This window comes from Streptomyces sp. NRRL F-2664, from assembly GCF_000719345.1.
GTDB lineage: Bacteria > Actinomycetota > Actinomycetes > Streptomycetales > Streptomycetaceae > Streptomyces.
In genome coordinates this window covers 56817-113099 of sequence record NZ_JOFX01000013.1, presented here as the reverse complement: position 1 = coordinate 113099, position 56283 = coordinate 56817, and the positions used below count along the sequence as shown (strand labels likewise).

At 72.9% G+C, this 56283-nt stretch carries 53 protein-coding genes and 1 riboswitch (2 of these 54 running past the window's edge); of the genes, 25 read left to right on the top strand and 28 right to left on the bottom strand.

The features are described 5' to 3' along the window. From IF89_RS0114780 to IF89_RS0114750, 7 genes are all read left to right on the top strand, one after another. Positions 1–522, top strand: partial view of an inorganic phosphate transporter gene (locus tag IF89_RS0114780; protein ID WP_030766821.1) — the 3' end only. Its footprint begins 747 nt before the window's first position; only the last 522 of its 1269 coding nucleotides appear in the window; its start codon lies off the left edge, out of view; its stop codon occupies positions 520–522. Between the two features lie 31 nt (positions 523–553). Continuing rightward, positions 554–775: a hypothetical protein gene (locus tag IF89_RS0114775; protein WP_030766819.1), complete on the top strand. Its 222-nt coding sequence runs from the start codon at positions 554–556 to the stop codon at positions 773–775. A 173-nt stretch (positions 776–948) separates the two neighbouring features. Further along, positions 949–1036, top strand: a riboswitch (cobalamin riboswitch). A 58-nt stretch (positions 1037–1094) separates the two neighbouring features. Continuing rightward, positions 1095–2051, top strand: coding sequence for a cobalamin biosynthesis protein (locus IF89_RS0114770; RefSeq protein ID WP_030766817.1), 957 nt, complete (start codon positions 1095–1097; stop codon positions 2049–2051). Further along, complete coding sequence (locus tag IF89_RS0114765) at positions 2048–3568, top strand: cobyric acid synthase (RefSeq protein ID WP_030766816.1); 1521 nt, start codon at positions 2048–2050, stop codon at positions 3566–3568. The genes IF89_RS0114770 and IF89_RS0114765 overlap by 4 nt, the downstream gene beginning before the upstream one ends. Before the next feature lie 100 nt (positions 3569–3668). Beyond that, complete coding sequence (locus IF89_RS0114760) at positions 3669–5777, top strand: putative cobaltochelatase (RefSeq protein ID WP_030766814.1); 2109 nt, start codon at positions 3669–3671, stop codon at positions 5775–5777. Further along, positions 5777–6376, top strand: coding sequence for a cob(I)yrinic acid a,c-diamide adenosyltransferase (gene cobO / locus IF89_RS0114755; protein WP_030766811.1), 600 nt, complete (start codon positions 5777–5779; stop codon positions 6374–6376). The genes IF89_RS0114760 and cobO overlap by 1 nt, the downstream gene beginning before the upstream one ends. A gap of 11 nt (positions 6377–6387) precedes the next feature. After that, the gene (locus tag IF89_RS0114750; RefSeq protein ID WP_051807075.1) at positions 6388–7806 is read left to right on the top strand and encodes a cobyrinate a,c-diamide synthase; all 1419 of its coding nucleotides are present in this window, start codon (positions 6388–6390) and stop codon (positions 7804–7806) included. Positions 7807–7817: 11 nt separating this feature from the next. Here the strand turns inward: IF89_RS0114750 and IF89_RS0114745 are convergent, their stop codons facing one another. Next, on the bottom strand, positions 7818–8543 hold the full coding sequence (locus tag IF89_RS0114745) for a ZIP family metal transporter (RefSeq protein ID WP_030766806.1): 726 nt from the start codon (positions 8541–8543) through the stop codon (positions 7818–7820). Positions 8544–8641: 98 nt separating this feature from the next. Here IF89_RS0114745 and cobC point away from each other — a divergent pair, with 98 nt between their 5' ends. Together cobC and IF89_RS0114730 are read left to right on the top strand one after the other, a co-directional pair. After that, a complete protein-coding gene (cobC, locus tag IF89_RS0114735; protein ID WP_420706917.1) occupies positions 8642–10093 on the top strand; it encodes an Rv2231c family pyridoxal phosphate-dependent protein CobC in 1452 nt (483 codons plus the stop codon). Positions 10094–10281: 188 nt separating this feature from the next. Continuing rightward, positions 10282–11514, top strand: a complete 1233-nt coding sequence (locus IF89_RS0114730) for a CapA family protein (RefSeq protein ID WP_234327762.1) — start codon at positions 10282–10284, stop codon at positions 11512–11514. A gap of 48 nt (positions 11515–11562) precedes the next feature. Here IF89_RS0114730 and IF89_RS0114725 read toward each other — a convergent pair whose 3' ends face one another. The 9 genes from IF89_RS0114725 to IF89_RS0114685 form a co-directional block, all read right to left on the bottom strand. Next, positions 11563–12510, bottom strand: a complete 948-nt coding sequence (locus IF89_RS0114725; RefSeq protein WP_030766795.1) for an SCO1860 family LAETG-anchored protein — start codon at positions 12508–12510, stop codon at positions 11563–11565. A gap of 221 nt (positions 12511–12731) precedes the next feature. Then, positions 12732–13826: an amidohydrolase family protein gene (locus IF89_RS0114720; protein WP_030766791.1), complete on the bottom strand. Its 1095-nt coding sequence runs from the start codon at positions 13824–13826 to the stop codon at positions 12732–12734. A 30-nt stretch (positions 13827–13856) separates the two neighbouring features. Next, a complete protein-coding gene (locus IF89_RS0114715; RefSeq protein WP_030766788.1) occupies positions 13857–14918 on the bottom strand; it encodes an aminotransferase class V-fold PLP-dependent enzyme in 1062 nt (353 codons plus the stop codon). A 70-nt stretch (positions 14919–14988) separates the two neighbouring features. Next, positions 14989–15696, bottom strand: coding sequence for a DsbA family oxidoreductase (locus tag IF89_RS0114710; RefSeq protein ID WP_030766785.1), 708 nt, complete (start codon positions 15694–15696; stop codon positions 14989–14991). A gap of 94 nt (positions 15697–15790) precedes the next feature. After that, complete coding sequence (locus tag IF89_RS0114705; RefSeq protein ID WP_030766782.1) at positions 15791–17239, bottom strand: peptidoglycan D,D-transpeptidase FtsI family protein; 1449 nt, start codon at positions 17237–17239, stop codon at positions 15791–15793. A 62-nt stretch (positions 17240–17301) separates the two neighbouring features. Beyond that, positions 17302–17991 carry a response regulator transcription factor gene (locus tag IF89_RS0114700; protein ID WP_030766781.1) on the bottom strand — a complete coding sequence of 230 codons (690 nt, stop codon included), beginning with the start codon at positions 17989–17991 and terminating at the stop codon, positions 17302–17304. Beyond that, positions 17988–19292 carry a sensor histidine kinase gene (locus IF89_RS0114695; RefSeq protein ID WP_030766779.1) on the bottom strand — a complete coding sequence of 435 codons (1305 nt, stop codon included), beginning with the start codon at positions 19290–19292 and terminating at the stop codon, positions 17988–17990. The genes IF89_RS0114700 and IF89_RS0114695 overlap by 4 nt, the downstream gene beginning before the upstream one ends. After that, positions 19292–20275 (bottom strand): hypothetical protein, encoded by a 984-nt coding sequence (locus IF89_RS0114690; protein ID WP_030766776.1) that lies wholly within the window; start codon positions 20273–20275, stop codon positions 19292–19294. Before IF89_RS0114690 ends, IF89_RS0114695 begins: the two co-directional genes overlap by 1 nt. Positions 20276–20377: 102 nt before the next feature. Next, positions 20378–21160, bottom strand: coding sequence for an IclR family transcriptional regulator (locus IF89_RS0114685; RefSeq protein ID WP_030766773.1), 783 nt, complete (start codon positions 21158–21160; stop codon positions 20378–20380). A gap of 127 nt (positions 21161–21287) precedes the next feature. Between IF89_RS0114685 and IF89_RS0114680 the strand changes: the two genes are divergently transcribed. The 4 genes from IF89_RS0114680 (at position 21288) to IF89_RS46995 (ending at position 24760) form a co-directional block, all read left to right on the top strand. After that, positions 21288–22817: an aldehyde dehydrogenase (NADP(+)) gene (locus tag IF89_RS0114680; RefSeq protein ID WP_030766770.1), complete on the top strand. Its 1530-nt coding sequence runs from the start codon at positions 21288–21290 to the stop codon at positions 22815–22817. Between the two features lie 117 nt (positions 22818–22934). Then, positions 22935–23174, top strand: coding sequence for a hypothetical protein (locus IF89_RS0114675; RefSeq protein ID WP_030766768.1), 240 nt, complete (start codon positions 22935–22937; stop codon positions 23172–23174). 35 nt (positions 23175–23209) lie between these two features. After that, positions 23210–24481 carry a TerD family protein gene (locus IF89_RS0114670; protein WP_078628301.1) on the top strand — a complete coding sequence of 424 codons (1272 nt, stop codon included), beginning with the start codon at positions 23210–23212 and terminating at the stop codon, positions 24479–24481. Positions 24482–24583: 102 nt separating this feature from the next. Further along, complete coding sequence (locus IF89_RS46995) at positions 24584–24760, top strand: hypothetical protein (protein WP_199820505.1); 177 nt, start codon at positions 24584–24586, stop codon at positions 24758–24760. 27 nt (positions 24761–24787) lie between these two features. Here the strand turns inward: IF89_RS46995 and IF89_RS0114660 are convergent, their stop codons facing one another. Together IF89_RS0114660 and IF89_RS0114655 are read right to left on the bottom strand one after the other, a co-directional pair. Beyond that, entirely contained in the window at positions 24788–26224 is a 1437-nt protein-coding gene (locus IF89_RS0114660) for an alkaline phosphatase PhoX (RefSeq protein ID WP_030766762.1), read from the bottom strand. Between the two features lie 196 nt (positions 26225–26420). Continuing rightward, positions 26421–28034 (bottom strand): hypothetical protein, encoded by a 1614-nt coding sequence (locus tag IF89_RS0114655; protein ID WP_030766758.1) that lies wholly within the window; start codon positions 28032–28034, stop codon positions 26421–26423. A gap of 376 nt (positions 28035–28410) precedes the next feature. Here IF89_RS0114655 and IF89_RS0114650 point away from each other — a divergent pair, with 376 nt between their 5' ends. Together IF89_RS0114650 and IF89_RS0114645 are read left to right on the top strand one after the other, a co-directional pair. Further along, positions 28411–30252 (top strand): endonuclease/exonuclease/phosphatase family protein, encoded by a 1842-nt coding sequence (locus IF89_RS0114650; protein WP_030766751.1) that lies wholly within the window; start codon positions 28411–28413, stop codon positions 30250–30252. 349 nt (positions 30253–30601) lie between these two features. Continuing rightward, positions 30602–30856 carry a hypothetical protein gene (locus IF89_RS0114645; protein ID WP_030766749.1) on the top strand — a complete coding sequence of 85 codons (255 nt, stop codon included), beginning with the start codon at positions 30602–30604 and terminating at the stop codon, positions 30854–30856. Positions 30857–31158: 302 nt separating this feature from the next. Here IF89_RS0114645 and dapD read toward each other — a convergent pair whose 3' ends face one another. Then, positions 31159–32139 (bottom strand): 2,3,4,5-tetrahydropyridine-2,6-dicarboxylate N-succinyltransferase, encoded by a 981-nt coding sequence (dapD, locus tag IF89_RS0114640; RefSeq protein WP_030766746.1) that lies wholly within the window; start codon positions 32137–32139, stop codon positions 31159–31161. Positions 32140–32148: 9 nt separating this feature from the next. Further along, positions 32149–33390, bottom strand: coding sequence for an MFS transporter (locus IF89_RS0114635; protein ID WP_030766742.1), 1242 nt, complete (start codon positions 33388–33390; stop codon positions 32149–32151). A 94-nt stretch (positions 33391–33484) separates the two neighbouring features. Here IF89_RS0114635 and IF89_RS0114630 point away from each other — a divergent pair, with 94 nt between their 5' ends. Beyond that, positions 33485–34360, top strand: coding sequence for a winged helix-turn-helix transcriptional regulator (locus tag IF89_RS0114630; RefSeq protein WP_030766740.1), 876 nt, complete (start codon positions 33485–33487; stop codon positions 34358–34360). Positions 34361–34394: 34 nt separating this feature from the next. Here IF89_RS0114630 and IF89_RS0114625 read toward each other — a convergent pair whose 3' ends face one another. The 10 genes from IF89_RS0114625 to IF89_RS0114580 form a co-directional block, all read right to left on the bottom strand. Continuing rightward, the gene (locus IF89_RS0114625; protein WP_030766736.1) at positions 34395–34955 is read right to left on the bottom strand and encodes a TetR/AcrR family transcriptional regulator; all 561 of its coding nucleotides are present in this window, start codon (positions 34953–34955) and stop codon (positions 34395–34397) included. Further along, entirely contained in the window at positions 34955–35275 is a 321-nt protein-coding gene (locus tag IF89_RS0114620; protein ID WP_030766733.1) for a DMT family transporter, read from the bottom strand. Before IF89_RS0114620 ends, IF89_RS0114625 begins: the two co-directional genes overlap by 1 nt. 140 nt (positions 35276–35415) lie before the next feature. After that, positions 35416–35760, bottom strand: a complete 345-nt coding sequence (locus tag IF89_RS0114615; RefSeq protein ID WP_030027092.1) for a metal-sulfur cluster assembly factor — start codon at positions 35758–35760, stop codon at positions 35416–35418. Further along, positions 35757–36218 carry a Fe-S cluster assembly sulfur transfer protein SufU gene (sufU, locus tag IF89_RS0114610; RefSeq protein WP_030766730.1) on the bottom strand — a complete coding sequence of 154 codons (462 nt, stop codon included), beginning with the start codon at positions 36216–36218 and terminating at the stop codon, positions 35757–35759. The genes IF89_RS0114615 and sufU overlap by 4 nt, the downstream gene beginning before the upstream one ends. 22 nt (positions 36219–36240) lie before the next feature. Continuing rightward, positions 36241–37497 (bottom strand): cysteine desulfurase, encoded by a 1257-nt coding sequence (locus IF89_RS0114605; protein ID WP_030766728.1) that lies wholly within the window; start codon positions 37495–37497, stop codon positions 36241–36243. Next, positions 37494–38258: a Fe-S cluster assembly ATPase SufC gene (gene sufC / locus IF89_RS0114600; RefSeq protein ID WP_030766727.1), complete on the bottom strand. Its 765-nt coding sequence runs from the start codon at positions 38256–38258 to the stop codon at positions 37494–37496. Before sufC ends, IF89_RS0114605 begins: the two co-directional genes overlap by 4 nt. 7 nt (positions 38259–38265) lie before the next feature. After that, entirely contained in the window at positions 38266–38583 is a 318-nt protein-coding gene (locus IF89_RS0114595) for a bifunctional 3-phenylpropionate/cinnamic acid dioxygenase ferredoxin subunit (protein ID WP_030766726.1), read from the bottom strand. After that, a complete protein-coding gene (gene sufD, locus IF89_RS0114590) occupies positions 38583–39764 on the bottom strand; it encodes a Fe-S cluster assembly protein SufD (protein WP_030766724.1) in 1182 nt (393 codons plus the stop codon). The genes IF89_RS0114595 and sufD overlap by 1 nt, the downstream gene beginning before the upstream one ends. 72 nt (positions 39765–39836) lie before the next feature. Continuing rightward, entirely contained in the window at positions 39837–41252 is a 1416-nt protein-coding gene (gene sufB / locus IF89_RS0114585; RefSeq protein WP_030766722.1) for a Fe-S cluster assembly protein SufB, read from the bottom strand. Then, positions 41249–42010, bottom strand: a complete 762-nt coding sequence (locus IF89_RS0114580) for a helix-turn-helix transcriptional regulator (RefSeq protein WP_030766719.1) — start codon at positions 42008–42010, stop codon at positions 41249–41251. Before IF89_RS0114580 ends, sufB begins: the two co-directional genes overlap by 4 nt. 347 nt (positions 42011–42357) lie before the next feature. Between IF89_RS0114580 and IF89_RS0114575 the strand changes: the two genes are divergently transcribed. The 4 genes from IF89_RS0114575 to IF89_RS0114560 all read left to right on the top strand — a co-directional run bounded on the left by IF89_RS0114575 (position 42358) and on the right by IF89_RS0114560 (position 46244). Next, positions 42358–43284, top strand: coding sequence for an ABC transporter ATP-binding protein (locus tag IF89_RS0114575; RefSeq protein ID WP_030766717.1), 927 nt, complete (start codon positions 42358–42360; stop codon positions 43282–43284). Continuing rightward, on the top strand, positions 43281–44048 hold the full coding sequence (locus tag IF89_RS0114570; RefSeq protein WP_030766714.1) for an ABC transporter permease: 768 nt from the start codon (positions 43281–43283) through the stop codon (positions 44046–44048). The genes IF89_RS0114575 and IF89_RS0114570 overlap by 4 nt, the downstream gene beginning before the upstream one ends. Positions 44049–44116: 68 nt before the next feature. Continuing rightward, positions 44117–45250, top strand: a complete 1134-nt coding sequence (locus IF89_RS37990) for a hypothetical protein (RefSeq protein WP_051807071.1) — start codon at positions 44117–44119, stop codon at positions 45248–45250. 34 nt (positions 45251–45284) lie between these two features. Beyond that, on the top strand, positions 45285–46244 hold the full coding sequence (locus IF89_RS0114560; RefSeq protein WP_030766711.1) for a COX15/CtaA family protein: 960 nt from the start codon (positions 45285–45287) through the stop codon (positions 46242–46244). 31 nt (positions 46245–46275) lie between these two features. On the opposite strand, the gene IF89_RS0114555 is transcribed toward IF89_RS0114560, so the two are convergent. The 3 genes from IF89_RS0114555 to IF89_RS0114545 form a co-directional block, all read right to left on the bottom strand. Beyond that, complete coding sequence (locus tag IF89_RS0114555) at positions 46276–47367, bottom strand: amidohydrolase family protein (RefSeq protein ID WP_030766708.1); 1092 nt, start codon at positions 47365–47367, stop codon at positions 46276–46278. Positions 47368–47494: 127 nt separating this feature from the next. Beyond that, positions 47495–47854, bottom strand: coding sequence for a hypothetical protein (locus tag IF89_RS0114550; protein ID WP_043193942.1), 360 nt, complete (start codon positions 47852–47854; stop codon positions 47495–47497). A 24-nt stretch (positions 47855–47878) separates the two neighbouring features. Beyond that, complete coding sequence (locus IF89_RS0114545) at positions 47879–48826, bottom strand: heme o synthase (RefSeq protein WP_078557166.1); 948 nt, start codon at positions 48824–48826, stop codon at positions 47879–47881. Positions 48827–49150: 324 nt separating this feature from the next. On the opposite strand from IF89_RS0114545, the gene tkt reads away from it, so the two are divergent. The 5 genes from tkt (at position 49151) to pgl (ending at position 55862) form a co-directional block, all read left to right on the top strand. Then, on the top strand, positions 49151–51238 hold the full coding sequence (tkt, locus tag IF89_RS0114540; protein WP_030766701.1) for a transketolase: 2088 nt from the start codon (positions 49151–49153) through the stop codon (positions 51236–51238). Between the two features lie 34 nt (positions 51239–51272). Next, positions 51273–52391 (top strand): transaldolase, encoded by a 1119-nt coding sequence (tal, locus tag IF89_RS0114535; protein ID WP_030766698.1) that lies wholly within the window; start codon positions 51273–51275, stop codon positions 52389–52391. A 5-nt stretch (positions 52392–52396) separates the two neighbouring features. Beyond that, a complete protein-coding gene (zwf, locus tag IF89_RS0114530; RefSeq protein WP_030766695.1) occupies positions 52397–53923 on the top strand; it encodes a glucose-6-phosphate dehydrogenase in 1527 nt (508 codons plus the stop codon). After that, positions 53920–54939, top strand: a complete 1020-nt coding sequence (opcA, locus tag IF89_RS0114525; protein WP_030766692.1) for a glucose-6-phosphate dehydrogenase assembly protein OpcA — start codon at positions 53920–53922, stop codon at positions 54937–54939. Before zwf ends, opcA begins: the two co-directional genes overlap by 4 nt. A 140-nt stretch (positions 54940–55079) precedes the next feature. Then, complete coding sequence (pgl, locus tag IF89_RS0114520; protein ID WP_030766689.1) at positions 55080–55862, top strand: 6-phosphogluconolactonase; 783 nt, start codon at positions 55080–55082, stop codon at positions 55860–55862. A 72-nt stretch (positions 55863–55934) separates the two neighbouring features. Here pgl and pgi read toward each other — a convergent pair whose 3' ends face one another. Further along, positions 55935–56283, bottom strand: partial view of a glucose-6-phosphate isomerase gene (pgi, locus tag IF89_RS0114515; protein ID WP_030766686.1) — the final stretch only. It continues 1307 nt past the right edge of the window; the window shows 349 of its 1656 coding nt (coding positions 1308–1656); its start codon lies beyond the right edge, outside the window; its stop codon occupies positions 55935–55937.

The following is a 56283-nucleotide window of genomic DNA, read 5'->3' as shown; positions in this document are numbered from 1 at the left end:
CTGCAGCCGCAGCAGGGCTTCGCCGCCCAGACCTCGGCCGCGTCCGTCATCCTCGCCTCCTCGAACCTCGGCTTCTCCCTCTCCACCACCCACTCGTGCTCCGGCGCGGTCATGGGTGCGGGCCTGGGCCGCAAGGGCGGTGTGGTCCGCTGGTCCACCGCGACCCGCATGTTCGTCGCGTGGGGCCTGACCCTGCCGGCCGCCGCGCTGGTCTCGGCCGGCGCCGAACTGATCATGCGCGTCGGTGACCTCGGCATCGCCGCCGTCACCGTCTTCCTGATCGGCTCCTGCCTCGCCATCTGGCTCATCTCCCGGCGCCAGGTGGTCGACCACAACAACGTCAACGACGTCGAGCAGGCCGACGCCGATGCCCCGGGCGTCGTCACCACGGCGATGGCCGCCGTCACCGTCCCGCCGACCGTCGCCGCCGCCGGCACCATCGCCGCGGTCACGGACGAGGACCTCAAGGCCACCATCCCGGCCGCGACGCAGACCCCGGCGGCCCCCGCCGCGACGGTCTGACCGAGACAGAGACACAAGAGGAATCGGCAGTATGAAGATCGACTGGGAAGCGCTCGGCTCCGTGTTCGGAGTCAGCCTCTTCGCCACCGTCGCCCTCGTGGCCCTCTTCACCCTGGGCCTGGTGGGCCTGTCCAAGCACGAGGCCGCCACCGAGCAGGGCGGCAGCGCCACCCTCGCCCGCAGCGGTGCCTACCTCTGCTTCGCGCTCGTCGCGGCGGCCGTGACGTACGGGATCTACCTGATCGTCGCCTGAGCCGTCGCCCGTCCGCGCACGGCGCGGGCGGGGCGCACCGTCCTGAAAGCTCCCTCCGGGTCGTCCCGGGGGGAGCTTTCGCATCTCCCGGCCCGGCCGCGTCGCAGGTCAACGGCGAGTTGACGGGCCTTCGGGGTGCGTGGTGGACTGCCCGAGCCAATACGGCGGCATGGAGAGGAAGTCCGGTGCGATTCCGGCGCGGTCCCGCCACTGTCACCGGGGAACGCACGCCGTGCGCGAGCCCCCGGGAGCCAGGAACTCTCGCCGCCGGACACGTCGAACCAGGGCGCGGACCCTGAGTGAGGACATACCTGCCACCATGCGTGCCGATCGCGTTTTCGCGTACGGCGCCGCGGCGGGCCTGATCGGCGACCGGATCCTCGGTGATCCGCGCCGCGGGCACCCCGTGGCCGCCTTCGGACGAGCCGCCGCCGCCGTCGAGCGCTCCCTGTGGCGTGACGACCGCGCCCGCGGCGTCCTGCACACCCTGCTGTGCGTCGGGGGTGCGGCCGCCGTCGGCGCGCTGGGCGCCCGCGCGGTGCGCTCCCGGCCCGCGGCCGCCCGTATCGCCCTGACCGCCGCGGCCACCTGGGCGGTCGTGGGCGGCACCTCGCTGGGCCGGGAGGCCCGTGCCATCGGCGGTGCGCTCGCCGCCGGGGACATCGAGGTCGCCCGGGAACGGCTGCCGCACCTGTGCGGCCGCGACCCGCAGTCCCTCGACGGGCAGCAGATGGCCCGGGCGGTCGTGGAGTCCGTCGCCGAGAACACCTCCGACGCGGTGGTCGGGGCCCTGGTGTGGGGCGCCGTCGCCGGGGTCCCCGGACTGCTGGCGTTCCGCGCCGTCAACACCCTCGACGCGATGGTCGGCCACAAGTCCCCACGCCACCGGCGCTACGGATGGGCGTCGGCCCGGCTCGACGACCTCGCCGGCTGGCCCGGCGCCCGGCTGACGGCGCTGGCCGCGGTCGTCGCGGGCCCCGACCGGCGCGGGGCGGTGCGCGCCTGGCGCGCGGACGCCGCCGCACACCCGAGCCCGAACGCCGGGCCGGTCGAGGCCTCGTTCGCCGGGGCCCTCGGCGTCAGACTGGGCGGGACCCTGTCCTACGGCGGCCGGGTCGAGCACCGGGCCGTGCTGAACGGCGGATCCGGACGGCCGGTGGAGGTCGCGGACATCGAGCGGGCGGTCCGGCTGTCACGGCAGGTGACGTGGCTGGCGCTGGGCGCCTGCGTGGCCGGCCGGCTGCTGGGGGCACGAGCACGGAGGGGACGCGCATGAGCAGCGCGAAGCGCGGCGGCGGACTGCTGGTCGCGGGTACGACGTCGGACGCGGGCAAGAGCGTGGTCACGGCGGGCATCTGCCGCTGGCTGGCCCGCCAGGGCGTGAAGGTGGCGCCCTTCAAGGCGCAGAACATGTCGCTGAACTCCTTCGTCACCCGGGAGGGCGCCGAGATCGGGCGCGCCCAGGCGATGCAGGCCCAGGCGGCCCGCGTGGAACCGACCGCGCTGATGAACCCGGTGCTGCTCAAGCCCGGCAGCGACCGCAGCAGTCAGGTGGTGCTGCTGGGCAGGCCCGTCGGCGAGATGAGCGCGCGCGGCTACCACGGCGGTCGCCAGGAGCAGCTGCTCGGCATCGTCACGGACTGCCTGGAGCAGCTGCGGGGTACGTACGACGCCGTGATCTGCGAAGGGGCGGGCAGCCCGGCCGAGATCAACCTGCGCCGGACCGACATCGTGAACATGGGCATCGCGCGGGCCGCGCGCTTCCCGGTGGTCGTGGTCGGCGACATCGACCGCGGCGGGGTCTTCGCGTCGTTCTTCGGGACGACGGCGCTGCTCTCCCCGCAGGACCAGGCGCTGATCGCCGGGTACATGGTCAACAAGTTCCGCGGTGACGTGTCGCTGCTGGAGCCCGGCATGGAAATGCTGCGCGGGCTCACGGGCCGGTCGACGTACGGGGTGCTGCCGTTCCGGCACGGGCTGGGCATCGACGAGGAGGACGGCCTGCGCGTCTCGCTGCGGGGGGCCGTACGGGAGTCCGTGGTGGCTCCGCCCGTGGGCGAGGACGTGCTGCGGGTCGCCGTGTGCGCGGTGCCGCTGATGTCGAACTTCACGGACGTCGACGCGCTCGCGGCCGAACCCGGGGTCGTGGTGCGCTTCGTGGACCGGGCCGAGGAGCTGGCCGACGCGGACCTGGTCGTCGTACCGGGCACCCGCGGCACGGTGAAGGCGCTGGCCTGGCTGCGCGAACGCGGGCTTGCGGACGCGCTGGCCCGGCGGGCCGCCGAGGGCCGGCCGGTGCTGGGCGTCTGCGGCGGCTTCCAGGCCCTGGGCGAGCACATCGAGGACGACGTCGAATCGCGGGCCGGCTCGGTGGAGGGGCTCGGGCTGCTGCCGGTACGGGTGCGCTTCGCGCCGGAGAAGACCCTGGCCCGGCCGTCCGGGACCGCGCTCGGGGAGCCGGTGGACGGGTACGAGATCCACCACGGGGTGGCCGAGGTCCTGGGCGGGGAGCCCTTCCTCGACGGCTGCCGGGTGGGCTCGGTGTGGGGCACGCACTGGCACGGCTCGCTGGAGTCGGACGGCTTCCGCCGGGCGTTCCTGCGCGAGGTCGCCGCGGCCGCCGGGCGGCGTTTCGTACCGGCCCCGGACACCTCCTTCGCCGCGCTGCGCGAGGAACAGCTCGACGTGCTGGGCGACCTGATCGAGGAGCACGCCGACACCGATGCGCTGCTGAAGCTGATCGAAGCCGGCGCCCCGACCAGGCTGCCGTTCCTCCCGCCGGGCGCGCCGTGACGGCGGCGGCCCCGCGGGCGGCTTTCCCCCACCCCGTCCCTTCCCGAAGCCGGGGCGGCGCCCCGGTGACGGTCCGCACCTCCCAAGGAGTGAGCAACGCATGAGCACGCCCTATCCGTTCACCGCTGTGGTCGGCCAGAACGACCTGCGGCTGGCGCTCCTGCTGAACGCCGTGAGCCCGGCGGTCGGCGGGGTGCTCGTGCGCGGCGAGAAGGGGACCGCCAAGTCCACCGCCGTGCGCGCGCTCTCCGCGCTGCTGCCGGCCGTCGACGTGGTGCCCGGCTGCCGGTTCTCCTGCGCGCCCGCCGCGCCGGACCCGGACTGCCCCGACGGTCCGCACGAGTCCGGCCCCGGCGGCGCCCGGCCGGCCCGCATGGTGGAGCTGCCCGTCGGCGCGTCCGAGGACCGCCTCGTCGGCGCCCTCGACATCGAACGGGCGCTCGCCGAGGGCGTGAAGGCCTTCGAGCCCGGCCTGCTCGCCGACGCCCACCGCGGGATCCTCTACGTCGACGAGGTCAACCTGCTCCACGACCACCTGATCGACCTGCTGCTGGACGCCGCGGCGATGGGCGCCTCCTACGTGGAGCGCGAGGGCGTCTCGGTCCGGCACGCGGCCCGCTTCCTGCTCGTCGGCACCATGAACCCGGAGGAGGGCGAGCTGCGGCCGCAGCTCCTCGACCGCTTCGGGCTGACCGTGGAGGTCGCCGCCTCCCGCGAGCCCGCCCAGCGGGTGGAGGTCGTCCGCCGCCGACTCGCCTACGAGGACGATCCCGCGGGATTCGCCGCCCGCTGGTCGGGGGACGAGAGCGAGGTCCGCGCCCGGGTGGTGGCCGCGCGGGCGCTGCTGCCGCAGGTCCGCCTCGGGGACACCGCGCTCCTGCAGATCGCCGCGACCTGCGCCGGCTTCGAGGTCGACGGGATGCGGGCCGACATCGTGATGGCGCGGACCGCGACGGCCCTGGCCGCCTGGGCGGGCCGCACGGCCGTGCTGAAGGAGGACGTGCGGCAGGCCGCGCTGCTCGCGCTCCCGCACCGGCGGCGCCGCAACCCGTTCGACGCGCCGGGCCTGGACGAGGACAAGCTGGACGAGATCCTCGACCGGTTCCCCGACGAGGACCCGCAGGACGAGCCCGACCCGGACCCGGAGCCGGAGCCCGGCCCCGAGGGTCCCGAGGGCGGCCCGGACGACGGCGGGGGCGGCCCCGACGGCGGCGGGGTGCCGCCGCAGGGCGGCGGCACGCAGGATGCGCAGGCCCCCGCGGAGACCTCCGACCCCCCGGCGGGATCGCCCGATGCGGCCCCGCAGCCCTCCGCCCAGGAGGCCGGCGGGCCCGAACAGGCCGCCGTACGGGCCGCCGAGCCGTTCCGCACCCGGATGCTGACCGTGCCGGGGCTCGGTGAGGGCGCCGACGGACGGCGTTCGCGCGCCCGGACCGCCCACGGCCGGACCACCGGCGCCCACCGCCCCCGCGGCCGGCTCATGAAGCTGCACCTGGCGGCCACCGTGCACGCGGCGGCCCCGTATCAGAAGGCGCGCGGCCGCTCCGGGCCCGGCCTCGTGGTCCGCAAGGACGACCTGCGCCAGGCCACCCGGGAGGGCCGCGAGGGCAACCTCGTCCTCTTCGTGGTCGACGCCTCCGGTTCCATGGCCGCCCGGCAGCGGATGAGCGCGGTCAAGGGCGCCGTGCTGTCGCTGCTCCTGGACGCCTACCAGCGCCGGGACAAGGTGGGCCTGATCACCTTCCGGGGGTCCGCCGCCGAGCTGGCGCTGCCGCCCACCTCCTCGGTGGACGCGGCTGCCGCCAGGCTGGAGAAGCTGCCCACGGGCGGCCGTACCCCGCTCGCGGCCGGCCTGCTCAAGGCCCACGAGGTGCTGCGGATCGAACGGCTGCGGGATCCGAGCCGCCGGCCGCTGCTGGTCGTCGTCACCGACGGGCGGGCCACGTCGGCCGGCGCCGTCGGCGGCGACCCGCGCGAGCTGACGGCGCGCAGCGCCCGGCTGCTGGCCGCCGAGGGAGTCGCTTCGGTGGTCGTGGACTGCGAGTCGGGTCCGGTCCGGCTGGGGCTGGCCGGAGCACTGGCCGCCGAGCTGCGCGGGCCTGCCGTCACCCTCGAAGGGCTGCGGGCCGACGCGCTGGCCGGTCTCGTGAAGGACGTACGCACCGCTGTGACAACCCCCGCTTCCCACACCCTCAGGAGGGCCGCGTAATGCCTCAGGGACAGCCGTCCGTCGTTCCGGACGACGGACTCACCACGCGCCAGCGCCGCAACCGCCCGCTGGTCTTCGTCCACACGGGACCGGGCAAGGGCAAGTCCACGGCTGCCTTCGGGCTGGCGCTGCGCGCCTGGAACCAGGGCTGGCCGATCGGGGTGTTCCAGTTCGTCAAGTCGGCGAAGTGGAAGGTCGGCGAGGAGAACGCGCTGAAGGTGCTCGGCGCCTCCGGCGAGGGCGGCAGCGTCGTCTGGCACAAGATGGGCGAGGGCTGGTCCTGGGTCCAGCGGGACGCGCAGCTCGACAACGAGCAGGCGGCCAAGGAGGGCTGGGAGCAGGTCAAGCGCGACCTGGCCGCCGAGACGCACAAGCTGTACGTGCTCGACGAGTTCGCCTACCCGATGCACTGGGGCTGGATCGATGTCGACGAGGTCATCGAGGTGCTGCGCAGCCGTCCGGGCAGCCAGCACGTGGTGATCACGGGCCGCAACGCGCCGGAGAAGCTGGTGGAGTTCGCGGACCTGGTGACCGAGATGACCAAGGTGAAGCACCCGATGGACGCCGGCCAGAAGGGCCAGAAGGGCATCGAGTGGTGACGGCGTTCGACATGCCCCGGCTGGTCGTGGCCGCGCCATCGTCCGGCAGCGGCAAGACCACCGTGGCCACGGGCCTGATGGCGGCCTTCGCGGAGCGCGGCCTCGCCGTGTCCCCGCACAAGGCCGGGCCCGACTACATCGACCCCGGCTACCACGCGCTGGCCACCGGCCGGCCGGGGCGCAACCTCGACGCCTTCATGTGCGGGCCGGAGCTGGTCGCCCCGCTGTTCGCGCACGGGGCGGCCGGGTGCGACCTGGCCGTGGTCGAGGGCGTGATGGGGCTCTACGACGGGGCCGCGGGCCGGGGCGAACTGGCCTCGACGGCGCAGGTGGCGAAGGTGCTGCGGGCGCCGGTGGTGCTGGTGGTCGACGCGTCCTCGCAGTCGCGGTCGGTGGCGGCGCTGGTGCACGGCTTCGCCTCCTTCGACCCGCAGGTCCGCCTGGGCGGCGTCATCCTCAACAAGGTCGGCTCGGACCGGCACGAGGTGATGCTGCGGGAGGCCCTGGAGGAGGCGGGCATGCCGGTGCTCGGCGTGCTGCGGCGGGCTCCGCAGGTCGCCACGCCCTCGCGCCACCTGGGTCTGGTGCCGGTGGCGGAGCGGCACGCCGACGCGCTGGCCGCCGTGGCGGCGCTGGCCGGACAGGTCAGGGCGGGCTGCGACCTGGATGCGCTGATGGCCCTGGCGCGCACGGCGCCGCCGCTGGCCTGCGAGCCGTGGTCCCCGCACGGTTCGCCCTCGCCGGCGTCCGGGGCGGCGGACTCCGGGGAAGCGGTCGCCGGCAGCGCACCCGCTCCGGTCGTCGCGGTCGCCGGCGGGCCCGCGTTCACGTTCTCGTACGCCGAGCACGCGGAACTGCTGACGGCCGCCGGCGCCGAGGTCGTCACCTTCGACCCGCTCCGGGACGAGGCGCTGCCCGAGGGGACCGCCGGCCTGGTGGTCGGCGGCGGCTTCCCCGAGGTGTACGCGCCGGAGCTGTCCGCCAACGAGCCGCTGCGGGCGGCCGTCTCTGCCTTCGCGGCGGTCGGCGGCCCGGTGGCCGCCGAGTGCGCGGGGCTGCTGTACCTGGCGCGGTCGCTGGACGGCAGACCCATGTGCGGGGTGCTCGACGCGGACGCGCGGATGTCGGAGCGGCTGACCCTCGGCTACCGGGAGGCGGTGGCGGTGTCCGACAGCTCGCTCGCGGCGGCGGGGACCCGGCTGCGGGGGCACGAGTTCCACCGGACGGTGATCGAGCCGGGCTCGGGGGCGGTGCCCGCCTGGGGGTTCACGCATCCGGAGCGCCGGGTCGAGGGCTTCGTCGTCAAGGGTGTGCACGCCAGCTACCTGCACACGCACTGGGCGGCGGAGCCGTCCGTCGCCCGCCGCTTCGTACGGGCCGCGGCCGCGCGGGCGGCGGCCGTACGGGATGCCGCGGCAGCACGGCGGTGAATCCCGCCCGCTCACTCCGCGATGCCCACCACGAGCCAGATCCCGGCCACCCCGCCCACCGTGCACAGCAGTGTGGACAGGGCGGGGTGCTTGTGGTGCGCCTCGGGCAGGATCTCCGCGGCCGCCAGGTAGAGCAGGAGGCCGCCGAAGAAGCCGAGGTACGCGCCGAGGGGTTCCTCCGGAAGGGTGAACAGCAGCGTGGACGCGGCTCCCACCACGGGCGCCGCCGCGTCCGCGAACAGCATCAGCAGGGCCTTGCGGCGGTCGTTGCCGTAGAGGCGGGTGAGCGTGTACGTGTTGAACCCGTCGGCGAAGTCGTGGGTGACGACGGCCAGCGCCACGGCCACGCCCATCCCGCCGCCGACCTGGAACGCCGCGCCGAGCGCGACCCCGTCGGCGAGGCTGTGGCCGACCATCGCGGCGGCCGCGGTGAGCCCGACCTGCGGGACGCGCGCGCCGTCCTCGGCGCCGTGCGCGGCCTGGCGCACGGCCAGGAGCCGCTCGACGACGTGGGCGACGAGGAAGCCGGCCACGAAGAGCAGCAGGGCGAGCGGAACGCCGAAGACCTCCTCGCCCGCCGCGTGCAGGGCCTCGGGGAGCAGGTCCAGGCCGACCACGCCGAGCATCAGCCCGCCGGCCAGGCCCAGCACGAGGTGGCGGCGGTCGGTGACGCGTTGCGCCGTCCAACCGCCCAGCAGGGTCATGAGGAACGCGCCCAGCGCCACGATCACGGCCATGTGCCCCTGGATACAGACTCCGCCGCCCGGGCGCACGTCCGCGCGCGGGCGACGGGCGTCGCAGTGTTGACGACGGACCGGTGTCCGGTGAGGTGCCGGTGACCGTGACTACGGAGGGAGGCCCCCGGGTGGGCGAGTACACGACCCGGCTGGTGGTCGGGGTCGGCGGGCGTGCGGGGGTCTCCGTCGAGGAGGTCTGCGCCCTGGTCGAGGAGACGCTGCGGGGCGCCGGACTGGCGGCGGAGGCGGTGACGGCACTGGCGACCGTGGACTCGAAGGCGGGCGAGGCGGGGATAGCCGGTGCGGCAAAACGTTTCGGCGTGCCCGTCGTCGGCTACCCCGCGGACCGGCTGGCCGGCGTCGACGTACCGCATCCCTCGGAGGCGGCGCGGGCCGCGACCGGCACGCCCTCGGTGGCGGAGGCCGCCGCCCTCGTCGCGGGCGGGGAACTCCTCGTACCCAAGCGCCGCTCGCTGTCGGCGACCTGTGCGGTCGCCACGGCGCAGGCGCACGACCTGCGCCACCACGGGGACGCCGAGGTGATCGACGCGGGCTCCGGCCTGGAGGACCTCGCGGTCAACGTACGGGCGCACACGCCCCCGGAGTGGCTCAGGCAGCGGATCGCCGCCTCCCTGGGGGACCTCGCCGCCTATCCCGACGGCCGGTCGGCCCGCGCGGCGGTGGCGGCCCGGCACGGGCTGCCGGTCGAACGGGTGCTGCTGACGGCGGGAGCCGCCGAGGCCTTCGTCCTGATCGCGCGGGCCCTGGGCGCCGAACGGCCGGTCGTGGTGCATCCGCAGTTCACCGAACCGGAGGCGGCCCTGCGGGACGCCGGCCACCGTGTGGAGCGGGTGGTGCTGCGGGCCGAGGACGGGTTCCGGCTGGATCCGGCGGCCGTACCGCAGGACGCGGACCTGGTGGTCGTCGGGAATCCGACCAACCCCACGTCCGTGCTGCACCCGGCGGCGGTCCTGGCACGGCTGGCCCGGCCGGGCCGGATCCTGGTGGTCGACGAGGCGTTCATGGACGCGGTACCGGGCGAGCGGGAGGCCCTCGCGGGCCGGACGGACCTCCCCGGACTGGTGGTGCTGCGGAGCCTGACCAAGACCTGGGGGCTCGCCGGACTGCGCATCGGGTACGTGCTGGCCGAGCCCGCGGTGATCGGGAAGCTGGCGGCGGCGCAGCCGCTGTGGCCGGTGTCGACGCCCGCCCTGGTGGCGGCCGAGGCCTGCGTGGCCCCGGCGGCGCTGGCCGAGGCGGAGGAGGCGGCGCGGCGGATCGCGGTGGACCGGGCGCACCTGCTGGCCGGGCTCGCGGAGTTCGAGGAGGTGCGGGTCGCGGGCGAGGCGGAGGGGCCGTTCGTCCTGATCCAGGTGGCGGACGGCGCGCAGGTGCGCAACCGGCTGCGGACCCTCGGCTTCGCCGTCCGGCGCGGTGACACCTTCCCCGGGCTGGACCGGACCTGGCTGCGGCTCGCGGTGCGCGACCGGGCGACGACGGGGCGGCTGCTGCAGGCCCTGGACCGGGCGCTCGCCCTGACGTCCCGCTGACCGTCCGCTCGTCGCCCGCTGACGCCGCCTCCGTGCCCGCTGACCTCGCCGGACCGCGGGGCCTTCGCCGACCTGCGCCTTTTCCCGGGGTTCGGGCGGGGGCCCCACCCGAACGGCCCCCTACGATGGCTGCGGGGGCGGGGCCGTTCGAGGATCCCCGCACCGGTCGAGGACGACGGGGGTCGGGCATGAGAGCATCCGCCGCGACAGGCGCAGCGCTCGCCGGGCTGATGGTGGCGGGCGGCGCACTGTACGCCGTACCGCGCCTGCTGGACGGGGCCGACGCACCCGCCGCGCGGCAGCGGCTCGGCGGCGAGCAGGGCGGCGCGGCGACCTCCCGGCCGACGGCTCCCGCCACTGCGGCGGGTCAGCCGTTCACGCTGGTGGCGACCGGGGACATCATCCCGTACCCGTCGATCATCCAGCGGGCGGGCGACGACGCCGACACGGCCGGGGAGTACGACTTCCGCAAGATACTCGCCGGGGTCAAGCCCGTGGTGTCCGCCGCCGACCTGGCGATATGCCACCACGAGATACCGTACGGGCGGCCCGGCGGCCCCTACACGGGCTATCCCGCCTTCAAGGCCCCGCACCAGCTGGCCGACGCCCTCAAGGACGCCGGCTACGACGGGTGTTCCACCGCTTCGAACCACACCCTGGATGCGGGCTACGAGGGCCTGGCCCGCACCCTGGAGCACCTGGACCGGGTCGGCATCCCGCACGTCGGGTCGGCCCGCAGCGCGGAGGAGGCCAGGGCGCCGGCCCTGCTCTCGGCGGGCGGCGCGAAGGTCGCCCAGCTGTCGTACACCTACGGCACGAACGGCATCCCGCTCCCCGCGGACAAGCCGTGGGCGGTGAACCTGATCGACAAGAACCGGATCATCGCCGACGCCCGGGCGGCCCGGGCGGGCGGCGCGCACGTCGTGGTGCTGAGCGTGCACTGGGGCACCGAATGGCAGACGGCGCCCGACGAGCAGCAGCAGGAGCTGGCACAGGCGCTGACCGCTTCCCGGTCCGCCGACGGCCTTCCCGACATCGACCTGGTCATCGGTACGCACAACCACGTGCCGCAGCCCTACGAGAAGATCAACGGCACGTGGGTGGTCTTCGGGATGGGCGACCAGGTCGCCAGCTTCGTCCCGGCCGACAAGCTGCGCGGCAACCAGTCCTCCGTCCCCCGGTTCACCTTCGCCCCGGCGGCCGACCGACCGGGCCGCTGGGAGGTCGTGAAGGCCGAGTACCTGACGCAGTACTCGGACATGGGCCCGCCGTTCCGCGTCGTCTGCGCGTCCTGCGCGGCCTCGGACGACGCGCTCCCGGCCGCGAAGCGCGAGGAGTACGCGCGGATCGACCGGCAGGTCACCGATGCCGTGATGTCACGGGGTGCGGGCGGTCAGGGACTGACCCGCGCCACCCGTTGAGCACTCCCCTCCGATGTGCTCGCCGGGCGGCGGGACCGTCCGGCGGTCCTACTGGGCCTTGCCCCGCCGGGTCAGGAACAGCGCGCCGCCGCCGAGCGCGAGCAGGGTGAGCGCACCGCCGGTGATGAAGGGGGTGAGGGAACCGCCGCCGGTCTCGGCGAGGTTGACGTCGGCGGGGGTTCCCGTGGTGTTGCCGGGGCCGGCAGGGGTGGTGGTGCCGGTACCCGTCCCGGTCCGGGTCGTGATGCCGGGCCCACCGGGCTGCTTCGTCGTGGGCGCCGGGGCCGTCGGGGACTCGCAGTGCGCCTCGGCCAGCACGATCTCGCCGTCCACCTGCGCCACGTTGAGGGCGAGCGGGTTCACGGCCACCTTCAGCCGGAGCGCGGCCGCGGCGGCCGTGGTGGAGGTGGTCTGCGTACTGGACAGCTCCAGGCTGACCATGCCGACCCCGGGGACCTCTACCTTGGTGGGACCGCCCGCCGTCAGGGTCACCTTCTTGCCGAGCGCGGTCACCGTGCCGAGGACGTTCGCGCTGGCCACCGGCTTCTTGCCGGCTTCGCAGACGGCCTTGGAGGTGACCTTCTCCACCTCGATCAGCGAGAGCAGCGGCAGCCCGGGCACGTGGACGCGGGCCTTGGCCAGACGGGCCTCGGCCTCCGCCTTCGTCCTGTCCGCCGTGGCCGTGGAGGTGGCGACGTCCGCCCGCAGGACGCTGACCGGCTTGTTCCCCTCGACCCCGTCCAGGGTGACGGCCAGCGCCGTCTTCTCGGCGGTCGCGGGGGCGCTGACCTCGTTGAGGGTCGCCTTCAGCGGTACGTGCACCGTCTTGTTGAGCAGGCCCACGTCCAGGCCGGTGCGCAGGACGACGGCGCCGGACCTGCCCTCTCCGCCGGCGGGGGTGCCTCCCGTGGCGGAGGCGGGGGGCGCGGTGAGCAGGGCGACCGCTCCCGTGGCGAGCAGAACGGCCGCGGGCATGCGGAAGGTGTTGCTGTTCAAGGTGGTGGAACCCCCGGGGAGTTGGGCGCCGTCGCGCGGCCAATGGGGGACATCGCTCGCGCAGACGGCTTCGACCCTGGGAATCCTTACTCAATGTGGGTGACGGGGCAGCGAGCTGACATCACTTCACCCCAAAGGGTTGTTTCCGTCCGGGGATTCGATTTGCGGCCCGGCTCACCGCACGGTGCGGCGGGCTCACCGCACCGGGACCGGGCCCGTGCTCAGGCCCTGACCCTGCCGTCGACGACCACGCGGCGCGGCTGCGCCAGGACCCGCACGTCGGCCCGCGGGTCGGCGTCGTAGACCACCAGGTCCGCGGGCGCACCCTCGGTGAGCCCCGGCCGTCCGAGCCATTCGCGGGCCGCCCAGGCCGTCGCCGAGAGGGCGTCCAGCGGCGGGATTCCGGCCGTCACCAGCTCGGCGACCTCCGCCGCGACCAGTCCGTGCGGCAGTGAGCCCCCCGCGTCGGTTCCGACGTAGACCGGGATGCCGGCGTCGTAGGCGGAGCGGACGGTGTCGTAGCGCCGCTCGTGGAGCCTGCGCATGTGCGCCGACCAGCGGGGGAACTTCGCATCACCGCCCGCCGCCAGCTTCGGGAAGGTGGCGATGTTGACGAGGGTGGGGACGATGGCGACCCCGCGCTGCGCGAACAGCGGGATGGTGTCCTCGGTGAGGCCGGTGGCGTGTTCGATGCAGTCGATGCCCGCCTCGACGAGATCGCGCAGCGAGTCCTCGGCGAAGCAGTGGGCGGTGACCCGGGCGCCCAGCCGGTGGGCCTCGGTGATGGCCGCCTCGACCTCGGCGCGCGGCCAGCAGGCCGTCAGGTCGCCGGCGTCGCGGTCGATCCAGTCGCCGACGAGCTTCACCCAGCCGTCGCCGCGCCGGGCCTCGCGGCCGACGTACTCGACCAGGTCGGCCGGCTCGATCTCGTGGGCGTAGTTGCGGATGTAGCGGCGGGTGCGGGCGATGTGCCGGCCCGCCCGGATGATCTTCGGCAGGTCCTCGCGGTCGTCGATCCAGCGGGTGTCGGAGGGCGATCCGGCGTCGCGGACGAGGAGGGTGCCGGCGTCGCGGTCGGTGAGCGCCTGGCGCTCGGCCGTGCCGGCGTCGACCGGACCGTGGGCGTCCAGTCCCACGTGGCAGTGCGCGTCGACCAGCCCGGGCAGCACCCAGCCGGTCACGGTGGTGACCTCGCGGGCGCCGGGCGGGCGCGCGTAGGAGACGCGCCCGCCGACGACCCAGAGCTCGTCGCGGACCTCGTCGGGCCCAACCAGCACCCGCCCCTTCACGTGCAGCACATCGCTCACATCGCTCATGGCGGCACTGTACGCGCGGCCCGCGCGGGGTCAGGAGGCGGAGAGGACGTCCAGGAGCCGGTCCACCTCCGCCTCCGTGTTGTACAGGTGGAACGACGCCCGCAGCAGGCCCGCCCGGGCCGAGGTGAGGATGCCGGCCGCCTGCAGGGCGGGCTGCCGGTCGGCCAGGCCCGGAACGGAGACGATGGCGGAGTCGCCGGGCACGGGCTCGTGCCCGAGGCTCGCGAGCCCGGCGCGGTAGCGGGCGGCGAGGGCGGTGTCGTGGGCGTGCACGGCCTCGACCCCGATGCGTTCGAGCAGGTCCAGGGAGACCTCCGCCGCGTGGTAGGCGAGGAAGGCCGGCGACTCGTCGAAGCGCCGCGCGGAGTCCGCCAGTCGCTGCACGGGGCCGTAGACGGCGTCCCACATGGACTCGGCGGCCACCCAGCCGGCGTGCAGCGGGGTGAGGCCCTCCTGGGCCTCCCGCGAGACGGTCATGAAGGAGGCGCCGCGGACGCTGAGCAGCCACTTGAAGCCCACGGCGACCGTGTAGTCGTACGGCGCGGCGTCGAAGGGGAGCCAGCCGACCGCCTGGGAGGCGTCCACGAGCATCCGGGCGCCGTGCGCGGTGGTCGCGGCGCGCACCGCCTCCAGGTCGGCCTTGCGCCCGTCCGCGGACTGTACGGCGCTCAGTGAGACCAGGGCGGTGTCCGGGCCGACGGCCTCGGCGAGGACCTCCAAAGGTGCGAAGCGCACCTTGAGGTCGTCGCGGACCACGAAGGGGTTGATGACGGAGGCGAAGTCGCCCTCGACGCAGAGCACTTCGGCGCCGGAGGGCAGCGAGGCCGCGACGAGGCCGACGTGGGTGGACACGGCCGCGCCGACGGCCACGCGGCCCTCGTCGACCCCGACCAGGCGTGCGAAGGAGGCGCGGGCCCTGTTCACACGGTCCATGTCGCCGAAGCCGGCGGGGATCCCGGCCCCCGCCGCCTCGGCCAGCTCCCGTACCGCCGCGACGGCGGAACGCGGGACCACGCCGCAGTTGGCGGAGTTGAGGTAGGTGGTGGAGTGGGCGAACTCGGCACGCGTCGCTTCGGCGATCGGAAGGTCCATGCCGTCAACTCTGCGCCAGCAACGCCCCAAAGTCCATTGCCGAATTACCCTCGCCCACTCCAAGCAGTGCTTATACGTGCGGGACGGCGCACGCCCCGCCCGGCTCGCAGGCGTCGGCGGCGGGAGACGGCTCCTCCACCTCGCGTCCGGCCCAGGCCTGTTCCAGGGCGCGGGTGAACACCTCGGCGGGCTGGCCGCCGGAGATGCCGTAACGCCGGTCCAGGACGAAGAACGGCACGGCGTTCGCGCCCAGCTCGGCGGCCTCGCGCTCGTCCGCGCGGACCTCGTCCGCATAGGCGGAGTCGTCGGCGAGGACGGCGCGGACCTCGACCTCGTCGAGGCCTGCCTCGACCGCGACGGCGACCAGCACCTCGGGGTCGAAGACGGACCGCTCCTCGCCGAAGTGGGCGCGGAAGGCGAGGTCGAGCAGCTCCTCCTGGCGGCCGCGGGCGTCGGCCAGGTGCAGCAGGCGGTGGATGTCGAAGGTGTTGCCGTGGTCGCGGCCCTCGGTGCGGTACACCAGCCCCTCGGCGCGGGCGGCTGCCGCGACGTGCTCTTCCATGCCGCGCGCCTCGTCGAGGGTGCGGCCGTACTTCTTGGCGAGCATCTCCACCACGGGGGCGGTCACGCCCTTGGGGCCGTTCGGGTCGAGCTCGAAGGACCGGAAGACGACCTCCACCTCGTCGCGGTGAGCGAACCCGGCCAGCCCCTCGGCGAAGCGGGCCTTGCCGATGTAGCACCAGGGGCAGGCGATGTCGCTCCAGATCTCGACGCGCATGATCCTTCTTCTCTCCGGGGTCGGTGACGAGACGGTTTGCTGTTCAACCATCACCGGTGCGAACCATCCGGTCGGCCGCCCCATTCCCGCCTGCCTACTTCTTCAGCCAGGCCTGCATCATCTTCTGCGCGATGGGCGCGGCCAGCTTCCCGCCGCCGATCTCGGAGCGGTCGGTGTCGGAGTTCTCGATCACCACCGCAACGGCGATCTGCTTGCCGTTCGCCTTGCCGTAGGACGTGAACCAGGCGAGCGGCGCAAGGCTGTTGTCGACCCCTCGCTGGGCGGTGCCGGTCTTGCCGCCCACCTCGGCGCCCGGCACCTGGGCCGGCTTGCCGCCGCCCTCGGTGGCGACCGTGCGCATGGCGTCGCGGATCATGGACGCCGTCCGCTCCTTCATGACCTGCTGGGACTTGGGATCCTTGAAGCTCTCCAGCACGTTGCCGTTCCCGTCGGTGACCTCGGAGACCATGTGCGGGGCGACGAGCTTGCCACCGTTCTCGATCGCGGCCGTCACCATCGCCATCTGGAGCGGGGTGGCCTGGACGTCGAACTGGCCGATACCCGTCTGCGCGACCTGGTCGATCGACATCTTCTTGGACGGGTACTTGCTCGGCGGGTTGGTGCGGACCGGGGTGTCGATCTGGGTGTTGAAGCCGAGCTTCTCGGCCGTCGCGCGCATCTTGTCCTGGCCCAGCCTGAAGGCCAGCTCGGCGAAGACGTTGTTGCAGGACAGCCGCAGGGCGGTACGCACCGAGACGTTGGCGCAGGCCGCCGAGCCCGCCTCGCTGGGCAGCACCGTGCGGGTGCCGGGGATCGTGTAGGGGTCGGGGATGCCGGTCTGCTGGTCGATGTCGGTGACCAGGCCGTTCTCGATGGCCGCGGCGAGGGTGACCAGCTTGAAGGTGGAGCCGGGCGCCTGGGGCTTGCGGAGCGCCACGTTCTCCATGGCCTTGCCCTGGTCGGCCGAGAGCTGGTCCCAGGCCTTCTGGTCGGTGGCGCCGGCGATGCTGCCCGGGTCGAAGGAGGGGTTGTTCACGACGGCGAGGATCTCGCCGGTGACCGGGTCGATGGCGACGGCGGCGCCCTGCTTGCCCTGGAGTGCGTCGTAGGCGGCCTTCTGCACGTCCTTGTCGATCGTGGTGAGGACGTTGCCGGGGTCGGCCCGCTTGTTGGTGAGCATGTCCATCACGGTCTTCAGCCGGCTGTCGGAGCCGTTGAGGACGTTCTTGTAGATGCCCTCCAGCATGGTGGTGCCGTAGGCCTGCGAGCTGTAGCCGGTGACGGGCGCGTAGAGGGGACCGTCGACATAGGTCCGCTTGTAGCCGAAGTCCTTGCCGCCCGTCTTCACCGAGCCGGTGATCGCCTCCCCGCCCACGATGATGTTGCCCAGCGGGTTCTTGTACTGCCCGATGAGGTTGCGGCGGTTGTGCTTGTCGTCTGCGAGGGCCTGGCCTTGGTACGCCTGCACCCAGGTGACGCGGACCAGCAGGGCCAGCACCAGGAGCAGACAGAAGACCGACGCACGCCTGATCGTCTTGTTCATCGCCCGGAAGGACGCCCCGGCGGCCCCGGACGTTCCGCTCTGCCCCGATTGTGGCCGACTTCTCAGCCCTTTTTCATGAGGAAACCTCCCTCGTAGGCCGCGATGACCGCCTGGGTGCGGTCGCGGGAGCCGGTCTTGGCGAGGACCGACGCGACGTGCGTCTTGACGGTCTGCGGTCCGACCCCGAGGCGTTCGCTCATCTCGTGGTTGGACAGACCGGCGCCCATCAGGCGCAGTACGTCGGCCTCGCGGTCGGTCAGCCTCGCGATCCAGGGCGCGGCGGCGGACGGCGTGGCAGCGGCTGCCGCGTGCGCGGCGGCGAGGGAACGGACGGCGGCCGGGAAGAGCAGCGAGTCACCCCGGGCGACGAGCCTGACCGCGCCGATGAGCTCGTCGGGGTCGGCGCGTTTGAGGAGGAAGCCCGCGGCTCCGGCGCGCAGCGCGTCGTAGACGTGGGCGTCGTTCTCGAAGGTCGTGACGACCACGATCCGGGGCGGCGCCTCCATGGTCGCGAGGATCTGCTCGGTGGCCCGGATGCCGTCGATCTCGGGCATCCGCACGTCCATCAGCACCACGTCGGGGGTGAGGGACCGCACGAGCGGGACCGCCTCGGCGCCGGTGGAGGCCTCCCCGACGACCTCCAGGTCGGCCTCGGCCTCCAGGATGACCCGCAGTGCGGTGCGGACCATCCGCTCGTCGTCGCAGAGCACGATGCGCAGCGGCGGCCGGGCCGCCGGTGCGGCGGCTGTCATCGGTCGTCCCCGGCCAGCGGGAGGACCGCGCGCAGCCGCCACCGGCCCCCGTGCGGGCCTGCCTCGACGCTGCCGCCGAGCAGTGCGGCCCGCTCCGCGGAGCCGCGCAGCCCGCGGCCCCCCGTGGTGCGGGTCTGCCCTGCGCCGGGCGGGGCGGGCGGATTGGTCATGGTGATCTCCAGTTCTCGCGGTGCGGTGTCGTGGCCGGCCCGGACCCGGATGCGCAGGTCCACGGGGCCTGCGCCGTGGCGCAGGGCGTTGCTGAGGCCTTCCTGGACGATCCGGTAGGCCTCGCGTGAGGTGATCTCGGGCAGCCGGGACCAGTCCCGCAAGGGCCCGGGATCCTGGTACGCGGTGAGCGGGGTGCCCGAGGCCCGGGCCCGGGCCAGCAGCCCGTCGAGGTCGGCGGCAAGCGTCGGGGCGGGGAGCGGGGCGTGCACGTCCGGGCCGTCCGGCCGGGCCGGAGCCTCCTCGCGCAGCAGGCCCAGTACGGCGTCCAGCTCTCCCACCGTCCTGCGGGTGGTGTCCTCGATCGCCGTGAGTGCCTCCCGTACGAAGCCGGGATCGCGCTCCAGCATCCGCCGGGCGGCGGCCGCCTGGAGGGTGACGGCGCTGAGCGCGTGCCCGACGGCGTCGTGCAGCTCCCGGGCGAGCCGGTTGCGCACGGCCAGCTCGGCGGCCCGCTCCTCGGCCGCGGCCAGCCGGTCCGCCGCCGTGGGACCGAGCAGGACCGGCGCCAGCCGGGCCAGCAGCTCCCCCGCCCCGCCCGCGCACAGGGCGAGCGCGGCGAGCAGACCGACCCCGAGGAGGGGGGCCGTGTACGTCTCGACGCCCGAGTGGAACCACCCGAAGCCCAGCCGGACTTCACGCAGACCGCTGACGAACGGCAGCACGATCAGCACCACCGCCATGGGCGGCACCGCCAGGGTCATGCCGCTGACCAGCGCTCCGACGCCCAGGTGCAGGGTCCACCAGGCCGCGGCCCGCCCCCGCGCCGACCAGGACCGGGCGGGCCCCTCGGCGAGCCGCTCCCCCGGCACGGCGCACATGGCCCGGACGGCGGTCACCGACAACGGCCGGACCAGCCCGTACATCCCGGTGGCGGCGGCCAGCGGGAGGGCCGCGGCGTAGGCGGCGAGGGACAGGGGCAGGGAGGACAGCGCGTTGGCTCCGCCGGCCGCCATGCCGACCCCGACCGAGGCGAGGAGGAAGTACGGCATCAGCAGGGCCCCGCCGAGGATCTGGTGGAGCCATCTCAGCCGGGCTGCCGCTCCCAGCAGCCGTCCCGGGCCGCCGCGCATCAGCTCTCGCGTCGGGATATGAGGAACCGGGTGAGGACGGCGGTGGCGAGTGCTCCGGTGACCATCTGGCCAGCGTAGATCAACTGCGTGGCGGTGGAGGCTCCTTCGGATCCGTCCAGCTGTGTGCCCTGTGAGGTGATCAGCATCCAGGCTCCCCAGGTCAGGGTCGCGGCGGCGCCCACCCAGGTGAGTGCGAGCGGCCACCGCGACGGCAGTGTCCCGCCGCGGGTCAGGAGCAGCACTCCCACGCCTGCGGCGAGCACACAGAGCGCGTGCGCCACGGAGCTCACGGCGCTCTCCACCGCATACGCCTCGGCCTGCTCGCGGCTCAGCCCGACCGTGCCGCCGAAGGCCCGGTGGAGGAACAGCGCCGCCAGGGCCAGGGCGCCCGAGGCCGCGGCTGCCGCCACCACCCCCGTGGGCGACGGCAGCCGCTCTCCCACCGCGCCCTGCCACCGCCGGCCCCAGCGCTTGCGCGCATAGGGCACGAACAGCCCGGCCAGGGCGAGTCCTTGCACCGTGAATCCCGTGTACACGACGCTGAACACCCAGGAGTCCAGGAAGGGCTCCCGCGCGGCCGCCTCGTCCGGGCCGGCTCCGAACCCCAGGGCCCGCACGACCAACTGGGCGGGGAAACCGAGCAGGATCGGAGTCAGCAGCCCGGTGGCCGTGAAGACCGGAACGGTCAGGATCCAGGGGGGCGTTCTCAGCCCCCACGGTCTGGTGAGCAGCAGCGCGAGCACGATCACGCCCGCGTCCATGGCCAGCGTGACGGCATTGGCCGCGATGAGGAACGGTCCGGGCTCCAGCAGCACGCTGCCGTCCGGTATGCCGATCCGGCTGCCGGACAGCCAGGCGGCCTTGAGCGCCAGATACGGCACCGTGGCCGCGACGGCCACCGCCGCGAGGAGGTGCCTGCCGGCCCCCGGCGACGGGGCGGAGGACTGCGGTGCGTGCGTCGTGTGGACGGCTCGTGTGCTCATGCCCCAACGGTCCCCTGCACGGCGGCCCGCCACCTCCCCCTCGATGGGGAACCGCCTCCCCCGTGCGGGGGAGGATCGCCCGGCCGGCTGTCCGACGCACCCTCACATGCGGCGCGTCACCACCGACAACCGGTCGCGCGCCTCGAACAGCGCCGCCTTGATGACCTGCTCGTGCCCCGGCGTCAACCGGGCCACCGGAACCGAGCAGCTCACCGCGTCCCGGGCCGGCGTCCGGTACGGCACGGCCACCCCGAAGCAGCGCAGCCCGAGCGTGTTCTCCTCCCGGTCCACCGCGTACCCCTGTTCCCGTACGAGCTCCAGCTCCTCGATGAGCTGCTCCCGGTCGGTGATGGTGTGCTCGGTGACCGCCTCCAGCCGCCGCGGCAGCAGTGCGCGTACCTCCGCGTCCGAGTGCGTGGCGAGCAGCGACTTGCCGAGTGCGGTCGAGTGCACGGGCAGCCGCCGTCCGACCCGGGTGAAGGGCCGCAGGTAGTGCTGGGACTGCCGGGTGGCGAGGTACACCACGCTCGTCCCGTCGAGGCGGGCCAGGTGGATGGTCTCCGTCGTGTCGTCGGAGAGCCGGTCCAGGGTGGGCCGGGCCGCGGCGACCACCTCGTCGCCGTCGATGTACGAACTGCCCACGAGCAGGGCCCGTACGCCGATGCCGTAGCGCGTCCCCGTCGCGTCCGTCTCCACCCATCCCAGGTTCACGAGCGTGCGCAGCAGCATGTAGAGGCTGGACTTGGGCAGGGAGAGGTCGTTCTGGATGTCGGCCAGGCTGTGCAGCCCGGGCCGGGCCGCGAAGTGCTCCAGCAGCATGACGGTGCGGACCGCCGATTTGACCGGTGCCGCCTGGGCGGGGATCCCCGACTCGGTCGTGGTCATACGCCTGCTCCCCCTCTGGTCGCCTCTTGTCATGCGGAGGACCCGGAAATAGAGTCCGCAGCAGATGTGATCATTCATCCACCGGAACTGCGTTCAGAATACTGAACGATCCAGGAGGCAGTGGGCCATGGCAACGACACCAGTCTGGAGTGTGGACCCCCGCACCGGGAAGCAGCGCGAGCAGGTTGCGGTGGAGGCCACGCCCCGCGAGGTGGACGAAGCCGTGCGGGCCGCCCACGCCGCCCGTGGCGCGCTCGCGGACGCCACCGTCCGCGCCGCGTTCCTGCGCACCGCCGCCGACCTCCTCGACGAGGCCGTCGCCCACGTGATCGAGGCCGCCGACGCCGAGACCGCGCTCGGCCCGGGCCGGCTCACCGGCGAAGTGGCCCGTACCGGCGGCCAGCTGCGCGCCTTCGCCGACGCCGTCGACGAAGGTTCCTACCTCGACGTCCGGATCGACCGGGCCGATCCCTCCCTCAGCCCGCCGCGCCCCGAGCTGCGCCGCTACAAGGTCCCGCTCGGGGTGGTCGCGGTCTACGCCGCCTCCAACTTCCCGCTCGCCTTCTCCGTCCCCGGCGGGGACACCGCGAGCGCGCTGGCCGCCGGCTGCCCGGTGGTGGTCAAGGCGCATCCCGACCACCCGGCCACCTCCGAGCTGTGTGCCTCACTGCTGCGCCGGGCGGCCGTCGCGAACGGTCTGCCGGCCGCAGTGGTGGGTCTGGTCCACGGGTTCGACGCCGGCCTGGAACTGATCCGCCACCCGCTGGTCGCCGCGGCCGGCTTCACCGGTTCCGTCCGGGGCGGGCGGGCGCTGTTCGACGCCGCCGCCGCCCGGCCCGTGCCCATCCCGTTCCACGGCGAGCTGGGCTCGCTCAACCCCGTCGTGGTCACCCCGGCGGCCGCGGCCGAGCGCGCCGAGGAGATCGGCGCCGGCCTCGCGGCCTCGGTCACCCTGGGCGTCGGCCAGTTCTGTGTGAAGCCCGGCCTGGTCCTGGTGCCCGACGGCGCGGACGGTGACCGGCTGACCGGCGCGCTGAGCAAGGCGCTCGGCGAGAGCGGGCCCGGCGTGCTGCTCGACCACCGGATGCGGGAGAACTTCGTCGCCGGAGTGCGTGAGCGCGCCGCGCTGCCGGGCGTCGAGGCGCCCGTCACCCCGGGGCCGGACGGCGATCACACCGTCGGGGCGGGCTACCTGGCGGTGCGGGCCGAGGACCTCCTCGCCGGCGCCGGGTACGACGTCCTGTTGGAGGAGTGCTTCGGCCCGGTCACCGTCGTGGTCCGGTACGCCGGCCAGGACGAGGCGGGCGCGGTCCTCGGACGGCTGGGCGGCAACCTGAGCGCCACGCTCCAGCTGTCGGCCGCCGAGACCGAGGGCGCGCCGGGCCCGGCCGCGGCGCTGATCGGGCAGGTCACGGGCCTGGCGGGGCGGATCGTGGTCAACGGCTGGCCGACCGGCGTCGCGGTGGCCCCGGCCCAGCACCACGGCGGTCCGTACCCGGCCGCGACCTCGCACTCCACCTCGGTCGGCGGCACGGCGATCGAACGCTGGCTGCGCCCGGTGGCCTACCAGTCCGTGCCGGACGCCCTCCTCCCGCCCGAACTCCGCGAGGCCAACCCCCTGAACCTGCCCCGCCGCGTGACCGGCGACCGACGGTGAGGCCGGCACCCGGCCCGCTCCGGCGCCGCCCCAGCACCTGAGCGGCGGCGCCGTGTCCCCGCCGGGTCGCGCGTAATCCCGTTGCCCGCCCGCGCCGCGCGGGGCAGGCTGCGGGGCATGCCGAGACCTCACGGATTCACCTTTGGCCTCCGGGGTGACGACTGCGTCGTCATCACCCACCACGGCCGCCCGGCGGCCACCCTGCGCGGGGGGCGGGCCGCAGCGTTCCTGGCGGAGGTGGAGTCCGGGGACGCACAGCTCGTGATGGCCCGCTGGACCGGCTCGTACAAGTTCGGCAACGAGCGCACCGCGAAGAACCACCCGCGCAACCGGCGCGGAAATATCGCCCGAGGGTAAGGGAACGGCAAAGCACCTCCGGTCGTTCTCCCGGCATGACCGCTATGACCCCTGGATCCAACCTGCCGCTCCCTGCCGTCCGTGTGACGGTCGACGTGGCTGCGCCGGTGCGGCTCGACGTGTCCGCCCTGCTCCTGACGGCGGACGGCAAGGTGCGCTCCGACGCCGACTTCATCTTCTTCAACCAGCCCACCGGCCCCGGTGTCACCTACCGGTCCGGCGGGGGCGCGGCGCCGGACTCGGTCACCGTGGACACCTCCGCGGTGCCCCCGGGCATCGAGCGGATCGTGGTCACGGCCAGCCCGGACGCCGCCGGGCAGACCTTCCAGGGCATCGAGCCCACCGCCACCGTGCGCAACGCCGACGGCGGTGCGGTGATCGCCTCGTTCACCCCGCCGCAGCTGGCCACGGAGACCGCCCTCGTCGTCGTGGAGATCTATCTGCGCGGCGGCGCGTGGAAGGTCCGGGCGGTCGGCCAGGGCTATGCGAACGGCCTGGCCGGCATCGCCACCGACTTCGGGGTCAGCGTCGACGAGGAACCGGCCCCCGCGGCCGCCGCCGCCCCGCCCGCCCCCGCGGCGCCCGCGGCCCCTCCTGCGCCCGCGGCCCCGCCCGCCGGCCACCAGCCCTCCCCCTGGCTGACCGCCGGTGCCGGCACGCCCGCCCCCGTCACACCGGCCCCCGCTCCCGCAGCGCCCCCGGCCGCTCCGGCCGCCCCGCCCGCTGCCGGCAAGATCAATCTGGACAAGGGCCGGGTCAGCCTCCAGAAGAACCAGACCGTCTCCCTGGTCAAGGGCGGCCGTCCGCTGCTGTCCCAGGTCAAGATGGGTCTGGGCTGGGAGCCCGCCTTCCGCGGCCGCGACATCGACCTCGACGCGTCCGTCATCGCCTACGGCCCGCAGCGCAACCACATCGACAGCTGCTACTTCGGCAAGCTGTCCATCCTGAACGGCGCCATCAAGCACTCGGGCGACAACCTCACGGGGGAGGGCGCCGGCGACGACGAGGTGATCGTCGTGGACCTCGGCCGGCTCCCCGCCGAGGCCACGGGCCTGGTCTTCACGGTCAACTCCTTCTCCGGCCAGAAGTTCACCGACGTGGCGAAGGCCTACTGCCGCCTGATCGACGCGGCGAGCGGAGAGGAGCTGGTCCGCTTCGACCTCACCGGCGCCGAGCCGCAGACCGGTGTGATGATGGCGAAGCTGATCCGCCAGTTCTCCGGTGAGTGGGAGATGACGGCCATGGGCGAGTTTGTGAAGTCGCGCACAGTGCGCGGCATGGTCAAGCCCGCCGCCCAGGCACTCTGAGCAGGTGGGCGGGCACGGGCGGCCACCGGAGAGAATCGCGGGTGATGGATGCCACGCGTAATCCGTGGGTGGCTGTCAGTGCCCGCCCGTAGCCTTGGAAGCATGCACGAGACACTCACACCCGCGGGGCCCGCCCGCCCGTCCGCCGCCGAGGCGAACGAGGCGATCCGGCACCTCGTGGAGACCCGGGTGGACGGCGAGTGGCCTTCCGAGGCATATGAGTTCCTGCTCGCCGAATGGGCCGAGGCCTCCCGCGCGGAGGTCACCCCGGCCCTGTGAGGCCCGCAGTCCCGGCCGGGCGGGGCGTCAGTGTGCGCGCCGCCACGGCCCGGTGACGGCCAGCAGGATCCCCGGGTCCTGCAGGCTCGCGAACAGGGTCCGCCCGTCCGGCGAGAAGCAGACCCCGGTGAATTCCGAGTATTCGGGCTCTTCCGGTGTCCCGATGTTCAGCTCGTTGCGCGCCAGCGGGTAGGTGCGTCCCGATGCGGTCGCGCCGAAGAGGTGCTGGAGCCCCGAGCCGTCCTCCGCGATGACCAGGCCTCCGTACGGCGACACCGTGATGTTGTCCGGGCCGTCGTAGCCGCCCGCCGACGGGTCCGCGTTGACCCCGATGAGCACAGTGAGCCGGACCGTGCGCCGCTTGGGGTCGTAGAACCAGACCTGGCCGTCGTGCGCCGTGCCCGGGCTCTCCGCACGGGCGTAGGAGGAGACGAAGTAGGCGCCGCCGTCGGCCCACCACATGCCCTCCAACTTGCGGCCGCGCGTCACCGCGCCGTCCGCGAACTGCTTGCGCACGGGCACGGTCCGCGCGTCGCGGTCCGGCACGTCCACCCAGTCGACCCCGTAGACGGTGCCGATGCGCGTGGCGCGGGAGAGGTCGTCGACGAACCGGCCGGAGCTGTCGATGCACTTGGCGGCCTGGAGCACACCCGCGTCGGCGGCGAGCGTACGGAGCCTGCCGCGCCCGTGCCGGAAGTCGCGGGGCGGCGTCCAGCGGTAGAGCAGCCCGTTCGGGCCGGAGGCGTCCTCGGTCAGGTACGCGTGCCCCTGGCGCGGGTCGATGACCACGGCTTCGTGGTCGTAGCGCCCGAAGGCCTTGATCGGGCGCGGGTCGCGGTTGGCACGGCGGTCGTGCGGGTCGACCTCGAAGACGTAGCCGTGGTCCTTGGTCATGCCGTTCCTGCCGGCGAGGTCGGAGTTCTCCTCACAGGTCAGCCAGGTGCCCCAAGGGGTTGCGCCGCCGGCGCAGTTGGTCGACGTACCGGCGATGCCCACCCACTCGGCGACCTCGCCGCCGCGCCGGACCTCGACCACCGTGCACCCGCCGGCCGCGGCCGGATCGTAGACGAGGCCCTCGGTGAGCGGGACGGGGCGGTCCCAGTTCTCCCGCCTGCCCTTCAGCTCGTGGTTGTTGACGAGGAGGGTGACGCCGCGGTGGCCGGGGAACGCGGCGGTCCCGTCGTGGTGCGACGGGGTGGTCTCGCCGGACTCCAGCCGGGTGACGCCACTGTGCGTGAGCACGCGGTACGCGAAGCCCGCGGGCAGGGCCAGGATGCCGGCCGGGTCGGGGACGAGCGGCCCGTAGCCGGGCTCGCAGGGCCGCCCGAGCTCGTCACGTCCGGTGCCGTCCTCGGCCGCCAGCGCGCCCGGCGCGGTGGCGAGGGCGCCGACCGTGCCGGTGAGCGCGACTGCTGTGCCGGCGATAACGGTGCGGGCGGTGAAGTCTCTACGGCTGAGCGGCATGGGGGCTCCTGGGGGTGGGAGTGGTGCGCCTGTGGTGCGGTCGTCGGCGCACACGCTCCCGGCCGCACGTGAACGGCGGCTGAACTACCCACCAGGCGGAACCGACCGCTTGCCCGTCGGGCGCAATGGCCGACTCCCGGCCAGGAACGGCGCATTGTCGCCGCCGTCCCGCCTCCCCGCCGACGGCGGGCGACCGTCAGGGCCGGCGCGAGCGCGCCTTGAAGGCGGCCTTGCGGGCCTCCTTCGCCGCCCTGCGGTCGGGGTGCAGCCGGCCCATCGCCTCCAGGACGCGGACCGTCGACGGGTGCTCGACACGCCAGACGCGATCGAAGAACCCCGCGTGGTGCGCGGTCAGGGTCCCCATCAGCACGGACAGCTCCTCGGACTCGCCGTCCGCCGCCAGCTGCGCAGCGATCGTGTCGACCGTCAGCCAGAACACCATCTCCGGGGCCGGCGCCGGTACGTCGGCACCGTGCTCCGCCAGCCAGACCCGGGCGAGTCCGCCGAGCTCCGCGTCGTCCAGCACCGCGCGGACCGCCGGCTCGGCCTCCGGCCCGGCCGGCGCGAGGGCCTGCTGGCAGCGCAGCCGGCGCAGGGGGCCGCCCTCGTCGTCCCCCCGGGCGGCGGCGAGCAGCTCGGCGACGGCGGCGGCCGGTTCGCGGCCCGCCATCCACTGCTCGATCTCGGCCTGGGCGGCGTGCTCGGGATAGGAGGCGACCGCGTCGAGCAGCGCGTCGGCGCCCTTGCCGGCCAGTTCGCCGACCGCGGGAGCGTCCACGCCGGCCTCCAGCAGCCGGGCGCGGATGCCGTACAGGCCGAGCGGGGTCAGCCGGACCAGGCCGTAGCGGGAGACGTCCCCGTCGTCACCCTCGTCGTCGTGCCCGGCGTGCGGGTCGTGCCCGTCGTACGGGTCGTGCCCGTCGCGTTGGCCGCGCTCGTGGCCGCCGGCCCCCCGGCGGCCGCGCGGGCCGTCGTCGTCGGCCTGCGCCATCAGCTTCCCGTCGACCGGCCGGAACTCCACCAGGCCGATCGGCTCCAGCTGCCGGAACTGCTCGTCGAGGCGCATCATCGCGTCGGAGACCTGCTCCAGCACGGCGTCGGTCGGCTCCCCCATCCCCTCGGGCGCGACCACCGACGCGGCCATCACCGGAAGCGGGATCGGCCGTTGCGACCGTCCGCCCGAGGAGGCGGTGAGCAGATAGAGGTTGGCGAGGACCGCGTCCAGCAGGTCCGCCTCGCGGCCCGGGTTCCAGTCCAGCCGGTCGAAGTCGATCTCCCCGCCCGCGTCCAGTGCATCGACCAGGCCCTCCAGGTCGGGCACCGCCGCGTCGGCGAGCACCGCCTCCAGGGCAGCCCTCCACAGGTCGAGCACATCGCCGGGGGCGCCACCGGTCACCAGCGCCAGGTCCTCACCGGGCGCGGCCGTGCCGTACGGCCCCCCGCCGGCGCCGCCCGCCCCGCCGGCGCCGCCCGCCCCGCCGTCACCCTCGCTCCCGCCGGCCTCCGCCGCCGCTGCGCCTTCCTCCGGCTCGGTCACGTCCACCAGCCCGGTGTCCACGGCCACGCGCCAGGCCCGGCTCGCGTCCCCGGGAGCGGCCTCGTCGCCGGCGTCCAGGCCGAGGTGGGCGGCCGCCGCGGGCAACTGGTCGACCGCCAGTTCGCCGCCGACGCCGACCCGGACACCGGGCCCGGCCCAGCGGGCCAGCCGCACGGCGCGCGCGAACAGCGGGGCGCCGAGGGCGTCGCGCGCCAGCTCCGCCTCGGAGTGCAGCCGTACCGGCGGCAGTGTGGGGTGCGACTCAGCGGACATCGGGAGGCTCTCCTCGCGGAAGGGGTGGTGACGGGCGGGCCGTGACGGTCCGGCCGGGCGGCCGACCCGTCACGGCCGCCCGAAAACCGGCGACATGGCCGACATGACGGGGCAGTGCGGGCACGGCGGATGTGGCGCAGACGACAGCCGCGGCCGCCGTACGGCGACCCAGCGTAGACGCATATCGGGCGCCGCCGAGGGGCCATCACCGTTGGTTCATCCCACAGTCAGCCGCCGTCTCCTCTGGAGGGCTTGACAACTTTGCTGGCAACACAGGAAATTGACGCGCGTAGACGTTCGGGGGCCGACCAACCCCCGCAGATCTCTGCGTTCGCAGCCTCTCCCCACCCCTCTCCCACACCGGAGTTTCCTGACCATGCGCTCCTCGCATCCCCGCTCCGCCGCCGTCGCGGCCCTCGTCGCCTCCGCGCTGGCCACCGGCCTCCTCGCGGGCTCCGCCGACGCGGCCGAGGGCGCGGCGTCCGCCGATCCGGTACGCATCCACGACATCCAGGGCACCACCCGCATATCCCCGCTCAACGGCAAGCAGGTCGCCGACGTCGAGGGCATCGTGACGGGCGTGCGGACCTACGGTTCGCGCGGCTTCTGGATCCAGGACCCCGACGCCGACGACAACGCCGCGACGAGCGAGGGCGTCTTCGTCTTCACCAACTCGGTCCCGACCGTCGCCGTGGGCGACGCGGTCAAGGTGTCCGGCACGGTCGGCGAGTACATCCCCGGCGGTGTCAACTCCGGCAACCAGTCGGTGACCCAGATCTCCAAGCCGACCGTCGCCGTGGTCTCCTCCGGCAACGCGCTGCCCGAGGCCGCCGCCATCAACGAGTACACGGTGCCCGCCGAGTACACCGCCGCCGGCGACCCGGCAGCCGGCGGCAGCATCAACGGCCTGACCCTGGACCCCTCCCGGTACGCCCTGGACTTCTACGAGTCCCTGGAGGGCATGAACGTCCGCATCGGCACCTCCCGCGTGGTCGGCGCCACCGACCCGTACTCGGAGCTGTGGGTCACGGTCAAGGGCTGGGAGAACGCCGCCAAGCGCGGCGGCACCGTCTACGGCTCCTACGAGTCCCAGAACACCGGCCGACTGCAGATCCAGCAGCTCGCCCCGATCTCGCAGCAGCCCTTCCCGGTGGCCAACGTCGGCGACAAGCTGACGGGCACCACGGAAGGCCCGCTGGACTTCAACCAGTTCGGCGGCTACACGCTGGTGGCCCGCACGCTCGGCACCGTCAAGGCCGGCACCATCGCCCCCGAGAAGACCAAGCCGCAGGCCGAGCAGGAGCTCGCGGTGGCCACGTACAACGTCGAGAACCTCGACCCGACGGACCCGCAGGCGAAGTTCGACGCGCTGGCGAAGGCCGTCGTGGAGAACCTGGCCTCCCCCGACATCCTCGCCCTGGAGGAGATCCAGGACGACAACGGCGCCAAGAACGACGGCACCGTCTCCGCCGAGCAGACCCTCACCAAGTTCACGACGGCCATCACGGCGGCGGGCGGCCCGGCCTACCAGTGGCGGACCGTCAACCCGGAGGACAAGAAGGACGGAGGCGAGCCCGGCGGCAACATCCGCCAGGTGTTCCTCTACAACCCGGCGCGGGTCTCCTTCACGGAGCGTGCCCCGGGCGACGCGGTGACGGCGACCGGCGTCGTCAAGGAGAACGGCAAGACCCACCTGACGCACTCCCCCGGCCGCGTGGACCCGGCGAACCCGGCGTGGGCCGACAGCCGCAAGCCGCTCGCCGGCGAGTTCGTCTTCCGCGGCAAGACGGTCTTCGTGATCGCCAACCACTTCGGCTCCAAGGGCGGCGACGAGGGCCTGACCTCGCACCACCAGCCGCCGCTGCGTTCCTCGGAGGCCAAGCGGCTGCTCCAGGCGCAGGCCGTGAACGGCTTCGTGAAGCAGATCCTGGCGGAGGACAAGAACGCCAACGTCCTGGTCCTCGGTGACATCAACGACTTCGAGTTCTCGGCGACCACGGACGCGCTCGCGGACGGCGGGGCGCTGTACCCGGCGATCAAGTCGCTGCCGAAGAGCGAGCGGTACTCGTACGTCTACCAGGGCAACGCGCAGGTCCTGGACCAGATCCTGACCAGCCCGGCCATCAAGAAGTTCACGTACGACAGCGTGCACATCAACGCGGAGTTCGCCGAGCAGAACAGCGACCACGACCCGCAGGTGCTGCGCTTCCGCCCGTAACGGGGGCCGGATGCCGCAGGGCCCGGCCGCCGTCCCGGCCGGGCCCTGCCCCACCCGCCCCGGCGGGCCCGCGGACGCGGCTGCGGGCCGATCCGGCCAGCCGGCGAGGAGCGGCGCACGGCGGCCCACCGCTTCTCCGAGCGGCTGGGCCACGCACGCGGCCCCGAGGGCTGCACGCCGGATCCCAACCGGCCGTGAGCAGTTCCTCCCGTGTCGGGAGGGGGACTTTCGGCCCTAGCGTGACGCTCGCCACATCTCTACCGAATGGGCCGGTTGTGGTGTTGAGTGTCTGCACGCCCGATCTTGTCCCGGACCGGCTCGCACCGGCCGCACCCCCTGGAGGGTCCTGGTGTTCCCCTCGATCTCCCTCGCCCAGGAAGTCGGGCTCGCCGTCCTGCTCGTGGCGGCGCTCGTCTGGATCGCCGACCTGGGCCGCATGATGTGGGACAGCCGCTTCCGCCGGCCGGAGCCCACCACGGCCGAGACGCTGCCGCTGATCCCGGCCCAGCGCAGCTCCGCGTCGCACCCCATGGAGTCGGTGCAGCTGACCGAGGCGGAGGAACAGGCCTTCGCCGGCCTGATCCGCACGATCCCCCTCCACTGAGCGTCCGTCCGACGCTCCGCGGTCATGGCCACCGTCCAGTCGGACGGCCATCAGGTCCAGGACCCGCGACCCCGGCCGGACGCCGTCGTCCGCTTCGGCCCACGGCCCGGGCCGAGAGGCCCGGGACGGTGCGCAGCCGCTGTGCTCGGCCGTCACGAGACGTCAGGCGGATGCACGTGCGCCCTCCCGGCCGTCTTGGGGTCCGGGAGGGCGCTCGTCGGTGACCGGCCTTGACCGCGGGTGGCGGCTCACTCGCAGGTCTGCGCGGTCGTGTGCTCGGCCGCGGGGAGGGCGGCCAGGGGTCAGTTGTGGCTGTGGAGGACCTCGTTCAGGCCGCCCCAGGTGGCCTTGTAGGGGCGGGCCTCGACGGTGCCGGTGACCGAGTTGCGGCGGAAGAGGATGTTGTCGGCGCCGGAGAGCTCCAGGGCCTTGACGACCTGGCCGTCCGGGAGGGTGACGCGGGTGCCCGCGGTGACGTAGAGGCCGGCCTCGACGACGCACTCGTTGCCGAGGGCGATGCCCACGCCCGCCTCGGCGCCGACCAGCGTGCGCTCGCCGATCGAGATGATCTGCTTGCCGCCGCCGGAGAGGGTGCCCATCGTGGACGCGCCGCCGCCGATGTCGGAGCCGTCGCCGACGACGACGCCCGCGGAGATGCGGCCCTCGACCATGGAGGTGCCGAGGGTGCCGGCGTTGAAGTTGACGAAGCCCTCGTGCATGACGGTGGTGCCCTCGGCGAGGTGCGCGCCGAGGCGGACGCGGTCCGCGTCGGCGATGCGCACGCCCTTGGGGGCGACGTAGTCCGTCATCCGCGGGAATTTGTCGATCGAGGTGACCTGCAGGTGCAGGCCCTCGGCGCGGGCGTTGAGGCGGACGGTCTCGACCTGGTCGACGGCGACCGGGCCCAGCGAGGTCCAGGCGACGTTGGCCAGGAGGCCGAAGACGCCGTCGAGGTTCTGGCCGTGCGGCTTGACCAGGCGGTGGCTGAGCAGGTGCAGGCGCAGGTACGCGTCGTGCGCGTCCAGCGGCTTGTCCTCCAGGGAGGCGATGACCGTGCGGACGGCTACGACCTCGACGCCGCGGACCGCGTCCGTGCGGATCGCCTTGGCCGCGGCGGCTCCGAGGAGCTCGACGGCCTGCTCGGCGGTGAGGCGCTCGGTGCCGGCCGGGCCGGGCTCGGCGACCAGCTCGGGGGCGGGGAACCAGGTGTCGAGGACGGTGCCGTCGGGGGTGATGGTGGCAAGTCCGGCGGCGACGGCGCCGGTGGTACGCGTAGCAGTCATGCCCGAAACCTAACCGGCGACGGCCTGCGGTTGCGAACCGGTCTCATGTGCCGGTCGGGGCGCGTGTCGGGCCGTGCGCCGCCGCTGCCGTGCGGAGGCCCACAGCACCGCCCCGCCCGCCGCCGCCGCGAGCCCTGCGCACAGCGGCCACAGAAGCCCTGGTGCGGCCGCGTACAGCGCGCCGCCCAGCGGCGGGCCGATGACGACGCCGCTGACCGAGATCCCCGCGTACAGGCTCTGGAACCGGCCGACGGCGTGCTCGGGCGCCTCGTCGGCGACGTAGGCCGTCGCGGTGGTCTTGTAGAGGATCTCCCCGAGGCTCAGCAGGACCATCATCACCACGGCGCTCGTGATCCCCGCCCCCCACAGCAGCGCCCCGTACCCGGCCCCGACCAGCACCAGCCCGGTGGCGATCACGGGCAGCGCAGGCCGCTCGCGCAGTGCGACGGCCGCCGGCAGTTCCAGCAGCAGGATCACCCCGCCGTTGAGGGCGATGACGAGCCCGAAGGCGCGCGGGTCCAGGCCGTGGTCGGTGAGGAAGACGGGGAAGGTGGAGTACTGCTGGCGGTAGACGACGTCCGTCACCAGGATCGCGCCGAGCACCACCAGCAGGGCGGGCCGGGCCCGCAGTTCGGCGGCGAGTCCGCGACCCCGACCCCCGTCCGGGGTCGCGGAAGCCGTGCGGGAGGCGCCGCGCGCCGGGACCACGCGGGCGGTCCAGAGGGCGAAGAAGAGGGTGCCGACGCCGTCGGCGACGAAGAGCCAGTCGTAGGAGAGCCCGGTCGCGATCAGGGCGCCCAGCGGCGGCCCGAGGGTGAATCCCCCGTTGGACGCGCAGCGTACGAGGGCGAAGGCCTGGCGGCGGCCCCCTTCCGGAACCGTGACCGCGACGAGCGCGGAGTTGGCGGCCCGGACCACCCCGGAGGCGTACTGGGCCAGCGGCATGGCTGCGAAGAGGAGCGGCGTGGGCAGCAGCGGGAAGGAGGCCAGGGCCAGTCCGCCGAGGCCGGCGGCCGCGAGGAGCACCCGGCGGTGCCCGAAGCGGTCCCCGTACCAGCCTCCGCTGAAGTTGCCCGCGACCAGGCCGATCCCGCCGATTCCGGTGACGAGGCCGGCCTGGGCGGCGCCGAGCCCGCGTGGGCCGGTCAGGTAGAGGAAGACGAAGACGAAGGTGAAGCTGACGACGGCGTTGACGAACACCCCCGCAGCCAGCAGCCACACGACCCTCGGTATGTCCTTGAACCCCTGCAGCACACCCGTGCCCCCCGCTCGCGATCAGTCAGTTCCTTTTGGGAACTGACTATGGCAGCATGACAGCCTTGGGTCAACGGACGAAGGAGTTCCCATGGCCCAGCGCACGCACCTCGGCGACGCGGACTGCGCCATCGCCCAGGCCCTCGACGTGGTGGGCGACTGGTGGACGCTGCTGATCGTGCGGGACGCCGCACGCGGCCTGCACCGCTTCGACGAGCTGCAACACGAGCTGGGGGTGTCCCGCAAGGTCCTCGCGGAACGCCTGAAACTGCTCGTGGAGGCCGGGGTGCTGTCGCGCGAGCCGTACCAGGAACGTCCGGTACGGCACGAGTACCGGCTGACCCCGCGCGGGCGGGGGCTGCTGCCGGTCCTGGTGGCCCTCCAGGACTGGGGCGACACCTGGGTCCTGGGAGAGGGAGAGATGACGGCGACGACCGACGAGGCCTCGCGCGAGGCGGAACGGGTGCACGCACTGCATGGCACGCGGGTGCCGCCACTGCTGTTGCCGGACCGTTTCGGCGGACTCGCCGACCCGGTTGCGGACACGCCCTTCACGGTCCTGTACTTCTTCCCGGGCGCGTACGCCCGGGCCGAGTCCTACCCGCCCGGCTGGGCCGGGATCCCGGGCGCCAAGGGCTGTACGTTCGAGTCGTGCACGTACCGGGACCAGCTCGCGGAGTTCACCGCGGCCGGCGCCACCGTGCACGGCGTCTCGACCCAGCGACCCGACGAGCAGCGGGAGTTCGCCGAGCAGGAGCGCCTGCGCTTCCCACTCCTCTCGGACGCAGACCTCGCGCTGACGGCCGCGCTGCGGCTGCCGACGTTCCGCGCGGCGGGAGTGAGCCGGATCAAGCGGCTGACGCTGGTCGTCGACCGCGACCGCACGGTGCGCGAGGTGATCTACCCGATCCGCGACATCGAGGCGAGCGTCCGGACGGCCCTGACGGCCGTGCGCTCCGCCTCCTGACCGGTGGCCCGCTGCGCCCGGGTCGGCAGCGCCCTCAGGGCGTGCTCCGGGGTCGCAGGAGTCGGCCCAGCACCTCGCGGGCGTACGGCTCGTCGTACTCGGCGTCCGTCAGCAGGACCTGCAGGCTGATGCCGTCCATCGCCGCCACCAGCGCCCGGGCCGTGGCCGGGTCGGTCCTCGGGGCCAGTGCCTCGGCCGCGGCCGCGCACCACTCGGCGGCGACCGGCCGCAGGGCGGGGCGGCGCAGCGCGGCGAGGTAGAGCTCGTACTCCAGCTCCACCCGGCCCCGGTCCCCGGCGAGGATCTCGCCCAGGAGGCGGGCCAGGGCGCCGGCGAGGTCCGCTTCCGGGTCGGCGAGTGCCGGCGCGTCCGCCACCGCCCGGGCGAAGCCCTCGTTGGCCTGCCGAAGCGCCGCGACCAGCAGGTCGTCCAGCGTCTTGAAGTGGTATGTCGTCGAACCGAGCGGTACGTCGGCCTCGGCGGCCACGCTGCGGTGGCTCAGCCCGGCGATACCCCTGGCGCCCACCACCCGGATCGCGGCGTCGATGATCCGCTGGCGCCGGTCCGGGTCGTAGCGCCGCACACCCTGCGGCATCAGTGCGCGCCCCCCACATTGAGCAGGACCACTCCCGCGATCACCAGGGCGATCCCGGCGATCTTCGCAACGGTGGCCGCCTCCCCCAGGAACACCATGCCGATCGCGGCGATCGCGGCGGTGCCGACACCGGCCCAGATCGCGTACGCCGTGCCGACTGACATGGACTTGAGCGTCTGCGCGAGGAGGGTGAAGGCTATGGCGTACCCCAGCAGGGTGCCCAGCGAGGGCCACAGCTTCGTGAAGCCGTCGCTGTACTTCATGGCGGTGGTGCCGGCGACCTCGGCGGCGATGGCTGCGGCAAGCAGGACGTAGGGCATGCGTACAACGGTACACATCGATGCGTACAGCTGTACACAGGATCGGTGGGCCGACGGCCCCGCCTCCTGCCGGCGGGACCGGAACGCAGGGAGGGCCCCCGGCACGGTGCCGGGGGCCCTCCCTGTGCAGGCGGGGGTGATCAGACGTTGAAGCCGAGCGCGCGAAGCTGCTCGCGGCCGTCGTCCGTGATCTTGTCCGGGCCCCACGGCGGCATCCAGACCCAGTTGATCCGGAGCTCGTTGACGATGCCGTCCGTCGCCGACTTCGCCTGGTCCTCGATGACGTCCGTCAGCGGGCAGGCCGCCGAGGTCAGGGTCATGTCGAGGGTGGCGATGTTCGCGTCGTCGATGTGGATGCCGTAGATCAGGCCCAGGTTCACGACGTCGATGCCCAGCTCGGGGTCGACCACGTCGTAGAGGGCCTCGCGGACCTCCTCCTCGGTGGCCGGCTTGGTCGACGCCTCGGGCGTCGCGTTCTCGGTCATGCCGTCTTCCTCTCCGCGTCGCCCAGAGCCTGGGCCGTCGCGTCCTTCCACGCCATCCAGCTCAGCAGGGCACACTTCACACGGGCCGGGTACTTGGAGACGCCGACGAACGCGACCGCGTCCTCCAGCACGTCCTCCATGGCCTCGTCGGGCTCGATCTTGCCCTTGGACTGCATCATCTCCAGGAACACCGCCTGGATCCTCTGCGCCTCGGCCAGGTCCTTGCCCACGAGCAGCTCGTTCAGTACGGAGGCGCTGGCCTGGCTGATGGAGCAGCCCTGGCCCTCGTAGCTGACATCCGTCAGCGTCTCACCGTCGTACTTCACGCGCAGCGTGATCTCGTCACCGCAGGTCGGGTTGACGTGGTGCACCTCGGCGTCGCCGTCGCGCAGGCCACGCCCGTGCGGGTGCTTGTAGTGGTCCAGGATCAGTTCCTGGTACATCGAATCCAGCTTCACTGCGTCCTCGTCGCCTCGTCCGTCAGCCGAAGAAGTTCCGTACGTGCTCCAGCCCGTCGACCAGCGCGTCGACGTCGGCCGGAGAGGAGTACAGGTAGAAAGACGCTCGCGTCGTCGCCGGAATTCCGTAGCGCAGGCAGACGGGGCGCGCGCAGTGGTGTCCCACGCGGACCGCGATGCCCTGCTCGTCCAGGACCTGGCCGACGTCGTGCGGGTGGATGTCGCCGAGCACGAAGGAGATCGCGGCGCCGCGGTCCTCGGCCGTGGTGGGGCCGATGATCCGCAGGTCGGGCACCTCCGCGAGGCGCTTGATCGCGTACTCGGTGATCGCGTGCTCGTGCGCGGCGATCCTGTCCATGCCGATCGCGGACAGGTAGTCCACGGCCGCGCCGAGGCCGACGGCCTGGGCGATCGGGGGCGTACCGGCCTCGAACTTGTGCGGGGCGGGGGCATAGGTCGAGGCGTGCATCGACACGGTCTCGATCATCTCGCCGCCGCCGAGGAACGGGGGCAGGTCCTCCAGCAGCTCCTGGCGGCCCCACAGGACGCCGATGCCGGTCGGGCCGCACATCTTGTGGCCGGTGAAGGCCACGAAGTCGGCGCCGAGCGCCTGCACGTCGAGCGGCATGTGCGGAGCGGCCTGGGAGGCGTCGATCAGGACCAGCGCGCCGACGTCCTGGGCGCGCCGGACGATCGCCTCGACCGGGTTGACCGTGCCCATGATGTTGGAGACCAGCGTGAAGGAGACGATCTTCGTCTTCTCCGTGATGACCTCTTCGATGGTGGACAGGTCGAGCCGGCCCTCGTCGGTGAGGCCGAACCACTTCAGCTTCGCGCCGGTGCGCTGCGCGAGCAGCTGCCACGGCACGATGTTGGAGTGGTGCTCCATCTCCGTGATGACGATCTCGGTCTCGCGGTCGACCCGGTAGGGCTCGTCCGCCCAGCCGAGCATGTTCGCGACCAGGTTGAGCGACTCCGAGGCGTTCTTCGTGAAGATCACCTCGTCGCGGCTCGGCGCGTTGATGAAGGCGGCGACCTTGTCGCGGGCACCCTCGTACAGCGCCGTGGCCTCCTCGGCGAGCACGTGCACGCCGCGGTGGACGTTCGCGTTGTGCTGCTCGTAGTACTCGTTCAGCGCGTCGAGTACCTGGCGCGGCTTCTGCGAGGTCGCCGCGTTGTCCAGGTAAACGATCTTCTTCCCGTCGTGGACCACACGATCCAGCAGGGGGAAGTCCTTGCGGATCGCCTCGATGTCGAGGAGGCCAGGCAGCTGTGTCACGCGGTCGCGCCACCCTTCACGTACTTGTCGTAGCCCTCGTTCTCCAGCTGGTCGGCGAGCTCGGCGCCGCCGGACTCGGCGATGCGGCCGTTCGCGAAGACGTGCACGAAGTCGGGCTTGATGTAGCGCAGGATGCGCGTGTAGTGGGTGATCAGCAGGGTGCCGACCTCGCCGGTCTCGCGGACGCGGTTGACGCCCTCGGAGACGATGCGCAGGGCGTCGACGTCCAGGCCGGAGTCGGTCTCGTCGAGGATCGCGATCCTCGGCTTGAGGAGCTCCAGCTGGAGGATCTCGTGGCGCTTCTTCTCACCGCCGGAGAAGCCCTCGTTGACGTTGCGCTCGGCGAAGGCCGGGTCCATATGGAGCTGCTCCATCGCGGACTTGACCTCCTTCACCCAGGTGCGCAGCTTGGGGGCCTCGCCGCGGATGGCGGTGGCGGAGGTCCGCAGGAAGTTGGAGACCGAGACGCCGGGGACCTCGACCGGGTACTGCATGGCGAGGAAGACGCCGGCGCGGGCGCGCTCGTCGACGGACATCTCCAGGACGTCCTCGCCGTCGAGGGTGACGGTGCCGCCGGTGATCGTGTACTTCGGGTGGCCGGCCAGCGAGTACGCCAGCGTGGACTTGCCGGAGCCGTTCGGACCCATGATGGCGTGCGTCTCACCCTGCTTGACGGTGAGGTCGACGCCCTTGAGGATCTCGCGGGCGCCGTTCTCGGCCTCGACGGAGACGTGCAGGTCGTGGATTTCAAGCGTTGCCATGGATACCTCAGGACTCCTGGGTGAGGGAGACGAGCACATCGTCCCCTTCGATCTTTACGGGGTATACGGGGACGGGGCGCGTCGCGGGCAGACCGGAGGGCTTGCCGGTGCGCAGGTCGAAGGCCGACCCGTGCAGCCAGCATTCGATCATGCAGTCCTCGACCTCGCCCTCCGAGAGCGAGACGTTCGCGTGCGAGCAGATGTCGTTGATGGCGAACACCTCCCCGTCGGTGGAGACGATGGACACGGGCGTGCCGTCGAGTTCCACCCGCTTGGGGGTGTTCTCCTCCAGCTCGCTCAGCGCGCAGGCCTTGACGTAGCTCATCAGACGGAGCTCTTCTGGAGCTCGGCCTCGATCTTGGCGATCAGGCGCTCCTCGATGTCGTCGACACCGATCTGCTGGACGAGCTCGGCGAAGAAGCCGCGGACGACCAGGCGGCGGGCCTCGTCGGCCGGGATGCCGCGGGCCTGCAGGTAGAAGAGCTGCTCGTCGTCGAAGCGGCCGGTGGCGGAGGCGTGGCCGGCGCCGACGATCTCGCCGGTCTCGATCTCCAGGTTGGGCACGGAGTCGACCCGCGCGCCGTCCGTGAGGACGAGGTTGCGGTTCATCTCGTAGGTGTCGGTGCCCTCGGCGCTCTTCTCGATGAGCACGTCACCGATCCAGACGGCGTGGGCGTCCTGGCCCTGGAGCGCGCCCTTGTAGACGACGTTCGACTTGCAGTGCGGGGCGTCGTGCGTGACAAGGAGGCGGTGCTCCTGGTGCTGGCCGGCGTCCGTGAAGTACAGGCCGAGCATCTCGGCCTCGCCGCCGGGGCCCGCGTAGGTGACGCGCGGGTGCAGGCGGACCAGGTCGCCGCCGAAGGTGACGACCACGGACTTGAAGCTGGCGTCGCGGCCGACGAGGGCGTTGTGCTGCGAGGTGTGGACGGCGGTGTCGTCCCAGTCCTGGACGGACACGAAGGTCACCTTGGCGCCGTCGCCGACGAGGATGTCCACGTTGGCGGCGCGCACGCCGTCGCCGGTGTGGTCGATCACGATGATCGCCTCGGCGAAGGGCTTCACGTCGAAGACGGTGTGGCCGAAGGTCGTGCCGCCCTCGCCGTGCAGGGCGACCCGGATCGGCTCGCCGAGCACGGTCTCCTTGGGCACGGTGATGACCGTGGCCTTGGCGAAGGCCGAGAAGGCCTGCGCGGCGACGCGGTCGACGGGGGTGCCGGCCCTGCCGACCCGCTCGTCACCGCGCTCCACCGACTCCACCGTGACGCCCTCGGGCGCGTCGATCTGGGCCTTCATGGTGCCGTCCGCGACCGCGGTGCCGTCGTGCAGGCCCCTCAGGCGGGCGAGCGGGGTGAACCGCCACTCCTCCTCGCGGCCGTGCGGGACCGGGAAGTCGGCCACGTCGAAGGACGGGGGCGCGCTCATCCGGGTGGCGACGGTGGACTCGGCGGCCACCGCGATCGCGCCGGCGGTGGTGGAGCCCGCCGGAATGTTTTGAGCCTCAGCCATGGCTGTCGTCTTGCTCTCTTCCTACGTCTACGAAAATCGTCGCTGTGCTGCGGTACGGGGGTGGTCGGCGGGTCAGCCGACCGAGCCCTCCATCTGCAGCTCGATCAGCCGGTTGAGCTCCAGCGCGTACTCCATCGGCAGCTCCTTCGCGATCGGCTCGACGAAGCCGCGCACGATCATGGCCATGGCCTCGAACTCGGTGAGGCCGCGCTGCATGAGGTAGAAGAGCTGGTCGTCGGAGACCTTCGAGACGGTGGCCTCGTGGCCCATCGTCACGTCGTCCTCGCGGACGTCCACGTACGGGTACGTGTCCGAGCGGGAGACGGTGTCCACGAGCAGCGCGTCGCACAGCACGTTGGACTTCGAGCCGGAGGCGCCCTCGCCGATCTCGACCAGGCCGCGGTAGGAGGTCCGGCCACCGCCGCGGGCCACCGACTTGGAGACGATGTTCGAGGAGGTGTTCGGCGCCATGTGGACCATCTTGGAGCCGGCGTCCTGGTGCTGGCCCTCGCCCGCGAAGGCGATGGACAGGGTCTCGCCCTTGGCGTGCTCGCCCATCAGGTAGACGGCCGGGTACTTCATGGTGACCTTGGAACCGATGTTGCCGTCGATCCACTCCATGGTCGCGCCCTCGTAGGCCACGGCGCGCTTGGTGACCAGGTTGTAGACGTTGTTCGACCAGTTCTGGATCGTCGTGTAGCGGCAGCGGCCGCCCTTCTTCACGATGATCTCGACGACGGCGCTGTGCAGCGAGTCGGAGGAGTAGATCGGGGCGGTGCAGCCCTCGACGTAATGGACGTAGGCGTCCTCGTCGACGATGATCAGCGTCCGCTCGAACTGGCCCATGTTCTCCGTGTTGATGCGGAAGTAGGCCTGGAGCGGGATGTCCACGTGGACACCCTTGGGGACGTAGATGAAGGAGCCGCCGGACCACACCGCGGTGTTCAGCGACGCGAACTTGTTGTCGCCGACCGGGATGACCGTGCCGAAGTACTCCTGGAAGAGCTCCGGGTGCTCCTTGAGCGCGGTGTCCGTGTCGAGGAAGATCACGCCCTGCTCCTCCAGGTCCTCGCGGATCTGGTGGTAGACGACCTCGGACTCGTACTGGGCCGCGACACCGGCGACGAGGCGCTGCTTCTCCGCCTCCGGGATGCCGAGCTTGTCGTAGGTGTTCTTGATGTCCTCGGGCAGGTCCTCCCAGGAAGCGGCCTGCTTCTCGGTGGAGCGCACGAAGTACTTGATGTTGTTGAAGTCGATGCCGGAGAGGTCGGAGCCCCACATCGGCATGGGCTTCCTGTCGAAGAGCTTGAGGCCCTTGAGGCGGAGGTTCAGCATCCACTCCGGCTCGGACTTCTTCGCCGAGATGTCGCGGACGACGTCCTCGGACAGACCCCGCTTGGCAGCGGCACCGGCCGCGTCGGAGTCGGCCCAGCCGTATTCATAGGTGCCCAGGCCATCGAGCTCAGGGTGAGCAGTCTCCGTGGTCATGCGGGGTTCCTCCCGGCCGTACTTGCAGATACTGATGTGTCGGTCTGTGTGGTGCCCGCGCTGCGTGGAATGAACGTGGTGCACACTCCGTCGCCATGGGCGATCGTGGCGAGGCGCTGCACGTGCGTCCCGAGCAGGCGTGAGAAGACCTCGGTCTCCGCCTCGCAGAGCTGCGGGAACTGCTCGGCCACGTGGGCGACCGGGCAGTGGTGCTGGCAGAGCTGTTCACCGCTGTGCGGACCGGGAGCGCTCTTCGCCGTAGCAGCGTACCCGTCCTGCGTCAACGCCTTGGCCAGGGCCTGCGCGCGGCCTTCGGGGGCGGCCGCATCGACGGCCTCCCGGTAGGCCTGCGCCTGCGACTCCATGCGCGCCCTGGCGAAGGCGGCGACGGCCGCCTCGCCCTGCTCGCCGCCGCCGACCGACTGCGCGATCCAGCGCAGGGCGTCCACGGCGAGCTTGTCGTAGGACTGGTCGAAGGCGTCGCGGCCGCAGTCGGTGAGCGCGAAGACCTTGGCGGGCCGACCCCGGGTCCGCGCTCCGTACACGCGCTGCTCACGTGCTTCGACCACGTCGTCGGCGACGAGGGTGTCGAGGTGGCGGCGGACGGCGGCCTGGGTCAGGCCGAGACGCTGGGCGAGGTCGGCGACGGTGGACGGACCGTGGTCCAGGATCGAGCGCGCCACGCGGTTGCGGGTTGACCGCTCCCCGGTGGCGAGCTCCCCCTGGGGGGCCTCGTTCTGCCGTTCGCCGTATTTCACAACGCCATTGTTGCGTAATTAACCGAGCCTGGACAAGCCGTGACGGACGCCACGCCTGGTGGCCTCCATCACTAAGGGTTACCTTATTTATCGACGGAGAGTTATACGGAGGGGAATGTTCCAGCAGCATTCCCCGCGCCACCAGCGCCCGATACGCGGCCCTCACCAGCACTCATTCACTCACAGCGATGCCCCGCACCGCGAACATCGCGCTCCGCAAAAGATCACGGAAACCGGATGAGCACCCCAGGGCCACCGGACTGAAAAAAGCCATTTCCGCGACCGGGTGTTCGAATCCGCGGACCTCGGCCCGAGACCGTCCCCGCAGCTCCGTAGACTCACCCACCATGAGCAACGACCCCGCCGTGCAGATCCGCGGACTGGTGAAGCGGTACGGCGCCAAGACCGCGGTGGACGGACTGGACCTCACCGTCGGCCGCGGCTCCGTCACCGCGGTCCTCGGTCCCAACGGCGCGGGCAAGACGACCACCGTGGAGACCTGCGAGGGCTACCACCGCCCCGACGCCGGCACCGTCCGCGTCCTCGGCCTGGACCCGGTCGCCGAGGCCGAGGCGCTCCGCCCGCGGATCGGCGTGATGCTCCAGTCCGGGGGCGTCTACTCCGGAGCCCGCGCCGTGGAGATGCTGCGCCACATGGCGAAGCTGTACGCCGACCCGCTCGACCCGGACACCCTGGTGGAACGCCTGGGACTCGGCGGCTGCGGCCGCACCCCCTACCGCCGGCTCTCCGGCGGCCAGCAGCAGCGCCTGGCCCTGGCCATGGCCGTGGTGGGCCGCCCCGAGCTGGTCTTCCTCGACGAGCCCACCGCCGGCCTGGACCCGCAGGCCCGCCGGGCCACCTGGGACCTCGTACGGGAACTGCGCGCCGACGGGGTCACGGTCGTCCTCACCACCCACCACATGGACGAGGCCGAGCAGCTCTGCGACGAGGTCGCCATCGTGGACGCGGGCCGGGTCATCGCCCAGGGCAGCCCGGAGCGGCTGTGCCGCGGCGGCGCCGAGAACACCCTGCGCTTCACCGGCCGCCCCGCCCTCGACCTGGCCTCCCTGCTGAAGGCGCTGCCCGACGGCACCCTCGCGGCCGAGGTCACCCCGGGCGTCTACCGGGTGACCGGCGAGGTCGACCCGCAGCTGCTGGCCACCGTCGCCTCCTGGTGCGCGCAGAACGGCGTGCTGCCGGACAGCCTCGCCGTGCAGCGGCACACCCTCGAAGACGTCTTCCTCGAACTGACCGGTAAGGAGCTGCGCGCATGAGCGCCGGCACGTTCACCCCGCGCCCGGGATCCGCGCCCGTCTCCCGCATGATCCTCGCGCAGACGGCGCTGGAGACGCGGATGCTGCTGCGCAACGGCGAGCAGCTGCTGCTGACCGTGATCATCCCGGCACTGCTCCTGGTGCTGTTCTCCGCCGTCAACATCGTCGACACGGGCGCCGGGAAGCCGGTGGACTTCCTCGCCCCCGGCGTCCTGGCCCTCGCCGTGATGTCGACCGCCTTCACCGGGCAGGCCATCGCCACCGGCTTCGACCGCCGCTACGGAGTCCTCAAGCGGCTCGGGGCCTCCCCGCTGCCGCGCTGGGCGCTGATGGCCGCCAAGACCCTGTCGGTACTGGTCACCGAGGTGCTGCAGATCGCCCTGCTGACGGCGATCGCCCTCGGCCTGGGCTGGTCGCCGCAGGGCGACCCGCTGTCGGTCGCCGCGCTCGTCCTGCTGGGCACCGCCGCCTTCTCGGGGCTCGGCCTGCTGATGGCCGGCACGCTCAAGGCCGAGGTCACGCTGGCCGCCGCCAATCTGGTCTTTCTGCTGCTGCTGGTCGGCGGCGGCGTGATCGTGCCGCTCGACAAGTTCCCCGGGGCCGTCCGGTCCGTCCTGGAGCTGCTGCCGATCTCCGCCCTGTCCGACGGACTGCGCGAAGTGCTCCGGCACGGGGCCGTGCTGCCGTGGGGCGACGCGGCGGTGCTCTCCGTCTGGGCCGTACTCGGGCTGGGCGCCGCCGCACGGCTCTTCCGCTGGGAATGAAACCCTTTCCCTCCCGGCCGCGCAGCCGGGAGGATGGGCGCCTCCACACATGAAGCCGGGGGGCGGACATGGTGCAGCGGGAGGCCGTTCTTCGGCTGGACGACCAGTGGGCGCGGGTGCGGGCGGGGGCCTCGCAGGCGGATCCGGCGGAGTGCGAGAGGCTGCTGGACCAGCTGATCGGCGCCCTGCGCACGCTCACGGACGATCCCCGGTGCACCGCCCTGCTGGGTCTGCGCCTCGCGGACCGGGCCGCGCTGCGGTTCGCCGCGGGGGACCGTGCGGGCGCCCTCGCCACCATCGAGGAAGGCCTGCGCAGCTCCGAACGCGCCGCCGAGCACGACCCCGAGTACGCCCGCTGGTACGCCCGCGGGCTGATCAACCACGGGGTGTGGCTGGCCTGGCCGCTGAGCGACGCGCACCGGCTGCCGAAGCACCCCCTCGGGCCGGCCGGCGGGGAGGGCCCGAGCCCGATGGAGCGGGCCGCCGGTGAGCGCGCCCGCGACCTGACCCGTACGGCGGTGGAGGTGTGGGCGGGACTGGACCAGGCCGATCCGGTCAACCGGCGGGGTCTCGCCCAGGCCAAGGTGTTCCTGGGGGACCGCCTGGCCGAACTGGGCGCCGCACAGGAGGCGGTGGCCTGGGCGGTGGACGCGGAGGCCGACTTCCGCCGGCTTCTGCTGGCCGACCCGGCCGCCGAGGAGGCAGGGTCGGCCGAGGAGGCCCTGGACCACATCGACCGCCAGCTGGAACTGCGCCTGCGCCATCTGGCCTTCGACGAGCTGGTCGGCCTGCGCACGCGGGGGCTGCTGCCCGAGCGGCTGCTGCCGCGGGCCGTGGTGGCGGCCCGGATCCGGTCGGTGGAGGAGGCGGAGATCGCGGCCCGGCTGCACCTGGACGCCGAACAGGTACGCACGATGCTGGAGGTCACGCCGTGGCTCGCGGTGTGGCGCTTCGACGTCCGCGGCCCGGACGGACTGTGGACCGCGCTCCCCCCTCCCTGGCGCGGCGCCACCGAGGTGCGCAACCGCACGGCCCAGGACGTGGGAGGCGCGCTGGTACGGGAATTCACCGGCTCGCCGGACCACCCGGGCGACGCCGCGCACTGGCGGGTCCTGCTCTGGTGGCACGAGGAGGGCGGCCCCGCCGCTGCCCGGTTCAGGCTGCTCGTCGGCCCCGACGCACCCTCGCCCACCCCCTCGTGAAACTTTGCACAAGGGGTCGCCTACGATATGGGGCGTGTTGAACCCCCTCGCTTACATCGCCAGCCGCTGGACTCCGTCACCACGGATCGTCCGGCGGGCCGCGCTCGCCGCGCTCGTCATGAGCGTGGCCATCGTCGTCACCGGCGGCGCGGTGCGGCTGACCGGATCCGGTCTCGGCTGCGACACCTGGCCCAAGTGCACCGACGACAGCCTGATCACAACGCAGGAGCAGGGCTTCCACGGCGCCGTCGAGTTCGGCAACCGGATGCTGACGTACGTGCTCAGCGCCGCCGTCGGCTGGGTGATCGTCGCGGCCCGGTCGGCCGAGCCCTGGCGCCGCTCGCTGACGAGGCTCGGCTGGATTCAGTTCGCCCTCGTGCTGTGCAACGCCGTGCTCGGCGGCATCACCGTCATGACGGGCCTCAACCCGTACAGCGTGGCGGGGCACTTCCTGCTCGCCACCGCGCTGATCGCGGTGACGACCATCACCTGGCAGCGCGTCGGCGAGGGCGACACCGCCCCGCGGCCGCGGGTCCCCGGCCCGGTCCGCAAGCTGGCGTGGGCGCTGGTCGCCGCGACCCTGGTGCTGATCGCCGCGGGCACGGTGGTCACCGGATCCGGCCCGCACGCCGGCGACAGCAGCGAGATCGAGCGGATGCCGTTCGACTGGGAGGCCACTGCCCACGTCCACGCCATCGCCGCCTGGGTCGTCTGCGCGCTGGCCGTCGCGGCGTGGCTGGTGCTGCGCGTGGTCGACGCTCCCCTCGACACCCGCGCCCGCGCCCGCGACCTGCTGCTCGTCCTGCTCGCCCAGGGTGGCATCGGCTACGTGCAGTTCTTCACGGACCTGCCCGAGGTGCTCGTCGCCGTGCACATGCTCGGTTCCTGCCTGGTGTGGATCGCCGTGCTCCGGCTCACCCTGAGCCTGCGCGAGCGGCCGGTCGACGAGGCGGGGATCCCGGCGGCGGACGAGGCCCGGCTCTCCGCGGTCTGACCGGGCCGGTCCCTACCCTCCCGGCCCGGCGTCAGGGCCGGTCCAGCCGGTAGACGCGGCGGGCGTTGCCCGCCGCGACCATGGCCGCCACCCGGTCGGCGTCCCGCCAGGACCAGGACCCCTCGGCGACCCAGCCGCCCAGCACCCGGGTCAGCGCGTCCCGGAAGACGAGGGCGCCCACCGCGTGCAGTTCGGGCAGCCCCCGTCCCGCGCTGGAGAACAGCAGCTTCCCGAACGGCGCCAGCTCCAGCAGCTCGGCGAGGACCGCCGAGGCCCGCGCCCCGGTCCGCGCGAGGCCCGCGCCCGCGTCGGCGTAGACGTGCGGGTAGTCCTGCGCGAGCCGCGCGGTGTGCCGGTGGTACGGATATCCGCCGAGCAGCACCAGCCGTGTGCCCATGCCGGCCGTGGCCCGTACGAACCCGGTCAGCGCCGCGGGGTCCCCCGTACCGGTGTGCAGCTGGAGCGGGAGCCCGCAGGCCACCGCGCTCCACAGCAGGTGCCGCAGGAGGACGGGGTCGCGTACGGGCCCGCCGCGCGCCCGACCGGCCAGCCAGCGCCCGGCCGCCCCGCGCACGTCGCCCGGAGCCGGCGGCTCGGGATCGAGGGCCGGGCCGTCGGGGCCGCCCGGGGCCGTGGCGCAGGCGAAGGCGGCCGCCCCCGCGGCGGCGTGGTGGACGGCCTCGGCGAGGTGGGCGAGGAACGCGGTGACCGTCCCGGACGTGTCGGCGACCTGCTCGGCCAGCGACTCCAGCCGCACGGTCTCCAGGGCCTCCGCGTCGGCGGCGAGCGCCAGTTCCTTGGGAGCGGTGAGGTCGCCGGCCGTCCCGGTGTCGACCAGGTAGACGCCGGTCCCGGACCCCCGCAGCAGCCGCCGCGCGGACTCGGCGGGTCCCAGTTCCCGGCGCCGGGCCAGGTAGCGGGCGGGGGCGGCGTGCGGCTCCAGTCCGAGGAGCGGCGGACACCACCGGCGGACGGCGAAGCCGGTCTGGGTGTCGAAGAAGGTGGTGCCCGCGGCGGGCGGGCCCGCCGAGTGGATCAGCTGGGCCTCGAAGGTGCCCAGGCCCAGCTCCGTACGGAGGACTCCGTGGCAGTACTGGTCCACCAGGGGCGGCGTTTCGATCATCCGGACATCCCGTTGCGGACGTGGGGAAGGCGCTTCCACACGTCCTAACGGGTGAGCGGGGTGTGAGGTGTTGCTCGGGCTGTTGACCGAGACCGGACCGCGGCTCCCGGGCGCCGGTCGCGCGCGGTCAGTCAGCCGGGTTCTCGGGGCCGCCGAGCTGGAGGCCGGCCATCCGCGACCACTCGTACGGGCCGGTCCGCACGCGCGCGGCGAACTCCCCGTCGAACTCGTCGTGGAGGGTCAGCCCGGCCTTCTCCGCGGCCAGCTGCGCCACCGCGAAGGTCGGGGCGACCAGGTCGCCCCAGCCGCCGTCCGTGCCCACGAGGACGATGCGGGTGCCGGCCTGGCCGATGTGGGCGAGCTGGCCCTCGGCACCCCCGTGCTGCTTGGCGAAGGCGCCGATCTGCTTGGCCAGCTTGGCGGCCGTACGGTCCTGCTTCTTGTCCGCGGCGCCTGCGGCGGCCGCCGTGTCTGCGGTGTCTCCCATGGAAACCATGCTACCGGCGAGTAATCAACGGAGGAAGGGATCCACGGCGACGGCCACGAACAGCAGCGACACGTAGGTGATCGACCAGTGGAACAGGCGCATCTCCTTGAGCTTCGCGCCGGTGACGCCCGCCTTGGCGCGCGCGTGCAGCGCGTGCGCCTCCCACAGCCACCAGCCGCCGGCCAGCAGCGCGACCGAGGTGTAGAACCAGCCGGTGTAGCCCAGCGGCGTCAGCAGCAGCGAGACGCCGACCATCACCCAGCTGTAGAGGACGATCTGGCGCGCCACGACCTTGTTGCCCGCGACGACCGGGAGCATCGGCACGCCGACGCGCGCGTAGTCGTCGGCCACCTTCATCGACAGCGGCCAGTAGTGCGGCGGCGTCCAGAAGAAGATGACGAGGAAGAGGATGACCGCGGCCCAGGAGACCTCGTTGCGGACCGCGGACCAGCCGATGAGCACCGGCAGGCAGCCCGCGATGCCGCCCCAGACGATGTTCTGGGTCGTGCGCCGCTTCAGCAGCATCGTGTAGACGACGACGTAGAAGAGGAGCGCGCCGAGGGACAGGGCGGCCGACAGCCAGTTGACGAGCAGGCCGAAGAACAGGGTGGAGACCACGCCGAGCGTGATGCCGAAGACCAGGCACTCCCGCGGGCTGACCATGCCGGTCACCAGCGGACGCTGCGAGGTGCGGTCCATCAGCGCGTCGATGTCGCGGTCGATGTACATGTTCAGCGCGTTGGCGCCGCCCGCGGACAGGTAACCGCCGACGCAGGTCACCAGGACCAGCCACAGCGACGGCACGCCCTGCTCCGCGAGGAACATCACCGGCACTGTGGTGATCAGCAGAAGTTCGATGATCCGCGGCTTGGTCAATGCCACGAAAGCCATGACGCGGGTCCCGAACGGCCGGTGACCGGGGCTCGTCCCGAGCACCCCCGCTGGACGGGATTCGACGGCCGTCACGCACACCCCTGAGAGAGAATCCAGCAAGCCCCGACTCCGGCCTTTCACAACGGGGAGGCGCGGTTGGGGCTTGCGCGTACCACGCCACTGTAGACGTTGCGCTTACGTCGCCCCGCGCCGGGGTCGTCTCGTGTTGGGCCGATCGGACCGTGCGTACGTACGGGGGACGGCAGCGGCCGCGCCCCGTGGCCGGGTGAACGCCGGCCGGCGGCGCGGTGACGGACCGCCTGCACTCGAATAGCTGCACGCCGTTGCGGGGGTAGGCTCGGAATCGCCGGTGCACCGTTCGTCACCGGGATACGAACATGTGGAGAGGAGCCCTGACCCACGGTGAGCACCAAGCCGACCACCACAGAGCTCGAGTGGACCGAACTGGACCAGCGGGCCGTCGACACCGCCCGCATCCTGGCCGCTGACGCGGTCCAGAAGGTCGGAAACGGCCACCCCGGAACGGCGATGAGCCTGGCCCCCGCCGCCTACACCCTCTTCCAGAAGGTGATGCGGCACGACCCGGCGGACCCCGAGTGGGTGGGCCGCGACCGTTTCGTGCTCTCCGCGGGGCACTCGTCCCTCACCCTCTACACCCAGCTGTACCTGGGCGGGTTCGGGCTCGAACTGGACGACCTGAAGTCCTTCCGCACCTGGGGCTCCAAGACCCCCGGCCACCCGGAGTACGGCCACACGGCCGGCGTCGAGACCACCACCGGCCCGCTCGGCCAGGGCGTCGCCAACGCGGTGGGCATGGCCATGGCCGCCCGCTACGAGCGCGGCCTCTTCGACCCGCAGGCCGCCCCGGGCACCTCGCCGTTCGACCACATGGTCTACGCGATCGCCGGCGACGGCTGCCTCCAGGAGGGCATCTCCCACGAGGCCTCCGCGCTGGCCGGCCACCAGAAGCTCGGCAACCTCGTCCTCCTGTGGGACGACAACCACATCTCCATCGAGGGCGACACGGAGACGGCCGTCTCCGAGGACACCCTCAAGCGCTACGAGGCGTACGGCTGGCACGTCCAGCGCGTCGAGCAGCAGGAGAACGGCGACCTCGACCCGAAGGCGCTGTACGCCGCCCTCCAGGCGGCCAAGGCCGTCACGGACCGCCCGTCCTTCATCGCGGCCCGCTCGATCATCGCCTGGCCCGCCCCGCACGCCCAGAACACCGAGGCCGCCCACGGCTCGGCGCTCGGCGACGACGAGGTCGCGGCCACCAAGCGCGTGCTCGGCTTCGACCCGGAGCAGACCTTCGAGGTCTCCGACGAGGTCATCGCCCACACCCGCAAGGCCCTGGACCGCGGCCGCGAGGCCCGCGCCGCCTGGGAGAAGGACCTCTCCGCCTGGCGCACCGCCAACCCGGAGCGCGCCGCGGAGTTCGACCGCATCAACGCCAACCAGCTGCCCGACGGCTGGGAGGACCGCCTCCCCGTCTTCGAGACCGGCAAGGGCGTCGCCACCCGCGCCGCCTCCGGCAAGGTCCTCCAGGCGCTCGGCGCGGTCATCCCGGAGCTGTGGGGGGGCTCGGCCGACCTGGCCGGCTCCAACAACACCACCATCGACAAGGAATCCTCCTTCCTGCCGGTGGGCAACCCGCTGCCGGAGGCCGACCCGTACGGCCGCACCATCCACTTCGGCATCCGCGAGCACGCCATGGCCGCGGCCATGAACGGCATCGCGCTGCACGGCCACACCCGCATCTACGGCGGCACCTTCCTGGTGTTCTCCGACTACATGCGCAACGCCGTCCGCCTGTCCGCCCTGATGCACCTTCCGGTGACCTACGTGTGGACGCACGACTCCGTCGGCCTCGGCGAGGACGGCCCCACCCACCAGCCGGTGGAGCACCTGGCCTCCCTGCGCGCCATCCCGGGCCTGAACGTCGTCCGTCCGGCCGACGCGAACGAGACCGCCGTCGCCTGGCGCGAGATCCTGAAGCGCCACACCAAGGTGTTCGGCAAGGGCGCCCCGCACGGCCTGGCGCTCACCCGCCAGGGCGTGCCGACCTACGAGCGCAACGAGGACGCCGCCAAGGGCGGCTACGTGATGTTCGAGGCCGAGGGCGGGGCCCCGCAGGTGGTCCTCATCGGCACCGGCTCCGAGGTGCACCTCGCCGTCGAGGCCCGCGAGCAGCTCCAGGCCGAGGGCATCGCGACCCGGGTGGTGTCGATGCCGTCCGTGGAGTGGTTCGAGGAGCAGGCCCAGGAGTACAAGGACAGCGTCCTGCCCTCCTCGGTGAAGGCCCGCGTCGCGGTCGAGGCCGGCATCGGCCTGACCTGGCACCGGTACGTCGGTGACGCCGGCCGCATCGTGTCGCTGGAGCACTTCGGCGCCTCCGCCGACGCGAAGGTGCTCTTCCGCGAGTTCGGCTTCACCGCCGAGGCCGTGGCCGCCGCGGCCAAGGACTCCCTCGCCGCCGCCGCGCGCTGACGCCCGTACAAGACCACTAGGAGATGCAATTCCCATGACAGACGCACTCAAGCGCCTCTCCGACGAAGGCGTGGCGATCTGGCTGGACGACCTGTCCCGCAAGCGCATCACGTCCGGCAACCTGGCCGAGCTCATCGACCAGTCGCACGTGGTCGGTGTCACCACCAACCCGGCGATCTTCCAGAAGGCGATCAGCAGCGGCGAGGGCTACGAGCAGCAGCTCGCCGACCTCGCGACCCGCAGGGTCACCGTCGAAGAGGCACTGCGCATGATCACGACGGCGGACGTCAGGGACGCCGCCGACATCCTGCGCCCCGTCCACGACCGCACCGACGGCCAGGACGGCCGTGTGTCCATCGAGGTCGACCCGCGGCTGGCCCACGACACCGCGGCGACGGTCGCCGAGGCCAAGCAGCTCGCCTGGCTCGTGGACCGCCCGAACACGCTCATCAAGATCCCGGCGACGAAGGCCGGCCTGCCCGCGATCACCGAGGTCATCGGCAGGGGCATCAGCGTCAACGTCACGCTGATCTTCTCGCTGCAGCGCTACCGCGAGGTCATGGACGCGTATCTGGCGGGCCTGGAGAAGGCCAAGGCCGCGGGCCTGGACCTGTCCCTGATCCACTCCGTCGCCTCCTTCTTCGTGTCCCGCGTGGACACCGAGATCGACAAGCGCCTGGACGCCGTCGGCACCGACGAGGCGAAGGCCCTCAAGGGCAAGGCGGCGCTCGCCAACGCCCGTCTGGCCTACGAGGCCTACGAGGAGGTCTTCTCCTCCGACCGCTGGGCCGCCCTGGAGCGCGCCGGAGCCAACAAGCAGCGCGCGCTGTGGGCCTCGACGGGCGTGAAGGACCCGGCGTACAAGGACACCCTGTACGTGGACGACCTGGTCGCCCCGAACACGGTGAACACCATGCCGGAGGCCACCCTGGAGGCCGCCGCGGACCACGGCTCGATCACGGGTGACACCGTGCGCGGCACGTACGAGCAGGCCCGCGCCGAGCTGGACGCGGTCGCGAAGCTGGGCATCTCGTACGACGATGTCGTTCAGCTGCTGGAAGACGAGGGCGTCGAGAAGTTCGAGGCGTCCTGGAACGACCTGCTGAAGTCGACCGAGGCGGAGCTCCAGCGCCTCGCCCCCACGGAGGCCTGAACACCTTGTCTGTAAACGGAGCGAACCCGCTTCGTGACGCACAGGACCGGCGGCTCCCGCGCATCGCGGGGCCGTCCGGCCTGGTCATTTTCGGCGTTACGGGTGACCTGTCGCGCAAGAAGCTGATGCCCGCGGTCTACGACCTGGCCAACCGCGGCCTGCTCCCGCCGGGCTTCTCCCTCATCGGGTTCGCCCGCAGGGAGTGGGAGCACGAGGACTTCGCCCAGGAGGTGTACGAGGCGGTCAAGGAGCACTCGCGCACCCCCTTCCGTGAGGAGGTCTGGCAGCAGCTGGTGCAGGGCTGCCGCTTCGTCCAGGGCGACTTCGACGACGACGCCGCCTTCGAGACGCTGAAGGCGACGATCGACGAGCTCGACAAGGCGCAGGGCACGGGCGGCAACTTCGCCTTCTACCTGTCCGTCCCGCCGAAGTTCTTCCCCAAGGTGGTCCAGCAGCTCAAGGACCACGGTCTGGCGCAGAAGGAGGGCTCCTGGCGGCGTGCCGTCATCGAGAAGCCCTTCGGCCACGACCTGAAGAGCGCCGAGGAGCTCAACAAGGTCGTCCACGAGGTCTTCCCGCGGGACGAGGTCTTCCGCATCGACCACTACCTCGGCAAGGAGACCGTCCAGAACATCCTGGCGCTCCGCTTCGCCAACACCATGTTCGAGCCGATCTGGAACCGGTCGTACGTCGACCACGTGCAGATCACCATGGCCGAGGACATCGGCATCGGCGGCCGGGCGGGTTACTACGACGGCATCGGCGCCGCCCGTGACGTCATCCAGAACCACCTGCTCCAGCTGCTCGCGCTGACCGCGATGGAGGAGCCGGGCTCCTTCCACCCGAAGGCGCTGGTGGCGGAGAAGCTCAAGGTCCTCACCGCGGTGCAGCTGCCGGAGGACCTGGGCAAGCACACGGTGCGCGGCCAGTACGCGGCGGCCTGGCAGGGCGGCGAGAAGGTCGTCGGGTACCTCGAAGAGGACGGCATCGACCCCAAGTCGAAGACCGACACCTATGCGGCCATCCGCCTGGAGATCAACAACCGCCGCTGGGCGGGCGTCCCCTTCTACCTGCGGACGGGCAAGCGCCTGGGCCGCCGGGTCACCGAGATCGCGGTCGTCTTCAAGCGGGCCCCGTACCTGCCCTTCGAGTCGGGCGCGACCGAGGAACTGGGCCAGAACGCCCTGGTCATCCGCGTCCAGCCGGACGAGGGCGTGACGGTGCGCTTCGGTTCCAAGGTTCCGGGCACCTCCATGGAGGTGCGGGACGTGACGATGGACTTCGCCTACGGCGAGTCCTTCACGGAGTCGAGCCCCGAGGCGTACGAGCGGCTCATCCTCGACGTGCTCCTCGGCGACGCGAACCTCTTCCCGCGCCACCAGGAAGTGGAGCTGTCCTGGAACATCCTCGACCCGATCGAGGAGTACTGGGACAAGCACGGCAAGCCGGCGCAGTACCCGGCGGGCACCTGGGGGCCGGTCGAGGCGGACGAGATGCTCGCACGAGACGGACGGAGCTGGCGCCGGCCATGAAGATCGACCTCACGGAGACCAACTCCAGCAAGATCAACGCCGCGATGGTGCAGGCACGCCGGGACATCGGCACGCCGGCCGTCGGCATGGTCCTCACGCTGGTGATCGTGACCGACGAGGAGAACGCGTACGACGCGCTCAAGTCGGCGAACGACGCGTCCCACGAACACCCCTCGCGGATCGTCGTCGTCATCAAGCGGGCCAGCCGCTCGCCGCGCAGCCGCCGGGACGCCCGGCTCGACGCGGAAGTCCGCGTCGGGGCGGACGCGGGCAGCGGTGAGACGGTCGTGCTGCGCCTTCACGGCGAACTGGTCGACCACGCCCAGTCGGTGGTTCTCCCGCTGCTCCTTCCGGATGCGCCTGTGGTCGTCTGGTGGCCGGACGGAGCTCCCACGGACCTGGCGGGCGATCCGCTGGGTGCGCTCGGGCAGCGCCGGATCACGGACACGTACTCCTGCGAGGACCCGGTCGGGACGCTCGGCGCCCGGGCGGGTGCGTACGCCCCCGGGGACACGGACCTGTCGTGGACCCGGATCACCCCGTGGCGCTCCATGCTGGCGGCGGCGCTGGACCAGCAGGCCGTGACGGTCGTCTCGGCGACCGTCGAGGGCGAGGACGACAACCCCAGCTGTGAGCTGCTGGCCATGTGGCTGGCGGACCGGCTCCAGGTCCCCGTCCGGCGCACGCAGTCGGCGGGGCCGGGCCTGACGGCCGTACGCCTGTCGACCAAGGACGGCGACATCGTCCTGAACAGGGCCGACGGCGGTCTGGCCACGCTGTGCATGCCGGGGCAGCCCGACCGGAACGTGGCGCTCAAGCGCCGCGACACGGCCGAGCTGCTGGCGGAGGAGCTGCGCCGGCTGGACCCGGACAACACCTACGCGGCCTCGCTGAAGTACGGCGTGGCCCAGCTGGCGGCGCACGCGCCGGCGCCCGAGCCGGCTGCCGAGGAACCGGTGCAGGCGCCGCCTGCGAAGCCGGCCGCCAAGGCGGCGAAGAAGGCCCCGGCCAAGTAGCGCGATCCCGCTGCGCGGAGCCTTCACCGCACCGCCCTTTCGCCGTTTCCCGGGGCTGGGGCGGGGTGGGGGAAGGCTCCGCGCAGCGCGCCGGCGGCACCGCACCCCCCGATCCCCACAGAAGGCGGCAGCACATGGGTATGACGACTCCTCAGGTCGTCGTCCACCGGGACAAGGAACTGATGGCGCAGGCCACCGCGGCCCGGCTCATCACGAAGATCGTGGACGCCCAGACGGCCCGCGGCACCGCGTCCGTGGTCCTGACCGGCGGACGCAACGGCAACGGCCTCCTCGCCGCGCTGGCCGCCGCCCCGGCCCGCGACGCGGTCGACTGGCACCGGCTCGACCTGTGGTGGGGCGACGAGCGGTACGTGCCGGCCGACGACCCCGAGCGCAACCACACCCAGGCCCGCGAGGCCCTCCTGGACTCCGTCCCGGTCGACCCCGCCCGCGTGCACGCCATGCCGGCCTCGGACGGCCCGCACGGGGCGGACGTGGACGCGGCGGCCGCCGCCTACGCGGCCGAGCTGGCGCGGGCGGCCCGTCCGGAGGACCACGGTCCGGTCCCCACCTTCGACGTGCTGATGCTGGGCGTCGGGCCGGACACGCACGTGGCCTCGCTCTTCCCCGAGCACCCGGCGGTCCGGGAGACCGACCGCACGGTGGTCGGCGTGCACGGCGCGCCCAAGCCCCCGCCGACGCGGATCTCGCTGACCCTCCCGGCCATCCGGGCGGCCCGCGAGGTCTGGTTGCTGGCGGCCGGCGAGGACAAGGCCGGAGCGGTCGCCATCGCCCTCGGCGGGGCCGGCGGCGTGCAGGCGCCGGCCGCGGAGGCGTACGGCCGCTCGCGCACCCTGTGGCTCCTGGACCGTGCGGCGGCGGCCAAGCTGCCGTCCGGAATGTATCCCCCGGTCTCCTCCTGACGACGCGTCCGGCGGCGCCGGACGCGCGAAGGGCCCGCTCCCCCGTCGGGGAGCGGGCCCTTCGCGCGTGCGTCAGCCGCGTCCGCGCAGCGTGCGGTAGGTGGCCACCAGCGACTGGGTCGAGGCGTCCAGACCGGGCACGTCGGCGCCCTCGGTCAGCGCGGGCTCGACGCGCTTGGCGAGCACCTTGCCCAACTCGACGCCCCACTGGTCGAAGGAGTCGATGTTCCACACGGCGCCCTGGACGAACACCTTGTGCTCGTACAGCGCGATCAGCTGTCCCAGCACGCCGGGGGTGAGTTCCGTGGCCAGGATGGTGGTCGTCGGGTGGTTGCCGTGGAAGGTCTTGTGCGGGACCAGGGGCTCCGGCACTCCCTCCGCGCGCACCTCGTCGGCCGTCTTGCCGAAGGCCAGCGCCTGG

What these genes read in the sequence shown, in the direction of transcription:
- IF89_RS0114675 (WP_030766768.1), top strand. Translation starts at nt 22,935, where the DNA reads ATGCCGAGACCTCACGGATTCACCTTTGGCCTCCGGGGTGACGACTGC.
- sufC (WP_030766727.1), bottom strand. Translation starts at nt 38,258, where the DNA reads ATGGCAACGCTTGAAATCCACGACCTGCACGTCTCCGTCGAGGCCGAG.
- IF89_RS0114710 (WP_030766785.1), bottom strand. Translation starts at nt 15,696, where the DNA reads ATGCGCGTCGAGATCTGGAGCGACATCGCCTGCCCCTGGTGCTACATC.
- IF89_RS0114760 (WP_030766814.1), top strand. Translation starts at nt 3,669, where the DNA reads ATGAGCACGCCCTATCCGTTCACCGCTGTGGTCGGCCAGAACGACCTG.
- IF89_RS0114720 (WP_030766791.1), bottom strand. Translation starts at nt 13,826, where the DNA reads ATGAGCGATGTGAGCGATGTGCTGCACGTGAAGGGGCGGGTGCTGGTT.
- IF89_RS0114680 (WP_030766770.1), top strand. Translation starts at nt 21,288, where the DNA reads ATGGCAACGACACCAGTCTGGAGTGTGGACCCCCGCACCGGGAAGCAG.
- IF89_RS0114620 (WP_030766733.1), bottom strand. Translation starts at nt 35,275, where the DNA reads ATGCCCTACGTCCTGCTTGCCGCAGCCATCGCCGCCGAGGTCGCCGGC.
- IF89_RS0114655 (WP_030766758.1), bottom strand. Translation starts at nt 28,034, where the DNA reads ATGTCCGCTGAGTCGCACCCCACACTGCCGCCGGTACGGCTGCACTCC.
- dapD (WP_030766746.1), bottom strand. Translation starts at nt 32,139, where the DNA reads ATGACTGCTACGCGTACCACCGGCGCCGTCGCCGCCGGACTTGCCACC.
- IF89_RS0114575 (WP_030766717.1), top strand. Translation starts at nt 42,358, where the DNA reads ATGAGCAACGACCCCGCCGTGCAGATCCGCGGACTGGTGAAGCGGTAC.
- IF89_RS0114550 (WP_043193942.1), bottom strand. Translation starts at nt 47,854, where the DNA reads ATGGGAGACACCGCAGACACGGCGGCCGCCGCAGGCGCCGCGGACAAG.
- IF89_RS0114670 (WP_078628301.1), top strand. Translation starts at nt 23,210, where the DNA reads ATGACCGCTATGACCCCTGGATCCAACCTGCCGCTCCCTGCCGTCCGT.
- IF89_RS0114595 (WP_030766726.1), bottom strand. Translation starts at nt 38,583, where the DNA reads ATGAGCTACGTCAAGGCCTGCGCGCTGAGCGAGCTGGAGGAGAACACC.
- tal (WP_030766698.1), top strand. Translation starts at nt 51,273, where the DNA reads ATGACAGACGCACTCAAGCGCCTCTCCGACGAAGGCGTGGCGATCTGG.
- IF89_RS0114715 (WP_030766788.1), bottom strand. Translation starts at nt 14,918, where the DNA reads ATGGACCTTCCGATCGCCGAAGCGACGCGTGCCGAGTTCGCCCACTCC.
- IF89_RS0114750 (WP_051807075.1), top strand. Translation starts at nt 6,388, where the DNA reads ATGCCCCGGCTGGTCGTGGCCGCGCCATCGTCCGGCAGCGGCAAGACC.
- IF89_RS0114775 (WP_030766819.1), top strand. Translation starts at nt 554, where the DNA reads ATGAAGATCGACTGGGAAGCGCTCGGCTCCGTGTTCGGAGTCAGCCTC.
- IF89_RS0114700 (WP_030766781.1), bottom strand. Translation starts at nt 17,991, where the DNA reads ATGACAGCCGCCGCACCGGCGGCCCGGCCGCCGCTGCGCATCGTGCTC.
- IF89_RS37990 (WP_051807071.1), top strand. Translation starts at nt 44,117, where the DNA reads ATGGTGCAGCGGGAGGCCGTTCTTCGGCTGGACGACCAGTGGGCGCGG.
- sufD (WP_030766724.1), bottom strand. Translation starts at nt 39,764, where the DNA reads ATGGCTGAGGCTCAAAACATTCCGGCGGGCTCCACCACCGCCGGCGCG.
- IF89_RS0114650 (WP_030766751.1), top strand. Translation starts at nt 28,411, where the DNA reads ATGCGCTCCTCGCATCCCCGCTCCGCCGCCGTCGCGGCCCTCGTCGCC.
- IF89_RS0114555 (WP_030766708.1), bottom strand. Translation starts at nt 47,367, where the DNA reads ATGATCGAAACGCCGCCCCTGGTGGACCAGTACTGCCACGGAGTCCTC.
- IF89_RS0114630 (WP_030766740.1), top strand. Translation starts at nt 33,485, where the DNA reads ATGGCCCAGCGCACGCACCTCGGCGACGCGGACTGCGCCATCGCCCAG.
- IF89_RS0114685 (WP_030766773.1), bottom strand. Translation starts at nt 21,160, where the DNA reads ATGACCACGACCGAGTCGGGGATCCCCGCCCAGGCGGCACCGGTCAAA.
- opcA (WP_030766692.1), top strand. Translation starts at nt 53,920, where the DNA reads ATGAAGATCGACCTCACGGAGACCAACTCCAGCAAGATCAACGCCGCG.
- IF89_RS0114705 (WP_030766782.1), bottom strand. Translation starts at nt 17,239, where the DNA reads ATGAACAAGACGATCAGGCGTGCGTCGGTCTTCTGTCTGCTCCTGGTG.
- IF89_RS0114770 (WP_030766817.1), top strand. Translation starts at nt 1,095, where the DNA reads ATGCGTGCCGATCGCGTTTTCGCGTACGGCGCCGCGGCGGGCCTGATC.
- IF89_RS46995 (WP_199820505.1), top strand. Translation starts at nt 24,584, where the DNA reads ATGCACGAGACACTCACACCCGCGGGGCCCGCCCGCCCGTCCGCCGCC.
- IF89_RS0114745 (WP_030766806.1), bottom strand. Translation starts at nt 8,543, where the DNA reads ATGGCCGTGATCGTGGCGCTGGGCGCGTTCCTCATGACCCTGCTGGGC.
- IF89_RS0114730 (WP_234327762.1), top strand. Translation starts at nt 10,282, where the DNA reads ATGAGAGCATCCGCCGCGACAGGCGCAGCGCTCGCCGGGCTGATGGTG.
- IF89_RS0114695 (WP_030766779.1), bottom strand. Translation starts at nt 19,292, where the DNA reads ATGCGCGGCGGCCCGGGACGGCTGCTGGGAGCGGCAGCCCGGCTGAGA.
- pgl (WP_030766689.1), top strand. Translation starts at nt 55,080, where the DNA reads ATGACGACTCCTCAGGTCGTCGTCCACCGGGACAAGGAACTGATGGCG.
- IF89_RS0114765 (WP_030766816.1), top strand. Translation starts at nt 2,048, where the DNA reads ATGAGCAGCGCGAAGCGCGGCGGCGGACTGCTGGTCGCGGGTACGACG.
- IF89_RS0114615 (WP_030027092.1), bottom strand. Translation starts at nt 35,760, where the DNA reads ATGACCGAGAACGCGACGCCCGAGGCGTCGACCAAGCCGGCCACCGAG.
- IF89_RS0114690 (WP_030766776.1), bottom strand. Translation starts at nt 20,275, where the DNA reads ATGAGCACACGAGCCGTCCACACGACGCACGCACCGCAGTCCTCCGCC.
- cobO (WP_030766811.1), top strand. Translation starts at nt 5,777, where the DNA reads ATGCCTCAGGGACAGCCGTCCGTCGTTCCGGACGACGGACTCACCACG.
- IF89_RS0114660 (WP_030766762.1), bottom strand. Translation starts at nt 26,224, where the DNA reads ATGCCGCTCAGCCGTAGAGACTTCACCGCCCGCACCGTTATCGCCGGC.
- IF89_RS0114625 (WP_030766736.1), bottom strand. Translation starts at nt 34,955, where the DNA reads ATGCCGCAGGGTGTGCGGCGCTACGACCCGGACCGGCGCCAGCGGATC.
- IF89_RS0114570 (WP_030766714.1), top strand. Translation starts at nt 43,281, where the DNA reads ATGAGCGCCGGCACGTTCACCCCGCGCCCGGGATCCGCGCCCGTCTCC.
- sufB (WP_030766722.1), bottom strand. Translation starts at nt 41,252, where the DNA reads ATGACCACGGAGACTGCTCACCCTGAGCTCGATGGCCTGGGCACCTAT.